Genomic DNA, 45,894 nt, shown 5'->3' with positions numbered 1-45,894 from the left:
CCGACGCCGTCGTCGTCGCCGAGCCGGAACCCGCTGAATACGTCAAGATTTGCGACGTCTACGGCGCTGGCTACTTCTACATCCCCGGCACCGAAATCTGCATGCGCATCGGCGGCTACGTCCGCTATGACATCTCCGCCGGCGATGCGGGCGCGTTCACTGGTGCCCGTTACCAAGACCTTTCGGAAGCCTTGGAAGGCAGGGACGATGTCAACGACGGCTATTTCAAGCAGGCTCGCTTCACGCTGAGGACCTATACCGGCCAGGAAACCGAGATGGGCACCTTGAAGACCTACACCGAGACCCGCTTCAACTGGGGAACCGGTTATCACGGGGTCGATCTCGACGGCAACCCGGCCACCCCTGATGCACAATTCTCCAGCTTTGGCAGCAGAGGCGTTTCGCTGAACTTCGCCTGGATCCAGCTCGGTGGTCTCCGCGTCGGTAAGGACGAAACGGCCTTCAATACGTTCACCGGTTACGCCGGCAACGTCATCAACGATACGCTGGTTCCCTACGGCGGCTTCGACACCAACGTCATCCAGTACTACTTCGATGCCGGCAACGGCTTCTCGGCCGTGGCGTCGTTGGAAACCGGTGAAGGCTTTATCCTCAACGACGACAACACCGCGCTCCACCTGGGTCACGATTCGATCGACAGCTATGTTCCATATGTCGTCGGCGGCGTGAAATACACGCAGGGCTGGGGTTCGATCTCGGGCGTCATTGCCTATGACAGCGCAGTGGAAGAATGGACAGGCAAGGCTCGCCTGGACGTGACGCCGATGCAGAACCTGACGCTGTTCCTGATGGCCGGCTACGGTTCGGACGACAATATCCCACGCAACTTCTACAAGCAGTGGAGCGGCAACTGGGCAGTTTGGGGTGGTGGCACTTACACCATCAACGAGAAGACCTCGTTCAACCTTCAGGCGGCGTATGACGAAGGCGAGAACGTCGGCATCGCGGCGAACATTGCCTACGACATCGTTCCCGGCTTCACGATCACGGCCGAAGTCGACTACCTGCACTTCGGTGACAACAATTTCGACAATTGGACCGGTGCTACCGACGAAAACAGCATCGGCGGTGTCCTCCGCTTCCAGCGCTCGTTCTAAGGGCTGGACTTAAGCAACTGAAATCCAGCCCGGGCGCTTCAACGCCCGGGCTGTTTTATTTTCGCGACTGGTAGCAAACAGAAGGAAAAGGGGGTTCGGTAGCTGAACAGGGTTGTGGAACGATGTCGTTGGGATCCACCACTGGTGGATGAAATCGGCCGCAACGCTTAAAACTCTTGAAAGGGCACCGCCAAGCAGGTAGGTCTAGGCCTATCCACTCGGGGGTGTGGCGAATAATGACGAACGATGCGATTCAAGAGGGAGGGACCTCTGATCATTTTTCGATGTTTTCTTCTCAAACTGCAAAGATAAAATACAGTTACAACAAGATACGAGAAGTAAAGTCGCACAGGATCGGAGAACTTTTTTCAGCATACCGGGATATACTTTGGGATGATGGGCGGCATAAGTACAATGTCAGCTCGTTCATCGGCGAAATAGACGAGATTCTCCTTGGGGAGCGTTTCAGCGCCTTTGACCAAAGCACCCTCGACAACCTTATCGGCACCTTGCGCCAGCGCGGCAACAGCAACGCAACCATCAACCGGAAGATGGCTGCCCTCAGCAAACTGCTGCGCAAGGCTCACAAGATGGGGGATATCCACAGCCTGCCCGAGTTCCGCCGCCAGAAAGAGCGGGCGGGACGGATTCGTTTCCTCGAAAGGGACGAGGAGGCTCGGCTGTTTGCCGCCATCAAAAGCCGCAGCGAGGACGCCTATCGGCTTTCCGTCTTTCTCGTCGACACCGGTTGCCGCCTCGGCGAAGCGCTGGGCTTGATCTGGAACGATATCCAGGAGCACCGCGTCAGTTTCTGGATCACCAAGTCCGGCCGCAGCCGCACCATCCCGATGACCGAGCGGGTAAAAGAGGTGATCAAGCTGCCGGCCACCGAGGGCCGCCGGCCTAAAGGCCCGTTCACCAAGCTTAGCCAGGCGCAGTTTCGTGCCATCTGGAACGATGCCAAGGCCGAAGTCGGGCTTGGCGCCGACGATCAGGTCGTGCCGCACATATTGCGCCATACATGCGCCTCGCGTCTCGTCCAGGGCGGCATCGATATCAGGCGTGTGCAGATGTGGCTCGGCCACCAGACGCTGTCCATGACCATGCGCTACGCCCATCTGGCCACCAACGATCTCGACGGTTGCGTCACCGTGCTTGAGACGCCGCGGTACAGTGGTTCGGACGACGGCGGGGCAAGTCCGTTGTCCTCTCCACCTTCGGCAAGGCGGGAACCAAAAGGTGAGCCGGCCGCAAGCAAGGCACCAAAGCCCGCGAAGAGAAGCGCCAAATCCTGACGGTTTGGGTGGATCTGGCGTAAGTCGGTCGATCTGACAACGGATTGCAGGCCAATACATCAAGTCGGCGCTGCCCCTCACCCTTACCCTCTCCCCGTGAAAAAACGGGGAGAGGGGAGTTCGTCAGCGTTGCGGCCGTCTGTCCTTCTCCCGTCACTACACGGGGAGAAGGTGCCAGCAGGCGGATGAGGGGCGGCGCCGACATCCAACAATTATTCTCCGGGACGCCAGCAGAGCTGTTAATCGCTGCCAGAATGCTTCACAGGTACAAGATAAGGCAGAGAGTTACTTAAACTTACCGTGGTTTTACTTCCAACCGCTCCGCCGCTCCACCCGATCGAAAAAACCAGCGATCCTGCCCGGCAGGATCCCGGACTCCAAAAACGGTGCATGCCCCTGGCCGTCAGCGGTGATCGTCTCGATATCGGTATGGCGCGTCCGCATCTGCTCGAGCGTTTCGGCGGACAGCAGCTTCGAGTTGGCGCCGCGTATGACGAGCATTGGGATGGGCGCCAGCGCGTCGAACTGTGGCCAAAGATCGGGCATCGGCCGGCTGGGATCGAGGCCCGCCAGCGTATCGACCAGTTTCGGATCGAAATCGGGCAGAAATCCCTCCTCGGTCTCGCGGTAGAGGGCTGACGCCATCCGCTCCCAATCCGCATCGGTCAGCGCCGCAAAATCGGCGCCATGGGTGCTGCGCAGGCCGCGGACCACCTCTGCGTACGCCTTCGGCCTGGGCGCGGGGTCGAGATAGGAGCGGATATGGGCGAGCCCTTGCGTCTCGATCACCGGGCCGATGTCGTTGAGGACGACGGCCTTCAGCACGGCCGGCCGCATCGCCCCGAGCACATGGATGATCAGTCCGCCGCGCGACGTGCCGATGAAGGCAGCCTCCTCGATGCTCAGCGCCGCCAGCCCGGCGAGAATATCGCCAGCTTCGATGCCGATATTGTAATGGCCGATATCGGCATCGTAGGCGGACTGCCCGCGCCCGCGATAGTCGAAAGCGACGACCTTGCGCTTCGCCTGCGTCGACAGATAAAGCGCCAGCTCGTGAAAATCACGGCAATTGCGGGTCAGGCCGGGCAGGCAAACGACTGGCCAGCGGCCGGAATTCGCTTCGCCGTAGATGCGGGCGTGCAGGGACAGCCCGTCCGGCGCGGCGTAGAAGAAATCGGAGAAACCCTGCTCGGTTGCCATGTGGACTCCGTTCCTCTCGCTGCTGGCTTGTTTCAACTGCTACAGGCGAGGGGCCGGTAGGGTCAAATAGGGGAGGCGCCGAAGTTGCAGGGTCCCTCAAGGGGGAGATTGGCTGTCATCGTCGCTTTCGCCAAGTTTCGTCGGATGCAGAAAGGCACTGTCCACGAAGCTGGGACCCTTGGGGAGATGTCCGGCAGGACATGGCGGGCCGCTGTCCGCCAACTCGACGTCCGGAACTTTCAAAGCCTGAAACAAAAACCCGCCTCGTTGGGCGGGTCGTCGGTGCGAATCAGCACTATGGTTAAATTAGTAGCATAGCTGCCGGCACAAAGCAAGAACAAAATACGCTGTGACCGGCAAACTTGGCTTGAAGCCCGGTCGTCACCCCCGGCCGTTCACCAGATCCCCGACAATGTCGTACTTGCCGGAGATACGCATCTTGTAGACCTCGTAATTCTCCATCACGCGCTGGACGTAACTTCTTGTTTCCGTATAGGGAATCCGCTCGATCCAGTCGACGACGGCATCGACGTCCTTGCCGCGCGGATCGCCGTATTTCGCCACCCACTGGGCGGCGCGGGCGGGGCCGGCATTGTAGCCGGCGAAGGTCAGCACGTAGGAGCCGTCGAAACGGCCGAGCTGCTCGCCGAGAAAGGCAGCGCCCAGCGTTGCATTGTAGCCGGCATCGGTGGTCAGCCGGGCCTGAGAAAATGTCATGCCGGCCTTCTTCGCCAATTGCTTGGCGGTGCCTGGCATTAGTTGCAGCAGTCCGCGCGCGCCGGCGCTGGAGATTGCGCCGATGTTGAACTCGCTTTCCTGGCGGGCAATCGCATAGGCCAGCGCCTTGCCCGAGCCGGAGATGTTGGCGGTGTCGGGAATGACGCCGAGCGGATGCGACAGCGCGCCGACATCGATGCCGCGGGCGCCGGCGATCTTGCCGATCTTCAGCGCCATGAAATGGTTGCCTTGTCTTTCCGCCAACACCGCAAGCAGCGCCAGTTCGCCGGGGTTGTTCAGCTGCCCGGCGAGGTCGCGGTAGAGCGTCTCGGCATAGCGGTCATAGCCGGCCTCCTGCAGCCGCTTGATGGCGCTGACCGCCTCGCGGGTGGCGAAATTCTGGCGGTCGGCGGCACTTGGCTGGGGGTAGACGATGTTGAGGGTCTGCCGGCCGACGCGCTCGCCGGCGAGCTGGCCGTAAAAGGTCGTGCCGTAGCTTGCGGCGCGGCTGAAATAATCCTTGGCATTGCCGGGGCCGCCGACTTCGGCGGCGCGGCCGAGCCAATAATAGGCGCGCGACAGCGACATTGGCCCTTGGGCGAGCTCCGCGATTCGCGCAAAATGCTTGGCGGCGATGCTCGGGTCCTTGAGGCCGCGCAGCGCGTACCAGCCGGCATGGAATTCCGCCTCGGCAGCATTGGCGGGACTTTCGGCGGCATGCGCGGCGACTATTCTGTAGGCGGTCTTCATGTCGCTCTGGTCGACCAGCTCGCGCGACAGCACCCGGCGCTCGACCCACCAGGCGTCCGGATCGACCAGAGCGTCGCGGTCGCCCGGCGCCTTCATCACCAGCGCGGCGGCGTCGGAAAATTTCTGCTGCTTGCGCAGATATTCGGCTTCGGCAAAGAGATAGCCGGCCGCCCGCTGCGCTGCCGGCACCGCCTTCAGCAGCTTGGCCGCGTTCTTGTCGCCTTTGGTGACCGCCGCCCAGGCATCGGCCAATTGCTGGGCGCCGGCGAGACCGGCGACGCGCAGCGCCGAAGCGACCCGGTCGGCATAAAACATGCGCTCCATGCGGAAGCGATGGTCGGCGGCCGGGATCAGCGCACCGAACTCGCGAATGACCGCCGCCTCGTCCCTGGCTTCGAGCTTTTCGGTGCGCCAGAATGGCGACAGCACCGAGCGCGCCGCCTTGGTATCGCCCAGCGCTACATAGGAGCGGGCCAGGATCAGCACGCCCTCGAAGGTCAGCGGCTGGCTGCCGTCGAACGCCCGCACCACGATCTGCGGCGTGGGGTTCTCGCGATAGAGCGCGCGCTCGCTGTTCCTGCGCAAGGCGATCGTACCCGGCCAGTTCGGCAGCATCTTTGCCGCATCGGCGATGTCGCCGCTCGGCACCTGGTCGCCGCCATAGAGCGCGATCGCCCAGGCAAGGATGTGCCGGTCGAGCGATTTGGCCGGCAGCGCTTCGCGCACCTGGCGCGCGCGCGCAATGTCGTTTGCCGCCAGCGCATCGAGACCGCTCTTCAGCACCGCGACGCTCGCGGACGGGGACTGCTGCACCGCATCGTTCTGCGGCTCGGTCATCGGAATCGCCGACGTAACCTGCACATCGACGCTGCTGCCGATCGCCGCGCCGGGAATCAGGGCGACGATCGCGCCGATAAGCGCGAAAAGATGAGGCCGCCTGATCGGCATGGATTTGGTCATCCCCGTTCTTCGACGCTACAACAGACACAGATGAATTGAAGCTTACTCGTCTGTGATGAAGGGCCCGTAAAGAAAACCTTCTCGAGGTCATTCGAATTGCAATTGCTGGCGCAATGCTTGCCGCGCAACAATGTCGAGACTATGGTGCGCCGCTTCGCTTTCGGCTAGAAGGCGCGCACGACAAACCCGAAAGTCCCCAAGGAGTTGGACGACATGCTGAGAGGCTCGCTGACCGCGCTCGTCACACCGTTCGAAAAGAGCGGCCGTTTCGACGAGAAAGCCTTTCGCGCCTTCATCGCCTGGCAGATCGCCGAAGGCACGACGGGCGTGGTCCCGGTCGGCACCACAGGCGAGTCGCCGACGCTGTCGCATGACGAGCACCGCCAAGTCGTCAAGGTCTGCATCGAGGTCGCCAAGGGCCGGGTTCCTATCGTTGCCGGCGCCGGCTCCAACAACACCGAAGAGGCGGTTGGCCTGGTCCAGTATGCCGAGAAGGCGGGCGCCGACGCGGCCCTTGTCGTCACGCCCTATTACAACAGGCCGACGCAGCGCGGCCTCTACGCGCATTTCGCCGCCGTCGCCAAGGCTACCAGCCTGCCGATCATCATCTACAACATTCCGCCCCGCTCGGTGGTCGACATGAGCCCGGAGACGATGGGGCAATTGGTGCACGACTTCAAGAACATCGTCGGCGTCAAGGATGCCACCGGCAAGGTCGAGCGGGTTTCGGAGCAGCGCGCCACCTGCGGCAAGGATTTCTTCCAGCTCTCCGGCGAGGACGCCTCGGCCCTCGGCTTCAACGCGCATGGCGGCGTCGGCTGCATCTCGGTGACGGCAAATGTCGCGCCCAGACTCTGCGCCGAATTCCAGGAGGCGACGCTTTCCGGCGACAGCGCCAAGGCGCTCGACCTGCAGGACCGTCTGTTGCCACTGCACAAGGCGATTTTCCTGGAACCCGGCGTTTCCGGCGCGAAATATGCGCTGTCGAAGCTGGGCAAGGTCGAGAACGTGCTGCGCTCGCCGCTAATGACGGTCGAGCCGTCGACCGCCGAGAAGATCGACGCGGCGATGAAGCACGCCGGCTTGATAAATTAGGGATGAGGCGCCACCTCTCCGCATCATGAATCAAGTCAGAAAAGCCGATCCCAACAACAAGACCGTTGCGGAAAACCGCAAGGCGCGGTTTTCCTATGAGGTGCTCGACACGATCGAGGCCGGCCTGGTGCTGACCGGTACCGAAGTGAAGTCGCTGCGCCAGGGCCAGGCCAATATCCAGGACAGCTATGCCTCGGTCGAGGGCGGCGAGATTTGGCTGATCAACTCCTATTTGCCGGAATATCTGCAGGCCAACCGCTTCAACCACGAGCCGCGCCGACGCCGCAAACTCCTGCTCAACAAGCGCGAGATGGCCAAGCTGTCGCAGAGCGTCGACCGCGAAGGCATGACGCTGGTGCCGCTGAAGATCTATTTCAACGACCAAGGGCGGGCGAAGGTGCTGCTCGCCGTCGGCCGCGGCAAGAAGCTGCACGACAAGCGTGAGACCGAAAAGCAGCGCGACTGGTCGCGCGAGAAGGGCCGGCTGCTGAAAGAGCGAGGGTGAGGAGAGGTCCGCGAAGCGGACGAAAAGCCAGTGATTTGGCTTTTCGAGCGACGAACGCCCGGAGCCATGGCGGAGGGCAGGGCGGACCAATAGGGATAGGTCTCGTTTGAAAAACCGGATCGTCTTGTGGGGCGCGGCCGGTCTGCTCCTGGCGGGCCTCGTCCTGGCCGGCGGCTATGCCTACTTCCAGACGTTTTCTCCGGACCGCGGCAAATATCCGGTCAGGGGCATCGACGTTTCCCATCATCAGCGGCAGATCGACTGGCGGCGTGTTGCCGCCGACGATGTCGCCTTCGCCGTTATCAAGGCAACTGAAGGCGGCGACCATGTCGACGATGCCTTCGCCGCCAATTTGCGTGCGGCCCGCGCCGCCGGCCTTGCCGTCGGCGCCTATCACTTCTTCACCTTCTGCAGGCCGGGTGCCGATCAGGCACGCAACTTCATCTCGGTGGTGCCGCGCGATCAGCCTTTGCTGCCGCCGGTGGTAGACATCGAGTTCGGCGGCAATTGCCCGCAGCGGCCAACTCCCGAACAGTTGAGCGCCGAACTCTCAGCCTTCCTCGGCCCGGTCGAAGCAGCGTTCGGCAAGACGGCGATCCTCTATGTGACCGACGAGGCCGCGCAAGCCTATGCCGGGCAGATAGCCGGCCGCCCGCGTTGGCTGCGTTCGCTGGCGCTGCGGCCAGGCCATAACGACTGGATTTACTGGCAGTACCACAACAGGGGCCGCGTCGACGGCATCAGCGGCGACGTCGACCTGAATGTTCTCCAAGGCGGGCCGGCGACGCTGGCCGCGTTGTTTGCCGCAGCGCCTGAAGCGACGGCGTCGGATTGACGCTATTCCTGTCCAGCGAGAGCACCCTCAGTGGGCGATGACGGGAACGACGAAGCCTTCGCCAAGGTGGCTATTCATATCGCAGGCGGCGCCGTGCTAAGTACATTTGATGCCGGAGCGCCCTTCATCAGCCAATGACAGCAACGCCCCGCCTGCTGCGACGGACGGTGGGGATCCCCGCCTGGCGTTTGTCTATGCGGAGGCGGTGCGTGGCCTCCAACACCAGCAGGGCGTGGTTGAAAGTCTCAATACGCGCGCTGGAAATCTGATTTTTGCAACTGCGTTCGCGAGTTCTCTCCTTGGGGGCAGGGCGCTCCTGGATGGCGTGGGGCCTTGGGACTGGCTGGCGCTGACATTGCTTTTTCTTATCGGACTGCTGGTCGCGATTATGGTGTGGCCATATTATAACTATACGTTCCGTTTCGATCCCGAGAAGCTGCTCCAGGATTTCGTCGATCAGCATCCTCCCGCAACCATGGATGGGATGCACCGAGCGCTTGCGCTGCGCATCAAATCCGACATGGCCAGCAATTGGCGGATCATCCAACGCCTGCGCGTCGCGCTGCAGCTTGCACTGTTACTATGGTTGCTGGATCTCTTGGCCTGGTTGTTCGCGATCACCCGAATCTAGGGCTTGTGCGCCGGCGGGCGTCGTCCGGCTCTCAGTCTTCAGAAAAGCTTCTATCTGACTGAAAACGTTGACGAACATGGCTTGCGTCAGTACGCCCGTATTGGTGTTGTAGCGCGAGCAATGATAGCTGGAAAACAGCGCGATGCCATTGGCCTGCTGCTGCCCACCATGCTGGAACGGATAGGCGGCGACGCGCTGGCCGAGCGCCCGCACGGTCGACTGGTGCGCGATCGAGCCCAGCGCCAGCACGGCGCGCAGGTTTGGAAATCGGGCGATCGTCGGTACCAGGAACGTCCGGCAGGTGGCTATCTCGGCACCAACCGGCTTGTTCTCCGGCGGCACGCAGCGCACCGCATTGGTAATCGCCGTACCGACAAGCTCCAGCCCGTCATCTGGTCGCGCTTTGAATTCGCCGCGCGCAAAGCCGTGCGCGATTAGCGTATTGTAGAGCAGATCACCGGCAAAATCGCCGGTGAAGGGGCGCCCCGTCCGGTTCGCGCCGCGCAGGCCAGGCGCCAGCCCGACGATCAGCAAGCGCACCGCATCCTCGCCTTCCGGCGGCAAAAAGGTCGGCACTGGCGCGTTGAACCAGGACGGCTCGCGCTGCCGCCACTCGGCGATGAAGTCGTGCAGCCGCGGACAAAGCGGGCAGTCGCGATCGGGTTCGGGAGAGGCGGCCAGGGGCGCGGTCAAGGCAACGACCGTCAATAGTCTTCCTCGTCGACTTCGGCCGGCTCGGACCGGCGTACCGGCCGCTCCGACGGATCGCGGCCGACTTCATTCTTGAGCGCCATCAAGTCGATGAAATGGTCGGCCTGGCGGCGCAGGTCATCGGAGATCATCGGCGGCTGCGATGCCATGGTCGAGACGATCGAGACCTTGCGCCCACGCCGCTGCAGCGCCTCGACCAGCGTGCGGAAATCGCCGTCACCTGAGAAGATGACATAATGGTCGACGACATCGGCGAGCTCGAGCGCATCGACGGTCAGCTCGATATCCATATTGCCCTTGATCTTGCGGCGGCCGGTCGAGTCGGTGAATTCCTTGGCTGGCTTGGTCACCACCTTGAAGCCGTTATAATCTAGCCAGTCGATCAGCGGCCGAATCGAGGAGTATTCCTGATCCTCGACCAGCGCGGTGTAGTAATAAGCGCGCAGCAGATAGCCGCGTTTCTGGAAGCTCGACAGAAGTTTGCGGTAGTCGATGTCAAAGCCCAGCGCGCGCGAGGTGGCGTAGAGATTGGCACCGTCGATAAAGAGAGCGATTTTTTCACGAGGATCGAACATGGAAAATGTCCTTTTTCGAAATAAGCGGTCGTCTAAATGCGTGGCGACTATCGGCCGGTCTGATAATAGACCTGTTGGCCTTCATCGTTCGAGATAACGCCAGTTTTACGGCAATCCAAGGCACCATGCGGCACCGCAAGCAATTGTGATCGGCGCTGCGTCGTCGCAGGCGGCCCGCGTCAGAGCTGGGCACCGCCATAAAAGCTTGTATTTTGGCGGCGTTCGGGTTATGGACCGCGCCTGTTTTCCATCAAATCCAGGCATGAAAGGGGCAACTCATGGCCCGCGTAACCGTTGAAGATTGCATCGACAAGGTCGACAACCGCTTCGAGCTGGTGCTCCTGGCCGGCCACCGCGCCCGTCAAATCAGCCAGGGCGCGCAGATTACCGTACCTCGCGACAACGACAAGAATCCGGTCGTTGCGCTCCGCGAAATCGCCGACGAGACGTTATCGCCGGACGACCTCAAGGAAGATCTCATCCATTCGCTGCAGAAGCATGTCGAGGTCGACGAGCCGGAAGCCGATGGCGAGGCGATTGCCGACCAGACCGGCAGTGCCGTTGCGGCCACCGATGCCGACGACGCCGAGGACAACGTCACCTTCGATCGCATGACCGAAGAAGACCTGTTGGCCGGCATCGAAGGGCTGGTACCGCCGGAAAAAAGCGACGATTATTGATCTTAGCAACAACTGCCGACACTTTCGCGTCGGCAGTTTCGTGGCTATCTATGACATGCGCCGTACGTCAGTGCGGCGCATGATTCATTTCAGCATTGCGAGATCCCGCCATGATGCGTCAGTATGAGCTTGTCGAGCGCGTCCAGCGCTACAAGCCTGACGTCAACGAGGCGCTGCTCAACAAGGCCTATGTCTACGCCATGCAGAAGCATGGCCACCAGAAGCGCGCCTCCGGCGATCCCTATTTCTCGCATCCGCTCGAAGTCGCCGCCATCCTCACCGAAATGCACATGGACGAGGCGACGATTGCCGTTGCCTTGCTGCACGACACGATCGAGGACACCACGGCGACCAGGGCCGAGATCGACGAATTGTTCGGCCCGGAAATGGGCAAGCTGGTCGAAGGCCTGACCAAGCTGAAGAAGCTCGACCTCGTTTCGAAGAAGGCCGAGCAGGCGGAGAACCTGCGCAAGCTGTTGCTGGCGATCTCGGAAGATGTGCGCGTGCTTCTGGTCAAGCTCGCCGACCGCCTGCACAATATGCGCACCCTCGACCATGTGCCGGAAGCCAAGCGCCTGCGCATTGCCGAAGAGACGATGGACATCTACGCGCCGCTGGCCGGCCGCATGGGCATGCAAGGCATGCGCGAGGAGCTGGAGGAGATCGCCTTCCGCTTCATCAATCCCGAAGCCTACCGCGCCGTCACCGCGCGGCTTGCCGAAATTTTCGAGCGCAACAAGGGCGTGCTGTCCGAGATCGAGAAGGCGCTATCCACGCTGTTCGACAAATATTCGATCAAGGCCGAGGTCAAGAGCCGGCAGAAGAAGCCGTGGTCGGTGTTCCGCAAGATGGAGGCCAAGGCGCTGTCGTTCGAGCAGTTGTCCGACATTTTCGGCTTCCGCGTCGTTGTCGAGACGGTCGAGGACTGCTATCGCGCGCTCGGCGCCATCCACACCACCTGGTCGATGGTGCCCGGCCGTTTCAAGGACTATATCTCGACGCCGAAGCAGAACGACTACCGCTCGATCCACACCACCATCGTCGGCCCGTCGCGCCAGCGCGTCGAATTGCAGATCCGCACCTACCAGATGAACAAGATCGCCGAATACGGCGTCGCCGCTCATTCGATCTATAAAGATACCGGCGGCAAGATGAATGGTGCCGCCCATGCGATCTCGAAGGAGACCAATGCCTATGCCTGGCTGCGGCGCACCATCGAGCAGCTTGCCGAAGGCGACAATCCCGAGGACTTTCTCGAAAACACCAAGCTGGAACTGTTCCAGGACCAGGTGTTCTGCTTTACGCCGAAAGGCATGCTGATCGCGCTGCCGCGCGGCGCCACGCCGATCGACTTTGCCTATGCCGTCCACACCGACGTTGGCGACACTTGCGTCGGCGCCAAGGTCAATGGCCGCATCATGCCGCTGATGACGGAGCTGAAGAACGGCGACGAGGTCGAGATCATCCGCTCGAAGGCGCAGGTGCCGCCGGCGGCGTGGGAATCGGTGGTCGTTACCGGCAAGGCGCGCTCGGCCATCCGCCGTGCCACCAAGAACGCTATCCGCAAGCAATATTCGGGTCTCGGTATCCGCATTCTGGAGCGCGCCTTCGAACGGTCCGGCAAGACCTTCACCAAGGAAAACCTGAAGCCGGTGCTGCACCGGCTGGCACGCAAGGACATCGAGGATGTACTGGCCTCGGTCGGGCGTGGCGAACTTGCCTCTACCGATGTCATGAAGGCGGTGTTTCCCGACTACAAGGACGAGCGCGTCACGCTGGTCGCGCCCAAGCAGCGCGAGGAGGGCTGGTCGAAGATCCGCAACGCCGCCGGCATGCTGTTCCAGATTCCGGGCCGCGCCGCACGCAAGGACAAGAACCAGCCGCGTGACGATGCGGTGCCGATCCGCGGTGTGCGCGGCGATCTGCCGGTGCGCTTCGCGCCGGAGGGGGCGGTGCCCGGCGACCGCATCGTCGGCATCGTGCAGCCGGGAACCGGCATCACCATCTATCCGATCCAGTCGCCGGCGTTGCAGGCCTTTGACGACCAGCCCGAGCGCTGGATCGACGTGCGCTGGGATATTGACGAGCGCACCAAGGAGCGGTTCCCGGCGCGTGTCTCGGTCACCGCCATCAACGCACCGGGTTCGCTGGCCGACATTGCGCAGGTCGTCGCATCCAACGATGCCAACATCCACACTTTATCGATGGTGCGCACCGCGCCCGATTTCACCGAAATGCTGATCGATCTCGAAGTGTGGGATCTTAAGCACTTGAACCGGCTGCTGTCGCAGCTAAAGGACAATTCGAGCGTCAGCGACGCGCGACGCGTGAATGGGTGAATAGTGAATAGTGAATAGTGAAAGAGGGTGCTCTCACTACTCACTACTATTCACCATTCACTATTCACCATGACATGGAGCGAACGATGAATACCGACGAAGTGCTGGGCATTTTCCGCGAGGCCGGCGCCGTTCTCGAAGGGCATTTTATCCTGACGTCCGGCCTGCGCAGCCCGGTCTTATTGCAAAAGGCGCGCGTTTTCATGCATGCCGACAAGACCGAGCGCTTGTGCAAGGCGCTGGCCGAAAAGATCCGCGCTGGCGTTCCCGGCAGGATCGACTATGTCGTCGGCCCAGCGATCGGCGGGCTGATCCCGGCCTATGAGACCTCGCGCCATCTTGGTGCGCCGGCGATCTGGGTCGAGCGGGAAGGGGGCGAATTCAGGCTCCGCCGTTTCGAAATCGCCAAGGGGTCGCGCGTTGTCATTGTCGAGGACATCGTCACCACCGGCCTGTCGATCCGCGAGACCATCGACTGCCTGCGCGGCCTTGGCGCCGAAGTCGTTGCCGCTGCATGCATTATCGACCGCTCGGCCGGCAAGACAGATGTCGGCGTGCCGCTGATCGCGCTCGCCGAATACGAGGTTCCGGCCTATCCGGCCGACAGGCTGCCGCCCGAGCTTGCCGCCATACCGGCGATCAAGCCGGGCAGCCGCAATTTATAACGGAGCGCCGCCGTGATCACCGGCATCGATCATTTCGTGCTGACAGTTCGTTCGGTAGACGATAGCTGCGCCTTCTATCAGCGCGTGCTTGGCTTCAAGCGCCTCGACGAGCCGGACCGACCAACGGCGCTGCTGTTTGGAACGCAAAAGATCAATGTGCATGAGGTCGGGCGCACCTTCGAGCCGAAGGCCAAGGCGCCGACTCCCGGCTCTGGGGATTTCTGTCTTGTTGCCGCCCGGCCGCTCACCGAGATATGCGCCAGCCTCGCGGCCAACGGCGTAGCCATAGAGGTCGGCCCGGTCGAGCGTATCGGCGCCTGTGGCCCGATGATGTCGGTCTATTTCCGTGACCCGGACGGCAACCTCGTCGAGGTCAGCGAGTATCGTTCCTGAGGCTCCTCAAATTCGCCGCGATCATGCCCTGTTCAGAATGGCGATACCCAAGGCTGCCGCAAGTGGCGACCGAGCGGATGCCGTCGGCCTCGTTGTTCTTCGGCTAGCACATCGCTATATCAAAGTCGTAGTTGCCTTTCGGTGACCGCAAAGCGCAGCATAGGGCTGTCGCGCCCCGGCTGGGAAAAGCCGGCGCGAAGCCATTGATGGAACTAGGAACAGGAACAGAGTGCTTTTTCGACGGCGCAAGCCTGATGGTTTTTTCGAGCGGGTGCGTACTTATTTGTGGCCGCGCCGCTCTTTCTCGCGCTCGCTGCGGTATTTTTCCAAGCGCATCCTGCGGCTTAGGGCCACGCCGCATGCCGTGGCCGCCGGTGTTGCGGCGGGCGTATTCGCGTCTTTTTTCCCGCTTGGCTTCCACTTCATCATTGCCGCCATGCTGTGCTGGCTGATCGCCGGCAATCTGGTCGCGGCAGCACTCGGCACGGTCTTCGGCAATCCCCTGACCTTTCCGCTGCTATGGGCCGCCTCCTGGGAGGTCGGCAAGCTGATCCTGCATGAACACCTGCCGGCGCATGGCCCACCCGCGCATCTCGGCGACATGCTGCATAATCTTTCCTTTGCGCAGTTGTGGGGACCGGTGCTTAAGCCGATGACCATTGGCGCAATACCGCTTGGCTTGGTTTTCGGCCTGCTGTTTTACGGCATTACCCGCTGGGGTATGGTCACTTTCCACGAGCAGCGCCGCAAGCGTCTGGCCGAAAGAGCCGCAAAGGCTGGAAAAACCGGGCCGGAAGTTCCTGCCGAATGATTATCGGTATCGGCAGCGACCTCATCGACATCAGACGCATTGAGAAGTCGCTGGAACGTCATGGCCAGCGCTTCATCCAACGCATCTACACCGAGATCGAACAGGCGCGCTCCGAAAACCGCGCGGCGCGTGCGGCCTCCTATGCCAAGCGTTTCGCTGCCAAGGAGGCCTGCGCCAAGGCATTGGGCACCGGTCTGGCGCAGGGTGTGTTCTGGCGCGACATGGGCGTCGTCAACCTGGCCAGCGGCAAGCCGACCATGGCGCTGACCAACGGGGCGGCAGCGCGGCTGGACGAAATCCTGCCTGAAGGGCACCGCGCCGTGATCCACCTCACCATCACCGATGATTTTCCGCTCGCTCAAGCCTTTGTGATCATTGAAGCGTTGCCGGTCGAAGAAGCGCCACATTGATTGCATCTGACGACCGGCATGACGTTGCCCAGCGCGCGCCGAGACTCTATACCATCCAACGCACAATCGAGGACGACATGAGCGTGGCTGAAAAAACCCAGAAGAAATCCGGCGGACTTGGCGAAACCGTCAGCGTCATCGTCCAGGCCCTGCTGCTTGCGCTGGTCATCCGCACGCTCCTGTTCCAGCCGTTCTCGATCCCGTCCGGTTCGATGCGGCCGACTTTGCTCGAAGGCGACTATCTCTTCGTCACCAAATGGTCTTACGGCTTCTCCCGCTACTCGCTGCCGTTCGGGCCGAACATCTTTTCGGGCCGCATCTGGGGCTCCGAGCCGAAGCGCGGCGACGTGGTGGTGTTCAAGTTTCCGCCGGACCCTTCCGTCGACTACATCAAGCGCGTCGTCGGCCTGCCGGGCGACAAGATCCAGGTCAAGGATGGCCAGCTCTTCATCAACGACGTCGCTGTGCCACGCGTCAAGGTCGGGCAGATCGACAACCACGACATCACCGAGGAGAACGGGCCGGTCGATGTCTATCGCGAGACGCTGCCGAACGGCGTCACCTACGACACGCTCGACCTGACACAGGCTTCGATCGGCGACAACACCAAAGAGTTCAAGGTGCCGCCCGGTCACTATTTCATGATGGGCGACAATCGCGACAACTCGTCCGACAGCCGCTTCACCGTCGGCTTCGTGCCGGAAGAGAATTTGGTCGGCCGCGCCAACCTCATCTTCTTCTCGATCGGCGGCAGCGCCAGCCCGCTCGAAATCTGGAAATGGCCGTCGCAGATGCGCGCCTCGCGCCTGTTCCATTTCGTCAATTAGGACCATGGCGGCGACAAAACGGCTGACCGCCGATGCGCTCGCCGAGGCGCTCAAGGAGCGCACCGGCCACAGTTTTGGCGACCACCAACGCCTGCAGCGGGCGCTGACCCATGCCAGCGCTCGCGGCAGTCATGCCGGCATCGACTACGAACGCTTCGAATTCCTGGGCGACCGCGTTCTCGGCCTTGTCGTTGCCGATATGCTGCTGGCGGCATTTCCCGACGCTGCCGAGGGTGAGCTGTCGCTCAGATTGAACGCCCTGGTCAACGCCGAGGCCCTGGCGGAAATCGCCGAGGAGATCGGCCTGCCGGAACTCATTCGCGCCGGTTCGGACGTACGCGGCCTCGATGGGCGCAAGCGCGTCAATCTGCGCGCCGACGCACTGGAATCGCTCATCGCCGTGCTCTATCTCGACGGCGGGTTGGAAGCGGCCCGTGCCTTCATCCACAGGTACTGGCAACCGCGCTCACAAGCCATCGACGCCGCCCGCCGCGATGCGAAGACCGAACTTCAGGAATGGGCGCATCAGGCGGCAGGCGCGGTGCCGGTTTACATAATCGACAGCCGCGAGGGACCGGACCACGATCCGCTGTTCACCGTCAGCGTCAAGGTCGGCGCCTATCCGCCAGCGACCGGCAGCGGGCGCTCCAAGCGCGAGGCAGAGCAGGCGGCAGCCGCGGCACTTCTGCAGCGGGAAGGCGTCTGGCTCAATCAAGGGAGTGCCGCATGACCGCCACCGAAGCTCCGGCAACAGAAGCTCCCGCTACCCGCTCCGGCTTCGTCGCGCTGATCGGCGCGCCCAATGCCGGGAAATCGACGCTGGTCAACCAATTGGTCGGCGCCAAGGTATCGATCGTGACGCACAAGGTGCAGACCACGCGCGCCATCGTGCGCGGCATTGCCACCCACAACAACGCGCAGATCGTCTTCGTCGACACGCCGGGCATATTCAAGCCGAAGCGCCGGCTGGACACCGCGATGGTGACCACAGCCTGGGGCGGTGCCAAGGACGCCGATATCGTGCTGCTCTTGATCGATGCCGAGCGCGGCATCCGGGGCGATGCCGACGCCATCCTCGAGCGGCTGAAGGATGTCCGGCAGCCGATGGTGTTGATCCTCAACAAGGTCGATCGGGTCAAGCACGAGACGTTGCTGGCATTGTCGGCGGCAGCCAACGAAAGGGTGCCGTTCAAGCGCACCTTCATGGTTTCGGCGCTGACCGGGTCCGGCTGCAAGGACCTGCTCGACTATCTCGCCGAGACCTTGCCGGCCGGACCTTGGTACTACCCGGAAGACCAGATCTCTGACCTGCCGATGCGCCAACTCGCGGCCGAGATCACCCGCGAAAAGCTCTATCTCAGGCTGCATCAGGAACTGCCCTATTCCTCCCACATCGAGACCGAGAAATGGGAAGAGAAGAAGGACGGCTCGGTGCGCATCGACCAGACCATCTATGTCGAGCGCGACAGCCAGAAGAAGATCGTGCTCGGTCATAAGGGCGAGACGATCCGCGCCATCGGCCAGGCCGCGCGCATGGAAATATCAGGCATACTCGAGCAGAAGGTGCACCTCTTCCTGTTCGTCAAAGTGCGCGAGAACTGGGGCGACGATCCCGAGCGCTACCGTGAAATGGGGCTCGAATTTCCGCACTGAGCCTGTTTGGGCGATCCGCCGAGCGGCCTGTTGGCCGCCGCCTCAGGATTACCCAAGTGCCAGCGACACGCCGTCGGCAAGATGTTCGGCATCGGAGGCGTTTTCGAAGGGGATGCCCGTTCTTGCATAGTCGAGCGGCGAGAGATTGGAGCCGTCGGCGCTGATCAGCGCAGCCTGGCGCCTTGCCGCCTGCATCTCGCCCAGCTGAGCGTAACAGGCGGCAAGCCGGGTGCGGATCCATGGCCTCGGTCGCGTCGCCAGCTCCAGCGCCTCGGCAGCCGTGCGGTATTCGCCCAGCATGTATAGCGCGAGCGCGCGATCGTACTGATACCAATGAGGGTCCAGCGGGTTGATGCGGATGGCGCGTGCCAGCCAGGCGAGCGCGTCGAGCGGCCGGCAGCGCATCGTCAACAGATGCCCCATCTGCTCGATACAGTCCGCGTCGCCCGATTGAGCTCGAGCGCGATGCGCAAGTGATGCTCGGCCGCCTCGTGCTCACGCATATTGAGCCGTACCAGCGACTGGATGCGGTGTGCCGTTGCCTGGTCCGGCGACAATGCGATGCCCCGGTCGGCCAGGTCGCGGGCCTTCGTCAGAACGGCGTCGCTGGTGGGTCCGAATTCGCTGTTAAGCACATGCGACAGCGCCAGATAGGTGTAAGCGAGGCCATAGGCCGGGTCTCTGACGATCGCCGCTTCGAAAAACGCTGCCGCTTCTTTCAGTTCGCTTTGCGCCGGATCGCGCAGCAAAGCGACGCCGCGCAGCACCAGTTCATGGGCGGCGAGGCTGGCTACCGGCTGCCGCGAGGCACGTTGCAGGCCGGCATTGTTCACCCGAACCACCAGCCGGCCGACGATCTTTTCGACGATCTCCTGCTGGATGGCGGACAGCCCGGCGTAATCGGCCTGGTGGCGATCCCCCCAGAGCTGGGAAGCGCTGGCTGCGTCAACGAGATTGACCGCACAGACGATGCTGTCTGCGTGCCGGCGCACCGAACCCTCGATGAGATAATCGGCGCCGATGCGCGAACGCACGACAGGCCATTCACTGGGCGAATATGAGGCAAACGAGAAGCTCGAATTGCGCGCCAGGACCGTCAGCGTGTCGAAGCGGGCGAGGCCGTTGATAATGTCTTCGGCAATACCGTCGACGATCGCTTCGTCGGCCGGATCGGCGCTGTCATTGCGGAACCTGAGCACCGCCACGATCGGCTGTGCGCCGGGTTCGGGCACCGGTTCGATTTCAGGGATCAGCATGTAGCCGCGCTTCGATACGGTCCGTATAGTTTCCTCGCCGAGCACCTTGCGGATCTCGCGAATCAACTGCGTCAGCGAATCCTCGGTGACGAAAACACCCGGCCAGACCGCATCCATCAGTTCCGACTTCGGCACCACACGGCCGATATGGCGGGCGAGATGCGTCAGCAATGCGTAGGCTTTCGGCCGCAGGAAGGCCGGCTGTTCGGCCCGGCCGAGCGTACCTTTGCCCAGATCGAGCGTGAAACCGCCAAACTGAAAAACCTGGTCAGTGGCCGAACCCGCCATCGAGACGGCCCGCTCCCTGAAGCCGTGCCTTTATTGGCCTACGGCTGGAGGGCTGGGTCAAGGTCTGTCGCCGCCGAAAGCGGCTTTTGATTTGGGCGCCGCAAATTAGACGGTGCCAGCGAGGGTGGGCTGCGTTGCCGACCTGCGGACGAAGCTTTCGGTACCGTAGAAGACAACGATGGCGACGGCAGCCACCGCCCAGATCGCAACACCGATCCATTGCTGCTGCACATGGTCGGCGTCGATGAACACCTTGCCCAGGAAGCGCACGCTGTTCTGATGGGTGACATGCATGAGAATGGCGAGAAGCACACTGCCGGTGTTCTGATAGAGCCAGGTGAACACCACTGCCGCCAGCACGACGTTGATCGTGCCGTAGACGCTGAGATCGCCGACCAGGCCGAGCGGAAAATGCCAGATTGCCCAGATCGCGCCGAGGATCAGGCTTCCGGCCAGCGCTGAATGGCTGGCCATCAGCCGCGGTGTCGCAAAGCCGCGCCATCCCGGCTCTTCGCCAAGCGGGCCGCTGAAGACCGCATACAGCGCGATGATCGGCAGTATCTCAGTGACAGCAGGAATGTTGCTCCAGACCGGCGTCGCCGAGCCGAACAGCGGATTGACCAGGATCGAGGCAAGCTGCGTGCCGAATGGCAGGCCGAATGCCACCAGATACCACAGCGGAGATACCCGCCACTTCACCACGGAAGCGAGAATGGCCTTGACCGAAGCCCAGCCTCCGGAAAGGGCTGCGACAACGAATCCGGAGACCATCGGGCCGAAGGTAAACCAGGGAATGCTATCGCCATTCGACAGGTAGAACGGGATGAAGGCAAACCAGCTCAGGGCAAGCGCCAACGAAAAGAAGGCAGCCAACTGATGCTGCCGCACCAGGTGCAGGAACGAAGTCATGTCAGTCCTCTCACGGGCAGATGACAATGAGAGGTCGCCGGGCTGCCCAATCGGTCGACTTGCATTTTTTACAGCCGGCCGAATCATTCCGGGAGGCTATGCGTGGACCACGTCGGTCGACCCGTTTCTTATTGGCACCGGCGCGACCCGAAATCCTGAGCGGGTTCTGAGAAATTTCCGATATTCCATGCAAAATCGGTCAGTTAGATCGGCTGGAGCACCTGCCGACACTGCGACCGTGCGTGGTTCCCGTTTGTCGTCTCTCCGTCATACACCCTGCCTATAGGCTGTGCGAAAGACCCGCTTCCGAGCAAACCGGAACAGGCGGGCAAACAGCCAGATTAGGACATGACCGGGACTTGGAATCGCATCGACCCCATCCGTCAGATCGAGTTTGCAAACGCCGTCGCTGTTGAGATCGAGCGCGTGCTGGCGCGGCAAGGCAAGGTGACGAACAGCGATGCGGTCGTCGCAGCGGGCAGGGTCGCCGGGGCCGTTGCCGCCGCCGTCGCCCTGCTTGCGCCGACCGACATCAGGGCGATCGACACCATGCAGGAAAGATTGCCCGGCATGGCGTCGCGGTTCGTGCGGATATTGGCGGCCGAAGCGACGGAACGCCGTACCCGGACGCCTCTGTCGACGGCGCACGAAGGCCAAGGGGCAGACATCCAACCCCTGGCCGGAACGGGCGACCTCGACGCGATGCGGGTCGAGGACTGGGCCGGTCGGGTCGCCGGGTCGACCTTCCTGCAGGAAAATCTCGGCATATCGCGCTCGACCCTGCATCGCTGGCAGCGGAGCGGCACGGTCGTTGCGTTGCGCACCGGTGGCCGCAAACATGTATTTCCTCTGGCGCAGTTCGTCGACGGCAGGCCGGCTCCGGGTATCAACGAAGTGTTATCCGCGATGCCCGATCCGCGGCGTGCCTGGTCGTGGCTGGTCGGCCCCGCGCCCGGCCTTGCCGGACGTATTCCCATTGAAATGCTCAAACAGGATCTGGTGGCGGAAGTCGTTCTTGCCGCACAGAACGCAGCGATGGCGAAGTTGGCTTGATTTTCGCCGCCAACGTTAGAAGTCTATTCCAAAAAATAACACGTAAAAGGAATGTCAACCGGACTATGACCGGTTTGCCGGCTAATGGAATAAGTATAGTTTCGTACAATTGTGACAATGTCTCGTTTGTGCCGGGAGCAAACGTGAAGAAAATATGAAGTGATATTTGTGCAACATGGATTTCTTCTGTTATACAAACATTGATTATTTTTGGAATCGTCATTGAGACTGGAATGCGGATGAGTATGTTCGCCGCCTGAAGAGGGGGTGCGGTGCGCGCCTTTTTCGACGTGGGTGAGGCGTTCAGCCGTTCAACCCATGAATCCAAAGCCATTTTTAACTTTGACTGGAGAGGTCAGAAAATGAATATCAAGAGCCTTCTTCTCGGCTCAGCCGCGGCATTCGTCGCGGTCTCCGGCGCGCGCGCCGCCGACGCTGTTGTGGTCGCCGAGCCGGAACCCGCTGAATACGTCAAGATCTGCGACGTCTACGGCGCCGGCTACTTCTATATCCCCGGCACCGAAACCTGCCTGCGCATCGGCGGCTATGTCCGCTATGACGCCAGCTTCGGCGACGGTGGCCGCGTTTTCGACGGCGCGACGACCCACGACCTTATGGACGGTGACGAACAGCAGACCTGGAACAAGAATGCCCGCTTCAATTTGAAGACGTGGACCGGCCAGGAAACCGAGCTCGGCACGTTGAAGACCTACACCGAGACCCGTTTCAACTTCGGCAATACCAAACACACCGTGAGCGGTGTTGATTTCAGCGTGCAGGACAACAAGGCGGTTACCCTGAACTTCGCCTGGATCCAGCTTGGAGGTTCCCGCGTCGGCAAGGATGAAACTGTCTATGATTCGTTCATCGGCTACGCCGGCAACGTCGTCCAGGACACCATCATCCCGTACGGCACCAAGGACACCAACCTGATCAGTTACTATTTCGACGGCGGTAACGGCTTTACGGCAGTCGCCTCGGTCGAAACAGGCTCCGGCGCTGACCAGTCGATCGACAGCTACGTTCCGTTTGTCGTCGGCGGCGTGAAATACAAGGGTGACTGGGGTGCGATCACCGCCGTCGGCGCCTATAACAGCACGTCGGAAGAATGGGCCGGCAAAGCTCGCCTCGACGTCAAGCCGATTACTGACCTGACCCTGTTCGTGATGGCGGGCTACGGCAGCGACGACAACGTCGCAAAGAACTTCTACAAGCCGTGGACTGGCAACTTTGCCGTCTGGGGCGGCGGCAGCTATGCCGTCAACAAGAAGACCTCTTTGAACGCCCAGGTCTCCTATACCGACGACAAAGACTTCGCCGTTGCGGCCAACGTCGCCTACACCATCGTTCCTGGTTACACGATCACCGCCGAAGTCGATTATTACGACAATTTCGATGCCGACGATGCCGACGCAATCGGCGGCATCTTCCGCTTCCAGCGCTCGTTCTGATCAAACGACGATCTCGCAAAAACGGCCCGTAGCGATACGCTACGGGCCGTTTTGGTTTGGCGGCGGATAAGTCGCTCATCTTGATTTCGCCATCGAACCGGTGACAAGCTCTGGTCATGGAATGGCGCGACGAGGGAATCATTCTCGGCACCCGCAAGCATGGCGAAACCAGCGCCATTCTCGAGGTGATGACACGTGCGCATGGCCGCCATCTCGGTCTCGTGCGCGGCGGCCGTTCGCGCAAGCAGCAGCCGGTCTTGCAGCCCGGCAACCGCGTCGACCTGTTGTGGCGGGCGCGGCTCGACGAACATCTCGGCACCTTCCAGGCCGAGGCCATCGAAATGAACGCCGCCCGGCTGATGGACAGCGCCGTTGCCGTTTACGGCTTGCAGACGATGGCCGCGCATTTGCGTCTTCTGCCCGAGCGCGATGCCCATCGCGGTCTCTATGAGACGCTCGCGGTCATGATCGCCCATCTCGACGATGCCGATGCCGCCGGCGAGCTGGTGGCCCGCTTCGAGCTGCTGGTTCTCGACGAACTCGGTTTCGGCCTCGATCTCAGCCAGTGTGCGGCGACCGGCACCAGGCAGGATCTTGCCTACGTCTCGCCGAAATCCGGCCGCGCCGTGTCGCGGGCGGCGGGCGCGCCGTGGCGCGACAAGATGCTGGCGCTGCCTGCCTTCCTGCAGCGCGGTTCGGGCCTGCGCGCCGATCCGGCGGCGATCGACGACGCCTTCCGGTTGACCGGCTTCTTTTTGACCCGCCATGTCTACGAGCCGCGCGGTATCGAACCACCCGGCGCCCGCGCCGGCTTCCTCGCCGCCTTGCGCAAGCATTATGCGGGCGGCAAGGCAATCGCCGGGGAAACCGCCGTCGGCGAAGCCATCAGGTGAGCGAAGTGGAACTCTACCCCGGCCGGGTTTCGCCGCTTGGCCTCGACATTATTTGACGCGGCCGATCACACCAGGGACCGGCGAGGTGGTGTGCGAGGGCAAAGTGGTGCACAAGGGCCGCACGCTGGCGGTTTCGGAAGCGGCGCTGAAGGATGCCAATGGCAAGCTGCTGGCTTTCGGCACCGAAACGTGCTCGATCTTTCCGGCGGCCAATCTGGCGGCACGTTGAATGGACCGGCCGTCTGGCCGCCGCATTTGAATGTCACTGAACATTGAATGTCAGTGACGACTGGCCTGGTTTGGGGGAACCGCCATGTTTGAAAGCCTGATTGGCCTCGTCGCCATCATCGCGCTGTTCGTCATCATTTCACGCCAGCAGCGCCGTATCGGCCTGATCGAGCGCGAGCTTGGCGCGTTGCGCAGCCTCGTGCTTTCGGGCGCGCCTGTCCTGCCGCCGCAAGCCAAGGAACCGGCTGCAAACGACAGCAAACCGGCGGATGGCGCAATCCCGCCGGCGGCGGCAGCCGACATGGCCGCATCGCCAGGGGCCGAGACCGCAGCGGTCGCATCAGCCACAGAGGCAGAAGCCGATACCGCGGCGCCGTCCGCACCCGAGCCGGCGCAACCGGCGGCAGCGGCGAAAGCCGCCCGCCAATCCGACGTCGAAACGGCGCTCGGTACCCGCTGGGCGGTATGGGTTGGTGGCATCGCGTTGGCGCTGGGCGGCCTGTTCCTGATCCGCTACACCATTGAGGCCGGCATTTTCGGGCCACGCGTGCGGCTTGCCATGGCGGCGGCACTTGGGCTGGTGCTGGTCGCCGGCGGCGAGTTCATCCGGCGCACCGGCTTCAGGGTGCCGGTGCAAGGTGCCGCCGGTGCCTATATCCCGGCGATCCTGACGGCGGCCGGCGCTTTCATCCTCTTCGGCACCGTCTACGCCGCGTACAGCATTTACGGTTTCATCGGCCCGGCGCTCGCTTTCACGCTGCTCGGCGCCATCGGGGTGGCGACGATCGCGGCAAGCCTGGTCCACGGTCAGGCGCTGGCCGGCGTAGGCCTGCTCGGCGCCATGGTGACGCCGCTACTCGTCGCCTCGCAGGCGCCCAATCCGTGGGCGCTGTTTGGCTATCTGGCGATCGTGCTCGCCGCCACCGGCGTCATTGCCCGCATCCGCGACTGGAGGCTCTTGATGGCCGCAGCCTTCGTCGCCACCGGCATCTGGACCATCTTCTACATGACCGAAGCGCCGGGGACGAACCTTTCCGTCATCCTCTTTATCGACGTGGTGACACTGGCCGTGCTCGCCTTCGTGTGGCTTGGCCGTCGCAGCGAAGCGGTCGCCGGCACCGGCTTCGACTGGCCGTCGATCGCGCCGGGGTTCTTCGACGCTCTTTCAGCGCTGGCCCTGTTCGTCGATCCGGTCTTTGCCGCCGCCGGCGATGCCCTGCAGGGCGCGGCCCTTATCGTAGCCCTGGTGGCGGTAGCGCTCTACCGTCCGCGAGCGCTTGCACTGCTGCACGCCGCCGGGCTGGCGACGGTGCTGGTCTATCTCGGCATCATTCCGCCGACCACGGTCGCCGCCGATTTTTCGGGCGGCGCTCTCGGTGTCGATGGCGTGCCGGTTGCGGCGTCTGATGCCTTGATGCTCAGGATCGGCATCGCGCTGGGCCTGGTCTTCATCGGCGCCGGCTTTTGGGCAGCGCGCCGTTTTGCGGCTCCTGGCTGGCTGCGCGCCGCCACATGGGCGGCATGGAGCGCTGTCGCGCCACTGGTCATCCTGCTGGCGCTCTGGTTCACCTTCGGCAATCTCGACCGTGACCTTGCTTATGCGGCCGCAGCGGCCGTTTTGGTCGGGATCTTCGTCGCCGGCGGCGAATGGATAGCGCGCGGCGAAGCGCCGCCGCTGACCGGCGGCGCTGCCGTCTCCTTCGCGCTCGCCGGCGCGGCGATTGCCGGCCTGCTGATGTTGCATATGGCCTTTGGTTCCGGCTGGACAACCATCCTGCTCGGAGCAGCCGCCGTTGTGCCGGCGCTGGCGACGCGCTGGCGCAGCTATCCGGTGCTTGGCTGGATTTCGGTCGGTGCGGTGATCGCAGTGCTCGGCCGTGCCGCCTTCGACCCGACCATCGTCGGTGCCGAGTTCCTGTCGAAAACACCGGTATTTAACTGGCTGCTGCTCGGATATGGCGTGCCGGCGCTCGCCTTCGGCTTTGCCGCCTGGCAACTCGCCCGCACAACCAATGGCCGGCCGCGCCTCGCCATGGAGGCCGGCGCCGCGCTGTTTGCTCTGCTCGCCGTTGCCATGCTGGTGCGTCATGCCATGCATGGTGGCGTCATCGACAGCGGCTCGATGACACTTGCCGAACAGGCGATCTATACGCTGATCGCCATCGGCGCCGGTGCAATCCTGGTCGCGATCGACATGCGCTCGCCAAGCTCGGTGCTACGTTACGGCTCGATGGCTGCTGGGGTGCTCTCGGTCGCCTTCATCGTCATCCGGCATTTTGTGGTGCTGAACCCGCTGCTGACGGATGAATCGACCGGCGGCATTCCGGTGTTCAACCTTCTGTTCCTCGCCTATCTGTTGCCGGCAGTCGCGACAGGCGCACTGGCGCTCTATACCCGCGACAAGCGGCCGAAATGGTATGCGGCCATGCTTGCGGTTGTGGCGGCGGTGCTCGCCTTCGTCTATGCCACGCTGTCGGTCAGGAGGCTGTTCAAGGGCGAGTTCATCGGCCTGTGGAGCGGCCTCGGCCAGGTCGAGACCTATACCTATTCGGCGCTCTGGTTGGCCATCGGCGTGGTGCTGCTCACCGCCGGTGTCTGGCTGAAGTCGCAGGTGCTGCGCATAGCGTCTGCGGCGCTGATCGCGGTCGCCGTGCTCAAGGTCTTCGTCTTCGATATGTCGGAGCTGGAAGGCGTGTTGCGGGCGCTGTCCTTCATCGGCCTCGGCGCGGTGCTCATCGGCATCGGCTTGTTTTATCAGCGGCTGCTGACAAGGGCGGCGAAAGAAAAGCTCGAGACGAGCAATAGCTGACGATTTCAATTTGGCCGGGAATAAAGCTGGCATCGGCAGCGTTATTCAGTTGCTTGGGTGACCGGGGCGGCGGACCGCTTCGCGCTGGCCGCTTGCGCCGCGCCGCAAAGGCGCGTTCAATCACCACGGACAGGGGCTCCAGAACCAGCGGTCATGGACGAAAAGAAGGCAGCAATCCTTGGTGAAATACCGCGTTTGCGCCGCTATGCACGCTCGCTGTTGCGCGACCGCGATTCCGCCGACGATCTCGTCCAGGATTGTCTCGAGCGGGCGCTTGTGCGGCTCGACAATTGGCAGACAGGAGAAAGCCCCAGGAGGTGGCTGTTTACGATCATGCATCATTTGTTCATCGACCAGATGCGCAAGGTGAACCGGCGCGGCGAGGCGGCGATGCTGCCGCTCGAGGCAAGCGAGGCGCAGGCAGCACCCGCCGAGCAGGTCGAGAGCATCGCCTCGCGCGAGATCGTCGACGCGCTGCAGGCGATCAGCCCTGACCGGCGCGCGGCACTTGTGATGGTCGCCATCGAAGGGTTTTCCTATGCCGAAGCCGCCAACATCCTTGGGGTTCCTGCCGGCACCTTGATGTCCCGCATCGCGCGCGGGCGTGAGGAACTGCGCGCGCTGCTGGATGATACCGCGCGCCGCCGCTCGATAAGGATCGTCGAGAAATGAGCCGGCGCGATTTCTCCGAACGCGACATCCACATGGCTCTCGATGGCGAGTTGCCGGGCGACGAGCGGACGGCCTATGAGGCATGGCTCGAGGCCAATGCCGAGATGAAGGCCAAGAGTGCACGCTACGCCGCCGACCGGGCAGCATTGCGCGCAGCCTTTAACGGCGTGCTGGACGAACCCGTACCGGTGCGGCTGAACAAGGTGGTGCTTGGCGAGGCGTCGGTGGTCAGAGCGGCGCCGTCGCGCTCGCGTTGGTGGCTTGCGGTCGCCGCTGCCGCCATGCTGGTGATTGGCGGTGCTGGCGGCTATCTTGCCGGCATCGGCGGCCTCGGCCTGGAAAATACGGCCGAGGACCAGCTTGCCGAAGAAGCGATCGCCGCCCACGTCATCTATGCCGCCGAAAAGCGGCATGCGGTGGAAGTGCCGGCAAGCGACAAGGATCATTTGCAGAGCTGGTTGTCGAACCAGGTGGGTTTGAAGCTCGTCGCGCCGGATCTGGCAGCGCAGGGATTCCAACTGGTCGGTGGCCGGCTGCTGCCTGCCGGCCAGGGCAAGGCCGCGATGCTGCTTTACGAGGACGACAAGGGCGCGCGCATTTCGCTCTTCGTCACCGCCGAATCGGCTGCCAAGGCCAAGGGCACCTATGGGTCGGAAGAAGATGGTCCTGCGGCTATCTACTGGCTGGACAAGGGTTATGGCTGCGCCGTCGTCGGCTCGCTGCCGCGCGAGCGGCTGGCCGCGGTGGCCAAGAGCGCCTATGGCCAGCTTCTGGCGGCCTTGCAAAGCTGAGCAGGATCTCATTTTTCCGGAGCCGCGCCGATGCCGAAACACGGAGGTCGCTCAAAGCCTTTGCGCGACCTGCCTGCTGTCAAAACTGTCACAATTCGGCCCTAATCGAGGTGCGATAGCGCTTGCTTAATGCTGGCACTTCGGCTGGTGTGACCGATGTTTAGACTAGGGTCGTTTCCACAACCCAATCGAGGTTTTCTGAGCCCGCATGCCTGCCGAGATTCGCAAGGCCCGCGCGTCCGACGTCGATGACCTCGCCGCCATCGAAAAAGCTGTTTTCTCGAGCGACCGCATTTCTCGCCGTTCCTTTCGCCAACTGATCGAACGCGACACCGCCGAACTGCTGGTTGGCGAAAGCGATGGCCGCGTCGCCGGCTATGCAGTCGTGCTGTTTCGCAAGGGCAGCGGCGTCGCGCGGCTCTATTCGATCGCCGTCGGTCCATTTTTCGGCGGCCGTGGCGTTGGCCGCCTTCTGCTGGAAGAGGCCGAGACCGCTGCTTTCGAGCACGGCCGCATGATGCTTCGTTTGGAAGTCCGCGAGGACAACCCGCGCGCGATCCAGATCTACGAGCGGAGCGGCTACCGCAAGATCGGCCGCGAACCGGACTATTACGAGGATGGCGCCACGGCGCTGCGCTATGAAAAGACCTTGCGTGGCGACATTCCGGTCGCCACCGAAGTGTCGTTTTATCAGCAGACTTGCGAATTCACTTGCGGACCATGCTGCCTGATGATGGCGATGGCTTACTTCGGCCCCGGCTTCGTGCCGGACCCGGTGATGGAAATCCGGCTGTGGCGTGAGGCGACGACCGTTTTCATGATGTCCGGCCCCGGCGGCTGCGAGCCGTTCGGGCTGGCCGTCGCCGGCTATGAGAGCGGGCTTGCTGCTGAGATCTATGTGTCCTTCTATGGCGCGCTTTTCCTGCAGTCGGTGCGCAGCGAAGACAAGCGCCGGGTGATGGAGCTGGCGCAGGTCGACTTTCGCCGCCGCGCGGAACTTTACGGCATCCCGGTGAATTACCGTTCATTCGGGCTTGACGACATTCGCACCGCGATCGCAGAGGGAAAACTGGTACTGGTCCTGATCAGCGGCTTCCTGATGTTCGGCAAGAAGGTTCCGCACTGGGTATTGGCCATTGGTGACGATGGCGATCATATCCTGATCCACGACCCCTGGGTCGAGGACGAGCGGCAGGAGACGATCCTCGATGCTGCCAACATTCCCGTGCCTTACGGCATCTTCATGAACATGGCGCAATTCGGCCGCGACGGATTGCGCGCCGCCATCACTCTCGGAAAGCGCGACAGCCAATGACCTGGGTCATCCTTACCGGCCGGCAGAACGATCTCGACCAGGTGGCGACGCCGCACAAGATTATCACCAATCGCGACTACCTTGCCCATCCGGCACTGTTTCGCGGGCAGCGGCCGAAGGTCATCAACCTATCGAACAATTACGGCTACCAGAGCCGCGGGTATTACGCCTCGCTGCTCGCCGGTTCGCGCGGCCACAAGGTCATCCCGACGGTCGAAACGATGATCGACCTGTCGGAGCGCAAGCTCTATGAGCATGCGTTGCCGGAACTCGAACTCGCACTCAACAAGTGCCGCAAGGATTTGGGCGGCGCTTTCCCGCAGAAGGTCTGCATTTTCTTCGGCATAGGACCGTCCAGGATCTGGGACCGCTTCGCCAAGCTGCTGTTCGACTGGTTTCGTGCCCCGGCGCTCGAGGTCCACATCAGGGACAGCGCCGAATGGGCCTCGATCCGCAAAATTGGCTTCCATCCCCTGGCCAGGATGACCGAGGACGAGGAAACGCACTTTCTCCAGTGCCTGGAGACCTACACCAACCGCGAGTGGCGCGACACCAAGGGCCGCACGCCGGCGCGCTACACTTTCGCCACGCTGGTCGATCCGCATGAGGAACTGCCGCCGTCGGAGATTTCGTCGCTGCGCCACTGGGCCAAGATCGCTGAAAAGATGGGCGTCGAAATCGAGCCGATCACCAAGCGGGATCTGGCCAAGCTCGCCAACTACGACGCGCTGTTCATCCGCGAGACCACCTCGATCTCCAACCACACCTACCGCTTTGCCCGCCGCGCCCAGCAGGAAGGCATGCCGGTCATCGACGATCCGCTGTCGATGATCCGCTGCACCAACAAGGTCTATCTCAACGAGCTGATGACCTACAACAAGGTACCGGTGCCGCCGACGGTGATGATAGCCGGCATCTCGGATCTGGAAGTTGCGGCGCAGACGCTGGGCTTCCCCCTGGTGCTGAAGATCCCGGACTCCTCGTTTTCGCGCGGCGTCAAGAAATGCGGCACCTTCGAAGAGTTAAAGACGCTCGCAACCGAATGGCTGGAGGATTCCGACCTCCTGATCGCGCAAAAATTCATTCCGACGGAATATGATTGGCGCGTCGGTGTCCTCGGCGGCCAACCCTTGTTTGCCGTCCATTATCTGATGGCCAAGAAGCATTGGCAGATCGTCAATCATAAGGCCAACGGCAAGCCCGACCAGGGCGGCATCAAGACCTTCACCCTGAAGGAAGCGCCGGCCCATGTCGTCGAGACGGCGGTGAGCGCGGCGCGCTGCATCGGCGACGGCCTCTACGGAGTCGACCTCAAGGAGACCAGGGACGGCGTCTTCGTCATCGAGGTCAACGATAACCCCAACCTCGACCACGGCTGGGAAGACTCCGGCGAAAAAGACGAGGTCTGGGTGCGGCTGACGCAGTGGTTCCTGGAGCGATTGGACCGGCCGGGCCGATGACATCCGAATTGAGGGGAAAAAGATGCTGTTCTTCGTAACCGAGGATTTTCGCGGCTGCGACCGTAAGGAGATCTACCGCCGTTTCCGCGACCAGGGCCGCCTGAAGCCGGACGCGCTGCTCGTGCACCACAGCTGGATCGCAGCGGATATGAGCCGCTGCTTCCTGCTGGTGGAGGCCGATGACGTCACACTCCTGCAGCGGTGGGTCATCGAATGGGCGGATCTGGTCGAATTCGAGATCGTTCCCGTGGCGACGAACAAGGATATGGTGGAGGCGTTGAGCGGACATCTCTGACCTGCGCGCGCTTCGACGAGGTATATCCAGACATTGTATTGATGGCAGATGTCCAGGCTGAGCCGATGACTGGCTCGCCCGGCTGTCGCACTTAGCCGGATTGCCTGATCGTCGCGTTCGACTTCAGCAGCCGGTTGATGTCCGACGCTTTCGATGGCACGCCGATCAAATAGCCCTGGGCCTCGACGCAGCCCTCCTTTTGCAGGAATTCAAGCTGCGCTTCGGTCTCGACACCCTCGGCGGTGACGGTGATGCCCAGCTGTGCGCCAAGCCCGATGATGGTGCGCACGATCGCCGCGGTATCGCGACTGTCGATGTCACGGGTGAAAGAGCGATCGATCTTGATCTTGTCGACGGGAAAGCGCCTGAGGTAGCCGAGCGAGGAATAGCCGGTGCCGAAATCGTCCAGCGCTATGCGGACACCCAGATCGCGCAGCTGCCTCAGTGTCTTGAGCACCAGATCGCTCTCGTCCATCAGCACCGTTTCGGTGATTTCCAGTTCAAGCCGGTTGGCCGGCACGCCCGAGAACGCCAGCGCCGAGATGACGCTGCGGGCAAAGGTGCCGCTTTTGATCTGCACGGCGGAGACATTGACTGCGATGCGCAAAGGCGCCCAGCCTGCCGCGGTCGTGCAGGCTTTCCGCAGCGCCCATTCTCCAAGCGGCACGATCAGCCCGGTCTCCTCGGCGGCCGGAATGAAGTCGTCCGGACGCACCAGGCCGCGCACTGGCGAACGCCAGCGCATCAAGGCTTCGGCACCGACGATTTCGCCGGAGGCGATGTTCATGATCGGCTGGAAATCCAGCTCGAATTCCCGGCGCGACAACGCCGCCCTGAGATCGATTTCGAGCGCCCGGCGCGCGCGCACCATCGCATCCATGGCTGGTTCGAAGAAACGGTAGAGGTTGCGCCCTTCGCTCTTTGCCCGATAGAGCGCCATATCGGCGTTTTTCAGCAAAGTGTCGGTGTCCTTGCCGTCATTCGGAAACAGCGCGATGCCAACACTGATGCCGACGCGCATGTCGTGTCGCTTGTCGCGAAACGGCTTTCCGATGATCTCGACGATGCGTTTGGCCAGTTTTTCCGCATCGCCCGGGCTTTTGAGATTGAACTGGATTATGACGAATTCGTCGCCGCCGAAGCGAGCGACAACGTCCGTTTCATTGCGCAGGCACCGTTGCAGCCGTTCGGCCACGCATTTCAGCAGCCAGTCGCCGGAAGGGTGGCCCCAAGTATCGTTGACCGCCTTGAAGTGATCGAGGTCGAGCGAGAATATCGCCAGCGATCCGTCTTTCGTCTCGCTAAGGGCTTGGTCGAGCCGTTCGCGAAGCATCGAGCGATTGGGCAGGTTGGTCAGTGTGTCGTGATGCGCAAGGTGGGTCATGCGCTCTTCCACGCGCCTGCGCTCGGTCACGTCGTCGAATGTCGCGACCCAGCCGCCGCCGCTCATCGGCCGGCGTGCAACCAGCAGCGTTCTGCCATCGGCAAGATGGCGATGCGTTACGTGTGTTTTGCCCGCCCGCAGGCAGGCTTCGATTTGCGAAATTTCGCTGTCGGGGTCGAGCTTTGTGTAAATGCCCAGTTCCAGCAGCCGCTTAAAGGCATCACGGTGGCTCATGCCAAGCGGGAGGTCGGCCGGCCTGACATGGTAAAGTTCCAGAAAACGTTCGTTGCGCACGATCAGCTTGCCGTCCGCGTCGTACATCAAAAGTCCTTGCGACATGTTGGCAAGTGCCGCGTCGAAACGGCGGTGCTGCTCCTTCAACTCCTGCTCGGCGCGCCGTTGCTCGGTGATATCCTCGTAGATCGATACCCAACCGCCCGACGCCAGCGGCCGGTGCGAAATGTTGACGACACGCCCGTCTGCAAGCGTTTCCTCATAGGTGGAAGGTTTTGCCTGGTCGATATAGGGCTTGCGAATGGCATAGAGTTGCTCAGCGCTTTGCGAGGCGATGCCGATGTCCACGCTGTGCTGGAGGATGTCGAAAAACCGGATGCCGGGCCGTACCACTTCGGCGTCGAGGCGAAAGATACTGATGTAGTTCCTATTGCAGATGATCATCCGTTCATCGGCATCGAACATGCACAGGCCATGCGACATGTTCTCGACCGCTGCCGAAAAACGCTCGTTCTGTTCGCGCAGCTCGTCTTCAATCCGTTGCGGCAGACCAACGCCTTTGACCCGTCGTCGGCGGACGGGCGAACCTGCCTTGATACCGGCAACGGGCATGTAGCGCGCCTATGGACCGTGGTTAACCACGGCACTCTTGTCCTTGCCGGTTAATTTACCGTTTTCAGCCGGCTGGAACGGCAGTCTGGCGTCGCGACTTCTCGATCGCCGCAAACCGTTTGAGAAAGGCATTCTGCGCCCAGGTCACCGAGCGCGGCGTGACATCGAAGCGCTCGGCATTGAAGCCGCGCGGCCGGCCGAAGAACTCCGTCGCCTCTGCCGTTGAAAAACCCGCAAGCAGCGTCGCTTCGAAATAAGCGGCGATCTGATCCGCTCGCTTGATCTCCTTGCGCAGTCCCGCGTCGAGTTCCGCTGGCAGCGAAAAGCGCAGATGGATGGCGCGCTGCAGCCTGATCTCGCAGTCCCTGTAGCTGCCGCCCATCACGGACTTGAACGGCGAGATCATGTCGCCGATGACATATTCCGGCGCGTCGTGCAGCAGCGCCGCCAACCGCGCATCGGCGTCGGCATCCGGCATCAGCTCGCCGACAAGCGTTTCGACGAGCAGCGAATGCTGGGCGACCGAAAAGGCGTGCTCGCCTCTGGTCTGGCCGTTCCAGCGCGCGACGCGGGCAAGGCCGTGAGCGATATCCGAGATCTCGATGTCGAGCGGCGAGGGGTCGAGGAGATCGAGCCGTCGCCCGGACAGCATGCGCTGCCAGGCGCGCGGCGGCGCCCCGGCGCGATCGGCCGCCATCAGGCCTCCTCCGCGCCGACGGCTTCCTGCGGAAAGCTGAATTTCGCCCAGGGCGGGATGGTGAGCGACACGGCGACATCGTCAGCCAGGATCGGCAGGCCGGCGTCGAACGCTGCCTTGACCCGGTCGATGCGGGCAATGGCGAGGCCTGTCGTGCCGGCGGTCGAGCCAAGCGTGCCGACCGGCCGCCCCTCCACGGTCAACTCTGCGCCCGAGGCGGGCAGGGAGCGTTCGGCCGAGACGATCAACACCCGGCGTCTGGCAGTGCCGCGATGCTGCATGCGCGAGACAACCTCCTGGCCGACATAGCAGCCCTTCTTGAAGCCGACGCCGCCGATCTCGTCGAGCAGCACGTCATGCGGAAACGCATCGCCGAGCTGATAGTCGGTGCCGCTTTCGGCAATGCCATGGGCGATGCGAAAGGCTTGCCATGCGGCAAGGTCGCCTCCTTCTGCGGTGCCATCATAGAAGCGTTTGACGATAGCATCGACGAACCGCCCATCGGCAAACGGTGCTGATTCAAATTGCGAGGCAGTTGAAGCGCTTTCCCATAGGACGGTCACAACAGGCTGATCAAGCTTGGAAATTTGGACTTTGGCGCGCAACTTGTAGAGCGTCAGCCGGCGCATGAAATCGTCGGCGGTCTCGGCACGGCATTCGAGGCGGAAAGCATTTTCGCCGGCGCGCGAGATCAGGAAGTCGAAAAGGATCTTGCCTTGCGGCGTCAGCAGGGCGCCGGGCTTTGCTTCGCTGCTCCCGAGCACGTCGAGGTCGGTAGTCAGGATGTTCTGCAAAAAGTGCGCGGCATCCGGCCCGGACACGGAAACGAGTGCGCGATCTCTGAGCGAGGCAAAGGGCATGGTGGGAAAACGAGCCTGATCTTGCAAAACTGTCGGCCATTACGTAAGCCGCTGGCACTTCCCCCGCAAGAGACCTGATCCGCATGGCCCCCATCTACGATCTCATCCTGACAGGTGGCACCGTGGTCAACCACGACGGCGAGGGTTTTCGCGACGTCGGCATCAATGGTGGGCGCGTCGCTGCCATCGGCGATCTCCGCCAGGCGTCGGCCGGCGAGACAATCGACTGCCGCGGACTGCATATCCTGCCGGGCGTCGTCGATAGCCAGGTGCATTTCCGCGAGCCGGGACTGGAGCACAAGGAAGATTTGGAGACGGGCTCGCGGGCAGCGGTGCTTGGCGGCGTCACCGCCGTCTTCGAGATGCCGAACACCAATCCGCTGACTACCAGCGAGACGACCCTTGCCGACAAGGTGCGGCGTGCCACCGGCCGCATGCATTGCGACTTTGCCTTCTGGGTCGGCGGGACCCGCGACAATGCAAAAGACGCTGGCGATCTCGAGCGGCTGCCGGGTGCGGCCGGCATAAAAGTGTTCATGGGCTCGTCCACCGGCGACCTGCTGGTCGAGGACGACGAAGGCGTTGCCTCGATCCTGAGGAACACACGCCGCCGCGCCGCCTTTCACTCCGAGGACGAGTTCCGGCTGCGCGAGCGGCTCGGCGAGCGCATCGAGGGCGATCCGTCCTCACATCCGGTGTGGCGCGACGAGATCGCCGCATTGCGCTGCACCGAGCGCCTGGTGCGCATCGCGCGCCAGGTCCGTGCCCGGATCCATGTGCTGCACATCTCGACCGCCGAAGAGATAGGCTTCCTCGAACAGCACAAGGATGTCGCGACTTGCGAGGCGACGCCGCATCATCTGACGCTGAGCGCAGATGACTATGCGCAGTTAGGCACGCTGATCCAGATGAACCCGCCGGTGCGCGCCGCGCGCCATCGCGAGGGGGTCTGGCAGGGCATTGCGCACGGCGTTGTCGATGTCCTCGGCTCCGACCATGCGCCGCACACGCTGGCCGAGAAGGCAAAACCTTATCCGGCGTCGCCGTCAGGCATGACCGGCGTGCAGACTTTGGTGCCGATCATGCTGGATCATGTCAACGCCGGCCGGCTGACGTTGCAGCGCTTTGTCGACCTGACCAGCCATGGCCCACAGCGCATTTTCGGCATCGCCAGGAAAGGCCGTATTGCCGCCGGCTACGATGCCGATCTGACCATCGTCGACCTGAAGCGCCGCGAGATCATCGCCAACGCCCAGCAAGGCTCCAAGGCCGGTTGGACGCCTTATGACGGCAGGCAGGTGACCGGCTGGCCGGTCGGCACTATCGTTCGGGGCCGGCGCGTGATGTGGGAAGGCGAGATTGCCACGCCAGGCCAAGGCAGGGCGGTGGAGTTTTCCGAGGCGTTGGCGGGCTAAGCTCCCTGCCTCAATAAGGGCCAGGCCTGACCACTCAATCCCCAGCGACGAAGAACGTCCATTGCCCGGTCGGCGTGATGCCGACGCGGTAGAAGATGTAGGCGCCGAACTGCTTCATGTTGTCATAGTCGCTGGCAGTGACGATCTTGAATAACTCGACCCGCTGCCTGGCATCGAGCTTGTCCAACGGCAGGGCGAAAAAATACGGCCAGACGTAGAGATCCTGCGGCGTGCCTGCATCGACATGGACATAGCCGGCATTGAGCACCTCTTCCAGGATGGCGAGGATTTCCTGGCCTTCCGTGTCGCCCGAAAGCCCTTTCAGGAAGGCGATCGGGTCGCCCTCCATGTCGCCCAGCGACAATTGGGTCATCATGTCGCCCGTGCCGATCAGCGGCCGCAGTCTTTCGATGTCGCCGCTTTTGCACGCCTCGACGATCAGATCGTGCATGCGCCTGACCGGTTCCGGCAACTTGGCAAGGTCGTAAACGACTTCGGGCACAGGCGCGTCCGGATCGACATGCGGATTGGCCATGCCGCCGTCGTCCGCTGGCCCTTTCGGTTCGGTTTGCCTTGGCTCGTCGGACGGAGTCGGCTGGCTGGCTGCAGGTGGCGTCGTGCCGAGCGGGCCGGGCATCGGCACGGTACTTCCGGGCGGCGACATGTCGCCGTCGGGCGGCGGCGTGACCGGCGAAGGCAGGTCTTCGCGCTTGATCTCGCTGAGGGCGTGAGCGGGACTGCTCGCAAGAAACAGTGCAAGGGGAATCGTGGCGCAGGAGGCGATAAGCCAAATGCTGAGGACCAGGCCGCGCGGCTTGCCTGATATCGAAAAATTCACCGCCTGCTACTCCCTGGTTCCAGGCCCACTCATGTGCCCGGACATGATGTGCCCGGACATGATGTCCGGCGACGCGCCGTCGTCAAAGAACCGGGGTCAGTGCCGCAGCCTTTCGGGCTCGAAGGCCCCGGCAACCACCTTTTCGCGCATGCGATCGAGCAGGGCAAGCGCCGAGGTCTCGCCATTGGTTCGCAGCATCTCGCCGAATGCCGTTTCGAGGGCTGCCTCGGCGATGATTTCCGGCTCGATCCCCGCCGACAATCCTTCCGCCCAGGCTTCGCTGTGGCTTTCCACGGCGGTCAGGCGCTTTTCTTCCCTGACCAGCGCGTCGATGTCGTTGACGCCATGTTCCATTGCGATGTCCACCCTTTCAAGCGGTGATCCGTTGGATAGGGATCAAGCTTGAGTTGTCCCTTTTACACGCAGGCGAAGTAAGTACTTGTAAATGCGACATTTTTTTGGTCGTTTTCTACAAAACCCGTCGCATTAAGCAAACCTGCGTCCGATCCGTTTCAAACTTACCCGATTAGGCCGGCCAAGGGGACGGAAACCTTCAGTTTGAGTTAATTTCACATCTGCGCGCTAACGTTTCGTTAACATAGTTGCAAAAGTGCAACATCAGGTTTGCACCAAGACCTCACCCGAGGCAAGCGGAGAAGTGTCGAACGCGTCCGCCGCCAACAGCGCCGACGCTTGATTCCGCTTTGCCGGAACGGCAGCTGCCGCCGTCAGTTCCCGTAGCGCGAGGCGATGTCGCGAGACAGCGTCTCGCCTTCCTTCATGTAGCGGCTGATGGCTTCCGTCGCCGAGGCGGTGCATTGCGTATAACTGCCGCCGAAGGATCGGTAGCCGCGGTTGAAGCTGGCGATGAAGCGGGCGCGCCGCTCAGGGTTCGGATTTTCTGATGCGATCAGTTTTTCCATCTCGGCCCGCCACCGGTCGCCCTTCTCGCCGCATAGATTGCGCAGGAAATGCAACGAGCCGAGCACTTCCGCCAGCCGCAACAGCCCGGGCTCGAACGGCGCCTCGGCGGCAATGGCAGGACGCAAGCCGACAACCACACTGACGGCGAGGCAGGCGGCGAGAAACGGTGATGTGCGGTTCATGAGCCCTTGTGCTGAAACAATTTGTTGCCTGCAAGGCGATTCTCAAGCTCAGTTCGCGCCGCCCTTGCTGGTGGCCAGCAGGCCGTCGGCGATATCAAACACTGCATCGGCAAGCTGCATCGCTGTCATTTCGGCCAGTGTATAGAAGGCGGCGGTTTCGGCGTCGTCACTGGCCACCGCCTCGCCGCCGGCATAGTTGGCCCCAAACACCGTCAGCCGGTAGTCGACCGGATGCCCATTGCCGCTGCCGTCGATGTGGATTTCCCGCAGCGGCCGGTAGTTGCGCGCCTGCAATCCGGTCTCTTCCAGCAATTCGCGCCTTGCTGCCTGTTCCAGCGTCTCGCCGGCTTCGACCTTGCCACCGGGAAAGGCATAAAGGCCCTGCGAGGGCGGTCTGGCCCGCTTGACCAGCAGCACCGTGTTCTCGCGCACGACGCAGACCGAGACTGCCGGAATGATCTTACGTGCTTCCATGGGTTCCCGATCGCTCGATTGGCATAGCCCGTTGTGGACCGGCCGTCGGCGAACAGCTTTAGCGGTTGCGAAAGGCAGGTTCCATGGTCACTTTCACATGTCACCCATTCGAGAGCTGAATTCATGTGCGGACGCTTTGCCTTGACCGCCACTCCGGACCAGACCGCCGCCCTTCTCGGTCTGGCGGAGTTGGAGGAGTTTCCGCCCCGCTACAATATCGCGCCGACGCAGCCGGTGCTGATGGCGCTCGCCGGATTGCCGCAGGCGCCGGGCTCGAACCTGCCCGACCGCCGCTCGATGCTGGTGCGCTGGGGCCTGATCCCGGCCTGGGTCAAGGATACGCGTAACTTCCCGCTGCTGTTCAACGCGCGTTCTGAGGGGGCTTCGGAAAAGCCGTCGTTTCGCGCTGCCATGCGCCATCGCCGCGCCCTGGTACCGGCTTCGGGATTCTACGAATGGCACCAAACCGCTGGCAGAAGAGGGCAGCCCTATTGGGTGCGGCCAAAGCATGGAGGGCTTGTCGCCTTCGCCGGGCTGATTGAGACGTATGCCGAGCCGGGTGGCTCGGAAATGGACACCAGCGCCATTCTGACCGCCCACGCCAATGCCGATATTGCCCATATCCACGACCGCATGCCGGTGGTGATCCATCCCGAGGATTTCGCGCGCTGGCTGGATTGCCGCACGCTCGAGCCGCGTGATGTGGCCGATCTGCTGAGACCCACCCGGCCCGATTTCTTCGAAGCGATCCCGGTTTCCGACCTCGTCAACAAGGTCGCCAATACCGGGCCGGAGATTCAGGAGAAGGGCGTCGTCGAGCCTGAGCCCGAGAAGGTCAAGCGCCAGAAGTCCGGCGCGAACGACAGTCAAATGACATTATTTTAGCGAAAGCTACTATTTCCAGGACACCGTGAGCGCCTCAATCTTCACCCGACGGCATTCTCAGGCAGCGCGTGGCGACACGATCTTCTGTGCCGGCTTCTTCTTCTTCGCGGTGTGCAGAAGAGCTGCGACGATTGCTGCCGGGCCGATCGCCCGGTAATGGCTGGCGAGCGCCGGTTGCTTGGCGCGGTTGGATTCTTGCTTAGGCATTATTCTCTTCCCTGGTAACGTCTTCGTGTCTGCGTTTGCTGGCCGAATCCGACCAAATCGTGACGCTTGCTGATCTAGCCGGCGAATGTTTCATGACAGTGCCGATCTGTTTAATAAAATGTTTCAGTGGCTCATTTCCTGTGAGCCAACGATATTTTTGGCGAAGGTAGCGACTTGACGGCAACACCGGGCAAGGCGATAAAGCCGGCCATGAAAACGTCTTTCGCCATTTGCGGCATTTGCATTATCGACTAGCCTCGCGCTGGTCCTGGACGTTTTCGCCTCATCTCCTCCCAGATTGGACAAACGCCCCGGCCAGCAGGCTGGAGCTCGATTTTGCGCCTCGGCGTGACCGACTCCATCCAGAGCACGATCCCAAAAGATCATGCTCAAACAAAGTAACGCACCGGAACGCACGTATGTCTGACGCATCGAAGAGCCTGCGCCTCTACAACACGCTAACGCGGAGCAAGGAGGATTTCTTCCCGATCGATCCGCGCAACGTGCGCATGTATGTCTGCGGCCCGACGGTCTACGACTTCGCCCATATCGGCAATGCGCGGCCGGTGATCGTCTTCGACGTGCTGTTCCGTTTGCTGCGCCATCTCTACGGGCAAGCGCATGTCACTTACGTCCGCAACATCACCGACGTCGACGACAAGATCAACGCTCGCGCGCTGCGCGATTTCGGCGGCGAGATTGCCTTGGGCAAGCTGTCGCTGAACGAAGCGATCAGGCGGGTCACCGAAAAGACCGCCGATCAGTTCCACAAGGACGTGGCGGCGCTCGGTTGCCTGGAACCGACGGTCGAGCCGCGCGCCACCGAGTTCGTCGAGCCTAGGCCCGACGGCAAGGTCGACATGATCCTCTTGATTCAACGCTTGATCGAACGCGGCCATGCCTATGTCGCGGCTGGAGAAGTCCTGTTCGACACCGCTTCCATGCCGGACTACGGACAGTTGTCGAAGCGCAATCTCGACGAGCAGCAGGCAGGCGCCCGCGTCGCCGTCGATGCGCACAAGAAGAACCCGCAGGATTTCGTGCTGTGGAAATTGTCTTCGCCCGAGGAACCGGGCTGGGAGAGTCCGTGGGGCAGGGGTCGGCCGGGCTGGCACATCGAGTGCTCGGCGATGTCGGCCGCCTATCTCGGCGAGGTGTTCGACATCCATGGCGGTGGTCTCGACCTGATCTTTCCACACCACGAGAACGAGATCGCCCAGTCACGTTGCGCCCACGGCACCGAAACGATGGCCAAGGTGTGGATGCACAACGGTTTCCTGCAGGTCGAGGGCCAGAAGATGTCCAAGAGCCTGGGCAATTTCTATTCGATCACCGAACTGCTGGAGACGGAGACTTTTGGCGGCCGCAAATGGCCGGGCGAGGTGCTCAGGCTGGCGATGCTGATGACGCATTATCGCGAGCCGATCGACTTTTCCGTACGCAAGCTGGAAGAGGCGGAGAATACGCTGCGCAAATGGAAGCGAGCGGCCGATCTGGCGCCGCCAACGGCAAAATCGGTGCCGGCGGATGTGATCGAAGTGCTGTCGGATGACCTCGCCACCTATCCCGCATTCCAGTTGCTGACCCAGTTGGCTGGCGATGCTGTTGATTTCGACGCTGGTAGCAGCAACGCAGCCGCCGAAGACAACGATGCTGCCACTTTGCTGAAGGCATCGCTGCTGTTCCTCGGCTTCGACGTCGCAACAGCCAAGGTGGATGAAGACGCCATTGCCAAAGCGATCGCCAAACGCCTCGCGCTGATCGCCGCCAAGAACTGGGCCGAGGCCGACCGCATCCGCGACGAGTTGCTGGCGCAAGGCATCCAGTTGAAGGACGGCAAGGACCCTGTCACCGGCGAACGCATCACCACCTGGGAGGTAAAAAGATGATCGATCATCTCGGCATCACCGTTTTGGATTTCGACGTGTCGAAAGCTTTTTACGACAGGGCGATGGCGCCGCTTGGTGCCTCGCTGCTCTACATGGTGCCGCAGGAATATACCGGCGGCGCCAAGGTCGGCGGCTACGGCCGCGACCGGCCAGTGTTTTGGCTGCATGCCGGCAAGGACAAGCCGAAGGATCATCAACACGTCGCTTTCACGGCGCGCAGCCGTGCCGAGGTCGATGCCTTTCACGCGGCGGCAAGGACAATGGCGGGCCGGGCCTGCGCCCGCACTATCATCCGAACTATTATGGCGCCTTCGTCTTCGATCCCGACGGCAACAATGTCGAGGCGGTCTGCCATGCTCCGGAGTAAAATGCGATGAGCCTTGACAACAGACCGGTGTATACGGGCGGCTGCCAGTGCGGCGCAGTGCGCTTCCGCGTCGAAGGCGCGCTCGGCGATGCCTCCGTCTGCCATTGCCGCATGTGCCAGAAGGCGAGCGGCAATTTTTACCTGCCGCTGGTCTCGGTGCGCGGCGCAGGACTCGACTGGACGCGCGGCGAGCCCAAACGCTTCCGCTCGTCCAATGCGGCGTTGCGCGGTTTCTGCGCCGAATGCGGCACGCCGCTGACCTTCGAAGCGACCGACGGCGTGGCGCTCGCCATCGCCGCATTCGACCACCCCGAGGAGATCGCGCCGACGATCCAATGGGGTGTCGAAGCCAAGCTCCCCTATGTGGATCATGTCCACGAATTGCCCGGTGAGGAAACGATGGCCGACGTCTCGTCTGCCTCCTATCTCGCCGACCTCGTCTCCTACCAACATCCCGACCATGACACCGAACAATGGCCGCCGGAGGAAAGATCATGACCGAAACCGTTCGTACCGGCGGCTGCCAGTGCGGCGCCGTGCGCTTCCGCATCCACGGCGCGCTCGGCCGCCCCTCGATCTGTCATTGCCGCATGTGCCAGAAACAGTTCGGCTCGTTTTTCGGCGCGCTTGTGACAGTGCCGAGCGACGGCGTCGAATGGCTGCGCGAGGAGCCGAGTTACTTTCAGTCGTCGGTCAACATCGATCGCGGCTTCTGCGCCCGCTGCGGCACGCCGCTGACCTACCGCCAGCCCGGCGCGCTCGAGATCGCCATCGGCGCCTTCGACGACCGTTCCGATCTGGCGCCGCAGATCCAGGTCAACTACGCCGCCAGGCTGCCTTGGGTGGAGACGATCTTCGACGCGCCAATCCACGACGATCCGGATTTCTACGCGCGACAGGAGTCAATCATCTCCTTCCAGCATCCCGATCACGAGACGGCCAACTGGCCGCACCAGGGCCTGAAACTATGAGCAGCGAATTCCGCACCCTCTATCCCGAGATCGAGGCTTTCGAGTCCGGCATGCTAGACGTTGGCGATGGCCATCAGGTCTATTGGGAGCGCTCCGGCACCCGCGGTGCCAAGCCGGCGGTATTCCTGCATGGCGGACCGGGCGGCACCATTTCGCCAAAGCACCGGCGGCTGTTCGATCCGACGCTGTACGATGTCATCCTGTTCGACCAGCGTGGCTGTGGAAAATCGACGCCCAATGCCTCGCTCGAAGCCAACACCACCTGGCATCTGGTCGCCGACATAGAGCGGCTGCGCGACATGTGCGGCTTCGACAAATGGCTGGTGTTCGGCGGCTCGTGGGGTTCGACGCTGGCGCTGGCCTATGCCGAGACACACCCCGAGCGGGTCAGCGAACTGGTCGTGCGCGGCATCTACACGCTGACCCGCGCCGAACTCGAATGGTACTACCAGTTCGGCGTCTCGGAGATGTTCCCCGACAAATGGGAGCGGTTTTTGGCGCCCATTCCGGAGGCTGAGCGCGGCGACATGATGGCCGCCTACCGCAAACGGCTGGTCGGTAGCGATCCTGTGGCGCAGGTCGAGGCCGCTCGCGCCTGGAGCCTGTGGGAGGGCGAGACGATCACTTTGCTGCCGGAACCGGAAACCAGCGGTCCCTTCGGCCAGGATGATTATGCCCTGGCCTTCGCCCGCATCGAGAACCACTATTTCGTCCATGCCGGCTGGCTGGAAGAGGGACAGCTGCTGCGTGATGCATGGAAGCTTAAGGATATACCGGGTAGCATCGTTCACGGCCGCTACGACATGCCGTGCCCGGCGCGCTATGCCTGGGCGCTGCACAAGGCGTGGCCGAAAGCGGATTTCCATCTGATCGAAGGTGCCGGCCACGCCTATTCGGAGCCGGGCATCCTCGACAGGCTGATCCGCGCAACGGACGTGTTTGCCGGGAAATGACGATGGCTCGCGAGCGCCTTTATCTGTTCGACACGACGCTGCGCGATGGTCAGCAGACGCCGGGTATCGACTTTTCCGTCGAGGACAAGATCGCCATCGCCAAGCTGCTCGACGAGTTCGGCATCGACTACGTCGAGGGCGGTTACCCTGGCGCCAATCCAACCGACACCGCCTTTTTCGCCGAGCGTCGCACGGCCGATGCCAAGTTCGTCGCCTTCGGCATGACCAAGCGGGCAGGAGTGTCGGCCTCGAACGACCCCGGCCTCACCGCGCTGGTCCAGTCGAAGTCGGATGCCATCTGCTTCGTCGCCAAGAGCTGGGACTACCATGTCCGCGTCGCGCTCGGCTGCACCAATGAGGAGAACCTCGAGGCGATCAAGGCCTCGGTCGAGGCGGCGCTCAGTGCCGGCAAGGAGGCGATGGTCGACTGCGAGCATTTCTTCGATGGCTTCAAGGCCAACCCCGATTATGCGCTGGCCTGCGCCAGGACGGCCTACGATGCCGGCGCGCGCTGGGTGGTTCTATGCGACACCAATGGCGGCACGCAGCCCTCCGAGGTGCGCGCCATCGTCGAAAAGGTGATCGCGGCCGGCATACCGGGCGACCATCTCGGCATCCACGCCCATGACGACACCGGCCAGGCGGTGGCGAATTCGCTTGCCGCCGTGGAGGCCGGCGTGCGCCATATCCAGGGCACGCTGAATGGCATAGGCGAGCGCTGCGGCAACGCCAATCTGATCTCGATCGTGCCGACATTGTCGTTGAAGCCTGCCTTTGCCGGCCGCTTTGCAACGGGCATTTCAGCGGAGGCATTGACCGGTATATCGCGCTTGTCCCGCGCCTTCGACGAGTTGCTGAACCGTGCGCCGGAAGCGCAGGCCCCCTATGTCGGCGCCTCCGCATTCGCTACCAAGGCCGGCATCCATGCCTCGGCGCTGGCCAAGGAGCCGGCGACCTACGAGCATGTACCGCCAGAGACTGTCGGCAACCGCCGCCGCGTCATGGTTTCGGACCAAGGCGGCAAGGCGAATTTCATGGCCGAGCTGAAACGGCGCGGCATCGACATGCCCCGGGACGACCATCGCCTCGACGCGCTGATCGCCGTGGTCAAGGAGCGTGAGGCGGAGGGCTACGCTTACGAAGGCGCCGACGCCAGCTTCGAGCTTCTGGCGCGCAAGATGCTGCATGGCGTGCCGGAATTCTTCCGCGTCACTTCATTCCGCTGCATGGTCGAGCGCCGCTTCGACGCCAACGGCCAGCTGAAGACGGTCTCGGAGGCGATTGTGAAAGTGCTGGTCGAGGGCGAGGAGAAGATGTCGGTCGCCGAAGGCCATGGCCCGGTCAACGCGCTCGACATTGCGCTGCGCAAGGATCTCGGCAAATTCCAGAGCGAGATCGCCGATCTCGAGCTG

General features: G+C 62.4%; 47 protein-coding genes and 1 pseudogene (1 of these 48 running past the window's edge). 33 read left to right on the top strand and 15 right to left on the bottom strand.

Features of this window, described 5'->3' with window-relative positions; translation table 11 throughout:
* Both NKI50_RS26225 and NKI50_RS26220 read left to right on the top strand, forming a co-directional pair.
* Positions 1-1,118, top strand: a 1,118-nt coding sequence (locus tag NKI50_RS26225) for a porin (RefSeq protein ID WP_352718031.1), incomplete at its 5' end; no start/stop codon positions are given.
* A 236-nt stretch (positions 1,119-1,354) separates the two neighbouring features.
* Positions 1,355-2,413, top strand: a complete 1,059-nt coding sequence (locus NKI50_RS26220) for a site-specific integrase (protein WP_198030509.1) — start codon at positions 1,355-1,357, stop codon at positions 2,411-2,413.
* Between the two features lie 306 nt (positions 2,414-2,719).
* Here the strand turns inward: NKI50_RS26220 and NKI50_RS26215 are convergent, their stop codons facing one another.
* Positions 2,720-3,613: an alpha/beta fold hydrolase gene (locus tag NKI50_RS26215; protein WP_352718029.1), complete on the bottom strand. Its 894-nt coding sequence runs from the start codon at positions 3,611-3,613 to the stop codon at positions 2,720-2,722.
* A 381-nt stretch (positions 3,614-3,994) separates the two neighbouring features.
* Entirely contained in the window at positions 3,995-6,028 is a 2,034-nt protein-coding gene (locus tag NKI50_RS26210) for a lytic transglycosylase domain-containing protein (protein ID WP_352494886.1), read from the bottom strand.
* A gap of 225 nt (positions 6,029-6,253) precedes the next feature.
* On the opposite strand from NKI50_RS26210, the gene dapA reads away from it, so the two are divergent.
* The 4 genes from dapA (at position 6,254) to NKI50_RS26190 (ending at position 9,106) form a co-directional block, all read left to right on the top strand.
* Positions 6,254-7,135 (top strand): 4-hydroxy-tetrahydrodipicolinate synthase, encoded by an 882-nt coding sequence (gene dapA / locus NKI50_RS26205; RefSeq protein ID WP_352718027.1) that lies wholly within the window; start codon positions 6,254-6,256, stop codon positions 7,133-7,135.
* A 25-nt stretch (positions 7,136-7,160) separates the two neighbouring features.
* Complete coding sequence (smpB, locus tag NKI50_RS26200) at positions 7,161-7,640, top strand: SsrA-binding protein SmpB (RefSeq protein WP_023719895.1); 480 nt, start codon at positions 7,161-7,163, stop codon at positions 7,638-7,640.
* Between the two features lie 106 nt (positions 7,641-7,746).
* The gene (locus NKI50_RS26195) at positions 7,747-8,475 is read left to right on the top strand and encodes a GH25 family lysozyme (RefSeq protein WP_023719894.1); all 729 of its coding nucleotides are present in this window, start codon (positions 7,747-7,749) and stop codon (positions 8,473-8,475) included.
* 109 nt (positions 8,476-8,584) lie between these two features.
* Entirely contained in the window at positions 8,585-9,106 is a 522-nt protein-coding gene (locus NKI50_RS26190; protein ID WP_245278618.1) for a hypothetical protein, read from the top strand.
* On the opposite strand, the gene NKI50_RS26185 is transcribed toward NKI50_RS26190, so the two are convergent.
* On the bottom strand, positions 9,056-9,814 hold the full coding sequence (locus NKI50_RS26185) for a uracil-DNA glycosylase (RefSeq protein ID WP_245278617.1): 759 nt from the start codon (positions 9,812-9,814) through the stop codon (positions 9,056-9,058). The two genes, NKI50_RS26190 and NKI50_RS26185, sit on opposite strands and share 51 nt — an antisense overlap.
* Positions 9,811-10,392 (bottom strand): LabA-like NYN domain-containing protein, encoded by a 582-nt coding sequence (locus NKI50_RS26180; protein WP_023719891.1) that lies wholly within the window; start codon positions 10,390-10,392, stop codon positions 9,811-9,813. The genes NKI50_RS26185 and NKI50_RS26180 overlap by 4 nt, the downstream gene beginning before the upstream one ends.
* 278 nt (positions 10,393-10,670) lie before the next feature.
* On the opposite strand from NKI50_RS26180, the gene rpoZ reads away from it, so the two are divergent.
* From rpoZ to era, 9 genes are all read left to right on the top strand, one after another.
* Complete coding sequence (gene rpoZ, locus NKI50_RS26175; RefSeq protein WP_023719890.1) at positions 10,671-11,072, top strand: DNA-directed RNA polymerase subunit omega; 402 nt, start codon at positions 10,671-10,673, stop codon at positions 11,070-11,072.
* A gap of 110 nt (positions 11,073-11,182) precedes the next feature.
* Entirely contained in the window at positions 11,183-13,411 is a 2,229-nt protein-coding gene (locus NKI50_RS26170) for a RelA/SpoT family protein (RefSeq protein WP_023719889.1), read from the top strand.
* Between the two features lie 86 nt (positions 13,412-13,497).
* Positions 13,498-14,076 (top strand): orotate phosphoribosyltransferase, encoded by a 579-nt coding sequence (gene pyrE / locus NKI50_RS26165; RefSeq protein ID WP_352718024.1) that lies wholly within the window; start codon positions 13,498-13,500, stop codon positions 14,074-14,076.
* 12 nt (positions 14,077-14,088) lie between these two features.
* A complete protein-coding gene (locus NKI50_RS26160; protein ID WP_023719887.1) occupies positions 14,089-14,469 on the top strand; it encodes a VOC family protein in 381 nt (126 codons plus the stop codon).
* A gap of 229 nt (positions 14,470-14,698) precedes the next feature.
* Positions 14,699-15,280, top strand: a complete 582-nt coding sequence (locus NKI50_RS26155) for a DUF2062 domain-containing protein (protein ID WP_023719886.1) — start codon at positions 14,699-14,701, stop codon at positions 15,278-15,280.
* Positions 15,277-15,690, top strand: a complete 414-nt coding sequence (gene acpS, locus NKI50_RS26150; RefSeq protein ID WP_023719885.1) for a holo-ACP synthase — start codon at positions 15,277-15,279, stop codon at positions 15,688-15,690. Before NKI50_RS26155 ends, acpS begins: the two co-directional genes overlap by 4 nt.
* A 77-nt stretch (positions 15,691-15,767) precedes the next feature.
* Complete coding sequence (lepB, locus tag NKI50_RS26145; RefSeq protein ID WP_023719884.1) at positions 15,768-16,517, top strand: signal peptidase I; 750 nt, start codon at positions 15,768-15,770, stop codon at positions 16,515-16,517.
* 4 nt (positions 16,518-16,521) lie between these two features.
* The gene (rnc, locus tag NKI50_RS26140; protein WP_031194250.1) at positions 16,522-17,247 is read left to right on the top strand and encodes a ribonuclease III; all 726 of its coding nucleotides are present in this window, start codon (positions 16,522-16,524) and stop codon (positions 17,245-17,247) included.
* Entirely contained in the window at positions 17,244-18,170 is a 927-nt protein-coding gene (gene era, locus NKI50_RS26135) for a GTPase Era (protein ID WP_023719882.1), read from the top strand. The genes rnc and era overlap by 4 nt, the downstream gene beginning before the upstream one ends.
* A gap of 48 nt (positions 18,171-18,218) precedes the next feature.
* Here era and NKI50_RS26130 read toward each other — a convergent pair whose 3' ends face one another.
* From NKI50_RS26130 to NKI50_RS26120, 3 genes are all read right to left on the bottom strand, one after another.
* Positions 18,219-18,593 (bottom strand): hypothetical protein, encoded by a 375-nt coding sequence (locus NKI50_RS26130; protein ID WP_352639524.1) that lies wholly within the window; start codon positions 18,591-18,593, stop codon positions 18,219-18,221.
* Entirely contained in the window at positions 18,578-19,714 is a 1,137-nt protein-coding gene (locus tag NKI50_RS26125) for a winged helix-turn-helix domain-containing protein (protein ID WP_352718021.1), read from the bottom strand. Before NKI50_RS26125 ends, NKI50_RS26130 begins: the two co-directional genes overlap by 16 nt.
* 105 nt (positions 19,715-19,819) lie before the next feature.
* A complete protein-coding gene (locus NKI50_RS26120; RefSeq protein WP_023719880.1) occupies positions 19,820-20,623 on the bottom strand; it encodes a CPBP family intramembrane glutamic endopeptidase in 804 nt (267 codons plus the stop codon).
* Between the two features lie 348 nt (positions 20,624-20,971).
* Here NKI50_RS26120 and NKI50_RS26115 point away from each other — a divergent pair, with 348 nt between their 5' ends.
* The 10 genes from NKI50_RS26115 to NKI50_RS26070 all read left to right on the top strand — a co-directional run bounded on the left by NKI50_RS26115 (position 20,972) and on the right by NKI50_RS26070 (position 31,590).
* On the top strand, positions 20,972-21,676 hold the full coding sequence (locus NKI50_RS26115) for an antitoxin Xre/MbcA/ParS-like domain-containing protein (protein WP_352494848.1): 705 nt from the start codon (positions 20,972-20,974) through the stop codon (positions 21,674-21,676).
* Between the two features lie 362 nt (positions 21,677-22,038).
* Positions 22,039-23,127, top strand: a complete 1,089-nt coding sequence (locus NKI50_RS26110) for a porin (RefSeq protein ID WP_023719879.1) — start codon at positions 22,039-22,041, stop codon at positions 23,125-23,127.
* Positions 23,128-23,243: 116 nt separating this feature from the next.
* A complete protein-coding gene (gene recO / locus NKI50_RS26105; RefSeq protein ID WP_023719878.1) occupies positions 23,244-24,020 on the top strand; it encodes a DNA repair protein RecO in 777 nt (258 codons plus the stop codon).
* Between the two features lie 52 nt (positions 24,021-24,072).
* Positions 24,073-24,249, top strand: coding sequence for a PaaI family thioesterase (locus tag NKI50_RS26100; protein WP_023719877.1), 177 nt, complete (start codon positions 24,073-24,075; stop codon positions 24,247-24,249).
* Between the two features lie 84 nt (positions 24,250-24,333).
* Positions 24,334-27,057, top strand: a complete 2,724-nt coding sequence (locus tag NKI50_RS26095) for a DUF2339 domain-containing protein (protein ID WP_023719876.1) — start codon at positions 24,334-24,336, stop codon at positions 27,055-27,057.
* A 153-nt stretch (positions 27,058-27,210) separates the two neighbouring features.
* Positions 27,211-27,729 carry a sigma-70 family RNA polymerase sigma factor gene (locus tag NKI50_RS26090; protein WP_023719875.1) on the top strand — a complete coding sequence of 173 codons (519 nt, stop codon included), beginning with the start codon at positions 27,211-27,213 and terminating at the stop codon, positions 27,727-27,729.
* Complete coding sequence (locus NKI50_RS26085; RefSeq protein WP_352548974.1) at positions 27,726-28,520, top strand: anti-sigma factor family protein; 795 nt, start codon at positions 27,726-27,728, stop codon at positions 28,518-28,520. The genes NKI50_RS26090 and NKI50_RS26085 overlap by 4 nt, the downstream gene beginning before the upstream one ends.
* A gap of 208 nt (positions 28,521-28,728) precedes the next feature.
* Positions 28,729-29,835, top strand: a complete 1,107-nt coding sequence (locus tag NKI50_RS26080) for a peptidase C39 family protein (RefSeq protein ID WP_352718017.1) — start codon at positions 28,729-28,731, stop codon at positions 29,833-29,835.
* Positions 29,832-31,295, top strand: coding sequence for a RimK family ATP-grasp domain-containing protein (locus tag NKI50_RS26075; RefSeq protein ID WP_023719872.1), 1,464 nt, complete (start codon positions 29,832-29,834; stop codon positions 31,293-31,295). Before NKI50_RS26080 ends, NKI50_RS26075 begins: the two co-directional genes overlap by 4 nt.
* Before the next feature lie 22 nt (positions 31,296-31,317).
* Positions 31,318-31,590, top strand: coding sequence for a DUF3303 domain-containing protein (locus NKI50_RS26070; protein ID WP_023719871.1), 273 nt, complete (start codon positions 31,318-31,320; stop codon positions 31,588-31,590).
* 91 nt (positions 31,591-31,681) lie between these two features.
* Here NKI50_RS26070 and NKI50_RS26065 read toward each other — a convergent pair whose 3' ends face one another.
* From NKI50_RS26065 to ygfZ, 3 genes are all read right to left on the bottom strand, one after another.
* Positions 31,682-33,820, bottom strand: coding sequence for a putative bifunctional diguanylate cyclase/phosphodiesterase (locus NKI50_RS26065; RefSeq protein WP_352718015.1), 2,139 nt, complete (start codon positions 33,818-33,820; stop codon positions 31,682-31,684).
* Positions 33,821-33,884: 64 nt separating this feature from the next.
* Positions 33,885-34,517, bottom strand: a complete 633-nt coding sequence (locus NKI50_RS26060; RefSeq protein WP_023719870.1) for a YfbR-like 5'-deoxynucleotidase — start codon at positions 34,515-34,517, stop codon at positions 33,885-33,887.
* Positions 34,517-35,377 (bottom strand): CAF17-like 4Fe-4S cluster assembly/insertion protein YgfZ, encoded by an 861-nt coding sequence (gene ygfZ, locus NKI50_RS26055; protein WP_023719869.1) that lies wholly within the window; start codon positions 35,375-35,377, stop codon positions 34,517-34,519. Before ygfZ ends, NKI50_RS26060 begins: the two co-directional genes overlap by 1 nt.
* An 83-nt stretch (positions 35,378-35,460) precedes the next feature.
* On the opposite strand from ygfZ, the gene NKI50_RS26050 reads away from it, so the two are divergent.
* Entirely contained in the window at positions 35,461-36,792 is a 1,332-nt protein-coding gene (locus tag NKI50_RS26050) for a dihydroorotase (protein ID WP_352639516.1), read from the top strand.
* 34 nt (positions 36,793-36,826) lie between these two features.
* Here NKI50_RS26050 and NKI50_RS26045 read toward each other — a convergent pair whose 3' ends face one another.
* From NKI50_RS26045 to NKI50_RS26030, 4 genes are all read right to left on the bottom strand, one after another.
* Positions 36,827-37,630 carry a hypothetical protein gene (locus NKI50_RS26045; protein WP_023719867.1) on the bottom strand — a complete coding sequence of 268 codons (804 nt, stop codon included), beginning with the start codon at positions 37,628-37,630 and terminating at the stop codon, positions 36,827-36,829.
* Positions 37,631-37,726: 96 nt separating this feature from the next.
* Positions 37,727-37,984: a hypothetical protein gene (locus NKI50_RS26040; RefSeq protein ID WP_023719866.1), complete on the bottom strand. Its 258-nt coding sequence runs from the start codon at positions 37,982-37,984 to the stop codon at positions 37,727-37,729.
* Between the two features lie 374 nt (positions 37,985-38,358).
* Positions 38,359-38,736: a TIGR02301 family protein gene (locus NKI50_RS26035; protein WP_023719865.1), complete on the bottom strand. Its 378-nt coding sequence runs from the start codon at positions 38,734-38,736 to the stop codon at positions 38,359-38,361.
* A gap of 48 nt (positions 38,737-38,784) precedes the next feature.
* Positions 38,785-39,210 (bottom strand): NUDIX hydrolase, encoded by a 426-nt coding sequence (locus NKI50_RS26030; RefSeq protein ID WP_036244964.1) that lies wholly within the window; start codon positions 39,208-39,210, stop codon positions 38,785-38,787.
* Positions 39,211-39,333: 123 nt separating this feature from the next.
* Between NKI50_RS26030 and NKI50_RS26025 the strand changes: the two genes are divergently transcribed.
* A complete protein-coding gene (locus tag NKI50_RS26025) occupies positions 39,334-40,095 on the top strand; it encodes an SOS response-associated peptidase (protein ID WP_023719863.1) in 762 nt (253 codons plus the stop codon).
* A gap of 57 nt (positions 40,096-40,152) precedes the next feature.
* Here the strand turns inward: NKI50_RS26025 and NKI50_RS26020 are convergent, their stop codons facing one another.
* Positions 40,153-40,302: a hypothetical protein gene (locus NKI50_RS26020; protein ID WP_023677745.1), complete on the bottom strand. Its 150-nt coding sequence runs from the start codon at positions 40,300-40,302 to the stop codon at positions 40,153-40,155.
* Positions 40,303-40,721: 419 nt separating this feature from the next.
* On the opposite strand from NKI50_RS26020, the gene cysS reads away from it, so the two are divergent.
* From cysS to cimA, 6 genes and pseudogenes are all read left to right on the top strand, one after another.
* A complete protein-coding gene (gene cysS / locus NKI50_RS26015; protein WP_023719862.1) occupies positions 40,722-42,191 on the top strand; it encodes a cysteine--tRNA ligase in 1,470 nt (489 codons plus the stop codon).
* Positions 42,188-42,558, top strand: a pseudogene (locus NKI50_RS26010) (VOC family protein). The gene cysS and the pseudogene NKI50_RS26010 overlap by 4 nt, the downstream one beginning before the upstream one ends.
* A gap of 6 nt (positions 42,559-42,564) precedes the next feature.
* A complete protein-coding gene (locus NKI50_RS26005) occupies positions 42,565-43,056 on the top strand; it encodes a GFA family protein (RefSeq protein WP_023719861.1) in 492 nt (163 codons plus the stop codon).
* Positions 43,053-43,529, top strand: a complete 477-nt coding sequence (locus NKI50_RS26000; protein ID WP_023719860.1) for a GFA family protein — start codon at positions 43,053-43,055, stop codon at positions 43,527-43,529. Before NKI50_RS26005 ends, NKI50_RS26000 begins: the two co-directional genes overlap by 4 nt.
* Positions 43,526-44,482 carry a prolyl aminopeptidase gene (gene pip / locus NKI50_RS25995; RefSeq protein WP_023719859.1) on the top strand — a complete coding sequence of 319 codons (957 nt, stop codon included), beginning with the start codon at positions 43,526-43,528 and terminating at the stop codon, positions 44,480-44,482. The genes NKI50_RS26000 and pip overlap by 4 nt, the downstream gene beginning before the upstream one ends.
* On the top strand, positions 44,479-45,894 hold the 5' portion of the coding sequence (gene cimA, locus NKI50_RS25990; RefSeq protein ID WP_198030508.1) for a citramalate synthase. It continues 207 nt past the right edge of the window; the window shows 1,416 of its 1,623 coding nt (coding positions 1-1,416); it begins with the start codon at positions 44,479-44,481; its stop codon lies beyond the right edge, outside the window. The genes pip and cimA overlap by 4 nt, the downstream gene beginning before the upstream one ends.

The organism is Mesorhizobium sp. M0563 (assembly GCF_040321065.1).
In the GTDB taxonomy this organism is placed as follows: Bacteria; Pseudomonadota; Alphaproteobacteria; order Rhizobiales; family Rhizobiaceae; genus Mesorhizobium.
This window is presented reverse-complemented; position numbering and strand designations above follow the sequence as displayed.

Coding starts and splice junctions, on each gene's coding strand:
- NKI50_RS26220 (WP_198030509.1), top strand. CDS start 1,355: ATGACGAACGATGCGATTCAAGAGGGAGGGACCTCTGATCATTTTTCG.
- NKI50_RS26215 (WP_352718029.1), bottom strand. CDS start 3,613: ATGGCAACCGAGCAGGGTTTCTCCGATTTCTTCTACGCCGCGCCGGAC.
- NKI50_RS26210 (WP_352494886.1), bottom strand. CDS start 6,028: ATGCCGATCAGGCGGCCTCATCTTTTCGCGCTTATCGGCGCGATCGTC.
- dapA (WP_352718027.1), top strand. CDS start 6,254: ATGCTGAGAGGCTCGCTGACCGCGCTCGTCACACCGTTCGAAAAGAGC.
- smpB (WP_023719895.1), top strand. CDS start 7,161: ATGAATCAAGTCAGAAAAGCCGATCCCAACAACAAGACCGTTGCGGAA.
- NKI50_RS26190 (WP_245278618.1), top strand. CDS start 8,585: ATGCCGGAGCGCCCTTCATCAGCCAATGACAGCAACGCCCCGCCTGCT.
- NKI50_RS26180 (WP_023719891.1), bottom strand. CDS start 10,392: ATGTTCGATCCTCGTGAAAAAATCGCTCTCTTTATCGACGGTGCCAAT.
- rpoZ (WP_023719890.1), top strand. CDS start 10,671: ATGGCCCGCGTAACCGTTGAAGATTGCATCGACAAGGTCGACAACCGC.
- NKI50_RS26170 (WP_023719889.1), top strand. CDS start 11,183: ATGATGCGTCAGTATGAGCTTGTCGAGCGCGTCCAGCGCTACAAGCCT.
- pyrE (WP_352718024.1), top strand. CDS start 13,498: ATGAATACCGACGAAGTGCTGGGCATTTTCCGCGAGGCCGGCGCCGTT.
- acpS (WP_023719885.1), top strand. CDS start 15,277: ATGATTATCGGTATCGGCAGCGACCTCATCGACATCAGACGCATTGAG.
- lepB (WP_023719884.1), top strand. CDS start 15,768: ATGAGCGTGGCTGAAAAAACCCAGAAGAAATCCGGCGGACTTGGCGAA.
- rnc (WP_031194250.1), top strand. CDS start 16,522: ATGGCGGCGACAAAACGGCTGACCGCCGATGCGCTCGCCGAGGCGCTC.
- era (WP_023719882.1), top strand. CDS start 17,244: ATGACCGCCACCGAAGCTCCGGCAACAGAAGCTCCCGCTACCCGCTCC.
- NKI50_RS26130 (WP_352639524.1), bottom strand. CDS start 18,593: ATGGGGCATCTGTTGACGATGCGCTGCCGGCCGCTCGACGCGCTCGCC.
- NKI50_RS26125 (WP_352718021.1), bottom strand. CDS start 19,714: ATGGCGGGTTCGGCCACTGACCAGGTTTTTCAGTTTGGCGGTTTCACG.
- NKI50_RS26120 (WP_023719880.1), bottom strand. CDS start 20,623: ATGACTTCGTTCCTGCACCTGGTGCGGCAGCATCAGTTGGCTGCCTTC.
- NKI50_RS26115 (WP_352494848.1), top strand. CDS start 20,972: ATGACCGGGACTTGGAATCGCATCGACCCCATCCGTCAGATCGAGTTT.
- NKI50_RS26110 (WP_023719879.1), top strand. CDS start 22,039: ATGAATATCAAGAGCCTTCTTCTCGGCTCAGCCGCGGCATTCGTCGCG.
- recO (WP_023719878.1), top strand. CDS start 23,244: ATGGAATGGCGCGACGAGGGAATCATTCTCGGCACCCGCAAGCATGGC.
- NKI50_RS26095 (WP_023719876.1), top strand. CDS start 24,334: ATGTTTGAAAGCCTGATTGGCCTCGTCGCCATCATCGCGCTGTTCGTC.
- NKI50_RS26090 (WP_023719875.1), top strand. CDS start 27,211: ATGGACGAAAAGAAGGCAGCAATCCTTGGTGAAATACCGCGTTTGCGC.
- NKI50_RS26085 (WP_352548974.1), top strand. CDS start 27,726: ATGAGCCGGCGCGATTTCTCCGAACGCGACATCCACATGGCTCTCGAT.
- NKI50_RS26080 (WP_352718017.1), top strand. CDS start 28,729: ATGCCTGCCGAGATTCGCAAGGCCCGCGCGTCCGACGTCGATGACCTC.
- NKI50_RS26075 (WP_023719872.1), top strand. CDS start 29,832: ATGACCTGGGTCATCCTTACCGGCCGGCAGAACGATCTCGACCAGGTG.
- NKI50_RS26070 (WP_023719871.1), top strand. CDS start 31,318: ATGCTGTTCTTCGTAACCGAGGATTTTCGCGGCTGCGACCGTAAGGAG.
- NKI50_RS26065 (WP_352718015.1), bottom strand. CDS start 33,820: ATGCCCGTTGCCGGTATCAAGGCAGGTTCGCCCGTCCGCCGACGACGG.
- NKI50_RS26060 (WP_023719870.1), bottom strand. CDS start 34,517: ATGGCGGCCGATCGCGCCGGGGCGCCGCCGCGCGCCTGGCAGCGCATG.
- ygfZ (WP_023719869.1), bottom strand. CDS start 35,377: ATGCCCTTTGCCTCGCTCAGAGATCGCGCACTCGTTTCCGTGTCCGGG.
- NKI50_RS26050 (WP_352639516.1), top strand. CDS start 35,461: ATGGCCCCCATCTACGATCTCATCCTGACAGGTGGCACCGTGGTCAAC.
- NKI50_RS26040 (WP_023719866.1), bottom strand. CDS start 37,984: ATGGAACATGGCGTCAACGACATCGACGCGCTGGTCAGGGAAGAAAAG.
- NKI50_RS26035 (WP_023719865.1), bottom strand. CDS start 38,736: ATGAACCGCACATCACCGTTTCTCGCCGCCTGCCTCGCCGTCAGTGTG.
- NKI50_RS26030 (WP_036244964.1), bottom strand. CDS start 39,210: ATGGAAGCACGTAAGATCATTCCGGCAGTCTCGGTCTGCGTCGTGCGC.
- NKI50_RS26025 (WP_023719863.1), top strand. CDS start 39,334: ATGTGCGGACGCTTTGCCTTGACCGCCACTCCGGACCAGACCGCCGCC.
- NKI50_RS26020 (WP_023677745.1), bottom strand. CDS start 40,302: ATGCCTAAGCAAGAATCCAACCGCGCCAAGCAACCGGCGCTCGCCAGC.
- cysS (WP_023719862.1), top strand. CDS start 40,722: ATGTCTGACGCATCGAAGAGCCTGCGCCTCTACAACACGCTAACGCGG.
- NKI50_RS26005 (WP_023719861.1), top strand. CDS start 42,565: ATGAGCCTTGACAACAGACCGGTGTATACGGGCGGCTGCCAGTGCGGC.
- NKI50_RS26000 (WP_023719860.1), top strand. CDS start 43,053: ATGACCGAAACCGTTCGTACCGGCGGCTGCCAGTGCGGCGCCGTGCGC.
- pip (WP_023719859.1), top strand. CDS start 43,526: ATGAGCAGCGAATTCCGCACCCTCTATCCCGAGATCGAGGCTTTCGAG.